Below are 57,671 nucleotides of genomic sequence, written 5' to 3' on the forward strand. Positions count from 1 at the left end.
GCTGGTTCTTGAACGCCCTTAGAATCTGCTTCCTTAACAGTCTTATCGCCTGTTAGGGTTGCTGTTGTGCCATCTGGGAACGTTACAGTTGCTGATCCATCGTTTCCTACTTCAACCTTAGTTGCTGTTGGGTTAGCGTCTTCTACTGCTTTCTTAACGGCATCTTTTTCTGGTTGAGTTAAGGCTGATGTGTTTTGAACTGGTGTCTTAGCTGCTGGTTCTTGAACGCCGTTGGCATCTGCTGCTTTAACAGTTTGTGCTGGTGTCAATTTAGCTGTTGACCCATTTGAGTAAGTTAATGTTGTTGAACCATCATTTCCAACTACTACTGTTGTCGCATCTGGGTTCTTTGTTCTTACTGCTGCTTCTACAGCTTGTTTTTCTGGTGTAGTTAAGGCTGACGTATTCTTAACTGGTGTTACTGTAGGTGCAGTTGGTTTAATTGTAAATACTGAGTCTGCACTTAGAGTATCTGTACTTCCATCCTTATAAGTAACCTTAACATTCGTACCATCTAAAGTAACACTTCCGATCTTGTCACTGAATGTTGGATTGGCATCTTTAACAGCTTTTTCAATAGCACTTGCTTCTGGAACAGTGTTTGATGTAATAGGTGTTGATGGAGCTACTGCAGTATACTTGAATGTTTGTGGTTTCCAAACAAAGCGAATACGTCCAAGAGCACCTTTATCCATGTTTGCACCAACATGCTCGTATGAGGTGTTACCTGCTGCGTCTTCTGCAAATAGATAACGTGTCATACCAGTTCCATCAGTGTAAGATCCATTTGGAATATTTGCTGTTAATTTAATAATAGCTGGATTTGTTTCTGTAGCTGTTGTTTCTGAACCAAATCTATTTGCTTTTAAATATAAAGCACTTTTCGTTTTACCATTTAAATATCCAGTATCTTCTGTTCCTAAACCTGTACGATTATCTTGAGCAAATACTAAATACGCTTTAGAAATTTTCCCTGAGTTATCAGTAATTTTTAGTTCTATATTATTTTCTTCACCAGAATACACATAAATTACTTGATTCTCAGCATCATCGTAAGGAATGTTGAGAACTGGACGAACTGTTTCTTTTACAGTAACTTTAGTTGGAGTTGATGTATTATTTGCAGCATCTGTTGCTGTAACACTAATTTGATCATCAGCATTCAAAGCTGGAACTGTGATTGAAAACACACCATTGTCACCTGCTTTTGCAGAGGCTTTTTGTCCATTTGGAAGTGTCACTTCTACGGTTGAGCCTTCTTCAGCTGTACCAGTAATACTAGTAGCACCTGCCTTAACTGCATTTACAGTTGGTGCTACTGGAGGTGTAACGTCTGCCTGACTGACAGTTTGTGCTGGGGTCAATTTAGCTGTCGAACCATTTGAGTAGGTTAGTGTTGTTGTACCATCTGTACCTACTTCAACCTTAGTTGCACTTGGATTCGCTGTTTCTACAGCTTTCTTAACGGCATCTTTTTCTGGTTGTTCCAGGCTTGATGGATTTTTAACTGGTGTTACTGTAGGTGCAGTTGGTTCAATTGTGAATACTGAGTTTGCTGGAATAACATCTGTACTTCCATCTTTATAGGTCACTTTAACATTAGTACCATCTAAGGTAACACTTCCAATCTTGTCACTGAACGTTGGATTGGCATCTTTAACAGCTTTTTCAATAGCACTTGCTTCTGGAAGTGTACTTGATGTAATAGGTGTTGATGGCGCTTGTGCGTTATATTTGAACGTTTGCGGTTTCCAAACAAAACGGATACGGCCAGGTGCGCCTGTATCTCCTGCAGCCCCTACGTTATCATAGTTTGTATTTCCTGCTAAATCTTCAGCATAAATATAACGAGTCATTCCTGTACCATCTGTGTAAGATCCATTTGGAATATTTGCTGTTAATTTGATGATAGCAGGATTTGCTTCAGTAGCTGTTGTTTCTGAACCAAATCTATTTGCTTTTAAGTATAAAGCACTTTTCGTTTTACCATTTAGGTATCCAGCATCTTCTGTTCCTAAACCTGTACGATTGTCTTGAGCAAATACTAAATATGCTTTAGAAATTTTACCTGAGTTATCAGTGATTTTTAGTTCTATATTATTTTCTTCACCAGAATATAAATAGATAATTTGGTTAGCTTTATCGTCGTATGGAATAGTTACCACAGGACGAACATTCTCTTTTACAGTTACAGTTGTAGCATCTGATGTGTTATTTGCAGCATCCGTTGCTGTAACCCTAATTTGATCATCAACACTCAAAGCTGGAACTGTGATTGAAAACTCACCATTGTCACCTGCTTTTGCAGAGGCTTTTTGTCCATTTGGAAGCGTTACTTCTACTGTTGAGTCTGCTTCAGCTGTACCTGTAATGGCAGTGGCGCCTGCCTTAACTGGGTTTACAGTTGGTGCTACTGGTGGTGTTGTATCTGGTTTTGCTTCTACGTTAATTTCTTTCCAATCAACTGGACTTGAATAGTTAGTTTCTTTAATATTTGAAATGACTTTAGCTTTACCTGGTTGGATTTTCTCTTTCATTTCTAGAACAATAGTATCAAAGAAACCATCACTAGAGTATGAGGTAACAACTGCTTTAGATTCGTCTTTTGAAGTCCATGCCCCAGGAATTGAATCGCGTTTAATAGCTACTTCGCTTCTACCATTGTTAGCATTAGGGTAATCAAAGTAAGTAATTCCTGCATCATGAGGGACTTTTAATGTAACTGTCGTAGTTTCCGCAACAATACTTTGTTGATCTTTCGAATCAGTTGAAGGTTGCACAGTTGATTCACCTAGACCAACTGCAACTTCTGTCGCTTCACTTTCGCTAACTCCAATTTTTTGAGTAATCGTTACACTATCTTTTGGAACTAACTGATCTTGGTTAGTAATATTACTATTAAATCCTTTTGAAAGTGTTGTTGTCCAGGTTCCATCTGTCCCTACTGTGATATTGTCAGCTAGAGTAACTCCTGCAACTTTCACTGTTACAGTGGCTCCTGGGACACCTGTTCCTGAAAGTGTGTTATCCGTAGATTTCACACCTGCTACGGTCATACTACCTGTAGCTTGTAATGTTGGTGTAACTGCAGGACTTGGTACTGCGAATACATACTTCAATAACTGTCCACCACTTCTAAGTGTTACAGTATTGGCTCCCGAGTTATATGTTTCTGCTTTATCAGAATTAACTTCCTTAAGTGTATAACCTTTAGCTTTTATTTTCGTAATAGCTTTTTGTACTGCTTCGATATTACTCAAATTAACAACTTGATCTCTATCTCCTGGGATCGCACTACTTGCTGCGAGCTCATTACCCGCTTCATCATAGAAGGCTACTTGTACAATTTGTGGTGCAGTAAACTCAAATTTTTCAATTTGTACACGTTGCAAGTTGGTACCAGAACCTGTACTTCCTAAGAATGACAACGCATAAGTTGCATTTGAGTTGTTAAGAGCAGTCTTAGCATTTGGTGCCATGACTGAAGCATTTGCAGTCTTCAAATTAGTTGACCATTTTTCATAACCATAAGTTACAATGAACTCTTTTGATTGACCTTTATATTCGATTTTAAAGTCTACCCATTGACCATTTGGGTTTGGATTTAATGCCTTCGCATCACCTACAGTCGTTACTCTTCCTGCAGCATTTGATGAGTAGAAGGCACCAAAAGCATTACTTCTCCATGCATTACCACCATATTTAGGGTCCATTGGCGCATTGTCGCTAGCTTTTGGAGGATTTGTATTATGCCATGAGTCAAGTTTGAAACCAAATGCGTTTTTAATAGTACCCATACCGATGGAAGCACCAGATTGACCAATAGTATCTACATTCCCTGTATGGAAGACGAAACCAACTCCATCACCACCAGGGAGTTCTTTGTTATTATTGTTTTTGTCGAATTTCGGGTGTCCTTCATACTTATCACCAATATCTACCTTACCAGTAAAGGTAAAGTCTTCCTTAGGATCGATTTTAAAACGAAGGTAAGCACTACCAACTTGACCTCCTACATCATCTGTCAACTTAATCGTGCCAGAAGTTTCGTCATAACTTGCATTACCACCTTCTTTAAAGAAACTATCAAAGTTATCTTTCGTTACTGTAACACGATCAAGTCTCGATTCATCAACTGCACGTGATGTTCCTTCAGAAGTCGCACGTTTGTTTCTGACTTTAGGAGTTTCTGAAGAATCTGTAGTTTCTTCAGATGCTGCTTCAGTTGTTGTTTCAACTGTTGCTTCAGTAACTTCCTTCACACTTGCCACTGCTTGAGTCAAACGTTCAACACTTTGGTTTACTTGTTCTTGGCTTGCTGAACCGTTCGCAACTAATGCTTCTGCTTCTGCAATTGCAGCTGCTACTTCAGCTTTAACTGATGCTTCTTGACCATCCAAATTTTTAGCTTTAGCTTGTGCCAAAACAGCTTCTAGTTGAGATTTGTCAGCTGAAACGACAGTTGTTGCTGAATTTGCTTCTACTGCTTCAGTCGCAACTGGGCTAGTTGCAGCTGGTGCCGCATAGGTCGGTGCCTCTGTAGTAGGTTCTGCTTGTGCTGCTGAAGTTGTAGTTTCTGCCTTAGCTTCTACACTGTCAGCGTGGACTGCTGGAGTAGCTAAAGTTGCTCCAACAGCAAAAACAAGCGAACAACCAAACAAGAAATGTTTTCCTTTTTTAATCATTCGCCAGTTCTTTTGTTCCGCATTTTTACGGTTAAAATACATCGCGTATTCCCCTTTTTTATAATTATTATAGTGTTTTTTGCACACTGATTTATTATACGTTATTTACTTAAATATTTCAAATTATTTGATTTCTTTTTTCAAACCAGTAATTTTATATAAATATATCCCTGAAATCGTTAATTTTTCCCATATTTAAGTACTTTTAAGCTGTAATTTTATAATATTTGACATTAAAGAAATGATACTAAATCATGAAAAAACTTTGAAAATATCAATCACTTTAAACCTGTTTTACTTTTTTTGTTTCTTATATCTTTTATTTCAATTCATTTGTAAATATTTACTTGTTTTTTATAAAATGTCAATTTATTCTTATTTTTAAAAATTATGAACTTTTTCTATCTAACATCAAAACCGTATTCACTCCATAAAAAAGGCGGTGGGACAGAAATCGATAGACAAAGTCTCGATTTCGTAGTCCCAGCCCCGCGAGGATAATTAGGAGTTTTTTGGAGTCCAATACTCAATGAAAATCAAAGAGCAAACTAGGAAGCTAGCCGCAGGCTGTACCTGAGTACGGCAAGGCGACGCTGACGTGGTTTGAAGAGATTTTCGAAGAGTATAAAAGACGAACAAAAAGTTCAATCATCTACCGCGTCAAAGTTTGATTGCTAATAAAAATGAGGTCGGGATCTTTTGTCCCAACCTCCAGTATATAAAATTATTTAGCTTCAAATCCTTCAGCAACTGCGTTCGCAAAGTTTTCCTCAACGATACTTGCACAGTGGTCACAGATGGTTGCGTGGTAATGACGTTCTGCTGTTGTTGGATCAATACGACGGCAACGGTCACACACTTCACCAGCTGCACGTTCTACAGTGAAAGCTACATCTTCAAAGGCTACTGCACCTTCTGGAGCTGCACCTTCTGCGATAGTCAATTCTGAGACAATCAAAAGTTGAGCAACATTGCTATCAACAGCTCCAAGAAGAGTTCTCACAACTTCGTTTGGATAAACTGTCAAATGAGCTTCAAGGGATTTACCGATGACTTTTTCATTACGAGCTTCTTCCAAGGCTTTTTGAGCTTGACCACGGAAGTCCATGAAGGCTGCCCATGTGTCCAAGATTTCCTCTTGGTTGGCAAATGTTTGAGCTTCTGGCAATTCTGACAATTGAACAAAGTCTTCGGCTTCAAACTCAAGATATGACCAGATTTCTTCAGCAGTGTGAGGAAGGATTGGAGTCAAGAGTTTGGTAATTTTTACAAGAATATCGTAAAAGACAGTTTGCATTTGACGGCGTTCAAGTGATTTTGCACCTTCGATGTAGACAACATCTTTAGCGAAGTCAAGGTAGAAGGCTGACAAGTCAACGTTGATAAAGTTTACCAAGGCTTTATAGATTGTCAAGAATTCAAAGTCAGCATAAGCATCACGAATGGTCTTAACAAGTTGGTTAAAGCGAATGGTCATGTACTTGTCTACTGAACGAAGCTCTTCGTAAGCAACTGCATCCTCAGCTGGATTAAAGTCCGATGTGTTAGCAATCAAGAAACGAAGAGTGTTACGGATCTTACGGTAAGTTTCAGAAACTTGGCTCAAGATATCCATTGAGATACGCACGTCATTGCTTGAGTCAACACTGGTTACCCAGAGACGCAAGATTTCCGCACCAAATTGTTTCTCAACATCGCTTGGAGCAATGGTATTTCCAAGAGATTTAGACATCTTTTCACCTTTACCGTCAAGGGCAAAACCTTGTGACAAGATCTGTTTGTATGGTGCCACACCATGGTTAGCCACAGATGTAATAAGAGAAGAGTTGAACCAACCACGGTATTGGTCAGAACCTTCAAGGTAGAGGTCAGCTGGGTATTTAAGTTCTGGACGGTTAACCACGACACCATTCCATGATGAACCTGAGTCAAACCATACGTCCATGATGTCTGTTTCTTTCTTGAACTCTCCATTTGGTGAACCTGGATGTGTAAATCCTTCTGGCAAGAGGTCTTTAGCATCACGTTCCCACCAGATGATTGAACCATGTTCCTCAAAGAGTTGAGCTACATGTTCAATTGTTTCAGCTGTCATGATTGGTGTGCCGTCTTCTGCGTAGAAGATTGGAAGAGGAACTCCCCAAGCACGTTGACGTGAGATAACCCAGTCACCACGGTCACGGATCATGTTGTAAAGACGAACTTTACCCCATTCTGAGTGGAACTTCACTTTTTCAATTTCATCCAATATATCTTGACGGAATTTTGATACTGAAGCAAACCATTGTGGAACTGCACGCCAGATGATTGGTTTTTTCGTACGCCAGTCAAATGGGTATGAGTGAGAGATTTCTTCTTGAGCAAGAAGAAGATTTCCTAATTTTTCAATAACCGTTGGAACAACCTTATCATAGAATTGGCCTTCAAACTCAGCACCAGCATTAGCCATCATGATACCGCGTTCGTTAACAGTCACGGCAACTTCAAGTCCGTTAGCAACACCGACATTGTAGTCATCCTCACCAAAACCTGGGGCTGTATGGACGATACCAGTACCGGAGTCTGTTGTAACGTGGTCACCAAGGATAACAAGTTCATCTACTGCAGTATCCCATGGGTGCTCTGTCACGATATGGTTCAATTCTGAACCACGGTATGTAGCCAAAACTTGAACATCCGCCCAGCCAAATTTTTCAGACAAGCTGCTCAACAATTCAGCAGCAACCACAAACTTACGAGCTTCACCAGCAGGTTGTACCAAAACGTAATCAATATCCGCACCAACAGTCAAACCACGAGAAGCAGTGATGGTGAATGGAGTTGTTGTCCAAACGACGATATAAGTATCTGTATCAAGAACACCTTTGCCATCTTTAACCTTGTTGGCATAGTAAAGTGATGTTGATACCAAGTCATGGTATTCAATTTCCGCTTCAGCAAGTGCTGACTCAGATGACCAAGACCAGTAAACTGGCTTAGCACCACGGTAGATGTAGCCCTTGTTAGCCATCTCACCGAAGACACGGATTTGCGCTGCTTCATAGTCAGGGGTCAAAGTTACATATGGATTTTCCCAGTCACCAGACACACCCAAACGTTTGAAGTCTTCGCGTTGTTTATCTACTTGAGAAAGAGCGTATTCACGGCAAAGTTTCAAGTATTCAACCAAATCCATCTCTTTGCGTTTGACACCTTGTTTGGCCAAAACTTGCTCGATTGGTAGTCCGTGTGTATCCCAACCTGGGATGTATGGTGCGTAAAATCCTGACATAGACTTAGAACGAACAATGATATCTTTTGAAATCTTGTTCATAGCATGACCAACGTGGATATTTCCGTTAGCGTACGGAGGTCCATCATGAAGAGTGAAGTGAGGTTTCCCTTCATTCAACTCTTGACGACGTTGATACAATTTTGCTTCTTCCCACTCTTTTTGCCACACTGGCTCTTTGGTTGGAAGTCCTGCACGCATTGGGAAATCTGTTTTCCCTAGATTTAAAGTTTCTTTGAGTTTCATGATATCTCCTTTATGATATAGACAAAATAAAAACCACGACTCGCTAAAAAGGACGAAAATCGTGGTACCACCTTTGTTCGGAAAAAGAACTAGTCTTTCTCCCTCTTTTCCCGTAACGCGGGGAACGTCAAATCTTACTAACTTCAGACTTGATAACTTGAGAGGATAATCTCATCAACAGGGATTGTAGGACTTCCACCATCTCCTACTCGCTGAAAATATGTTAAATTAGATCTTGTTCTCAGATTTTCTTTCTTATAAAAGATTAATAGATTCTGTCAAGGGTGTTGGTTGAGAATCTTCTTGGCTTGAAGAATCAACTTCTTCTACTACTGAGCTAGCAGTAGCTGGCTTTTCTTCTTTTTGTGATTCAGCCAATTCTCGATTAGCTGCTTCAATACGGGCTTGGAGCTCTGCTACTTCCTCAGGTGAAAACTGACGGGTCATGTCAATTGGCTCTTCATCCTGATAGGTAGAAACATCTTCACCCAAAACTTCTCCAACAACTTCTTTAAAGGCTTCGTCACTTGTTTGAAGGTAAGTTGCTGTCGGGCGCAAAATTTCTTCCCAGTCAGAAGAGTCTACAATAGCTAATTGACTCTCAATCGTAGATTTCAAACGTTGATGGAAGACACGGCTCTTATTCTTCAATTCTTCCGTCTCTACAGCAACCTTCTTAGCATTATCTGTAGCTTGACGCAAGATTTCATTAGCCTTATACTTAGCCTCATCAAGCAGACGCTGGGCATCTTGTTCAGCCTGTTTAAGGATATTTTGAGAGCGTTCATTAGCAGCTTGTTTGACACGTTCTGCAGTATCTTGAGCAATCAATACAGACTGGCTCAATGACTCCTTAATCTCATCAAAATAAGACAAACGTTCCTCTAAATTTTTAATGTGTTGTTCTTTTTCGTGATTGCTACGAACAAGTGTTTCATAGTCACGAACAACAATATCTAGAAATTCATCAACTTCTTCAGGATTAAAACCTCTGAATTTGGTACTAAAGGTTTTATCCTTGATTTCTAACGATGTAATTGGCATATTTTCCCCTCACTTACTTAATAATAGTTGAACTATCAATTTTTTCTTATCTTTTTTAGTCTGGCCATTTTCTTTGAGTAAGATCATTCGTCCAAAGCGTCTGACACTTACTAAATCACCAATCTGAACCTGATAATCAGATTTTTCAACCAGATGGTAATTTACCTGAACATATTTTCTTTCTAATAAATCGGCTGTCTGGGAGCGAGATAATTTCAGAACATTCGATAAGAAGGCATCCAAGCGCATGCTCGGAACTAAAACTTCTCTTTCCTGATAGTCATTTTTGGATTCTAATAATTCTTCAAAAGGCCTTACTTCTAGTTTTACAGGTAATCTAGCAACCTTTTGAATTCCATCCTGGAAGAGGGAAACAAATTTCCGGTCCACAATGATTTGCGCTCTATTCTCCGTTACTAATATATCACCAAATAACTTGCGATCAATTCCCAGACGATTCAGAACGGTTCCTAAAATCTTGGAATGAGTCAATTGGTCAAACTTACTAGAATAAACAATCTCGAGTAATTCCATTTCAAAATCCGCCAAAGTCGGTATGAAATAATCTGGTGCAAGAAGCACACGACTATACTCACTAGGCACAAAATCATTGCTTGAAAAAACTTGAATCCCATGATGATTCCCCAATGTCTTTAAAATAAAGACCTGATGGGGATTGATAAAGGGAGTTAGGATGGGAGCGTAGTGCTCTTCGACCTGCCTAAGCCACTCCAATCCTTTATCAATGAAAGGAATATCCTCGACTGAGAAATGCTGATAAATCTCTTTTCTCATGCTAGTATATAAAGAAAACGGATCAAATAGTTTCCAAGTAAATGAACTAAAATGACAGCCACCCAAACTGAAAAATCAATACCACCAATACTTAGGGGCAGACGTCTCAAGGGTTGAAGGATCGGTTTGACTAAGCTAGTCAACAAACGACCTAGTGCTGTATCATAGGCATTGGGAAACCAAGATAATAGAGCAAAAGCTACAAGTATCCATGAATAGATAGTTGCAGCATTCTGTATAAAACGAATTAGAAAAATCATTACTTCACTCGATTTCTCTTCATGTCAAAATCAAACTCTTCACCGTGAGAACCATCAGGCAAGCGAATGTCTTCAATATTAACCACAACTCCTACTGGTGTCAAAAGGTACATAGTATTTGCAACCTTTCTCAATTCACCAGCCAGCACATGGCGAGCTCCATCTAAGTAATCTAGACAACGACGCGCTTGTACTTCAGTCATATATTGGAAATCAATTAGAATACTTTCATTTCCTGTTAACAAATCAACAATATCAGTTGCATCTTCGTAGTGGCGAGGATAACGAACAGCAATGGTTACCTTTTCTGCACCTCGGTGACTCTGCATCGCCAATTCTTGTTGACGAGCGTGAAGACGTGTAATATTCTTTTCTTTCGAATTCACTTGTGAAGATTGTGGTAACTGTTGAGCTCGTGGAAGTTCTTCCTTTGGATCCGAAACTGAAGTTAAGGTTTGTTCAGACTTTAACTCAGCAACGTTCGGTGCCACCTCTTCTCCATCTTCAGTGAAATAATCTATAAACTTATCAAATTTATCTTTTAGTGACATGGTTACTTCCTATTTAAAAAATGCTGTACCGATTCGAACGAAAGTTGAACCACATTGAATCGCTTCTTTGAAGTCTCGACTCATACCCATACTTAGTTCTGTCATCGGCATATTGGGGAGATGTTTTTCTTGAATGGTTTTTTGCAATTCTTGCGTTTCTTTAAATATCTCTAGTAATTCTTGACTAGTTGCTTCAAATGGAGCCATGGTCATCAGACCTACATACTCAATCTGGTCTAATGCTGAAAGTTCTGGTAAGAGGGCTAACAATTCTTCTTTCGAAAAACCGTGCTTACTTTCTTCCTGAGAAATATTTACTTGCAAAAAGCACTTAATCTTGTGGTCCGCTCGTTTTTGAATTTCCTGAGCTAGCTTTAAGGAATCTAAAGCATGAAAATAATCCACATAAGAAATCACTTCCTTGACTTTACGTCTCTGTAAGGTTCCAATCAAATGCCAGGTAAGATTCTTATCACTTAGAGCATGATACTTGTCAAGAAATTTATCAACACGGTTCTCACCAATGTGTTGCACTCCTTGCGAAACCAAAGCTGAGGCTGTTTCAACATCTACATATTTGGTCACCGCAATCACAGAAACCGAATCGTTTTCACGACCGGCTTCCTGAACTGCATTCGATATCTGTTGAAAAACAAGGTTCGTATTTTCTTTTAAATTCATCTTCATTAACGATTTTTAAAGAATGGTGGTGTTTCCAACTCATCTTCATCTGTTGCCGCTGGAACTTCAAAGCGTTCCACTGGAGAAACAACTGGTTCTCCTTGACGAACAATGGCATCACGTCTCAAGTCCCAGTCACCAAAGGCTGATGTCTTTGGTGCTTCTTGACGGCGATAACTTGGAGTTGGAATTTCTGCTGTATCAGCCATATCAAAATTACGATCAAAAGTTTGTGCATGGCTAGTTCGAGCAGGTTCACGATGTGTTGCTTGGCGTGGTTGAGCAGTTACAACTTTCTCAACTTTATCCTGACGTACTCCTGTCGCAACAACTGTCACGCGGATCTCGTCTTTCATTGTCTCATCGATAGATGTTCCAAGCCAGATGTTAACACCATGACCAGCTGCTTGGTTCACAATTTCTGATGCTTCTTCAGCTTCAATCAAAGTCAAGTCCAAACCACCAGTTACGTTAACGATCACATCTTCTGCTCCATCGATAGTTGTTTCAAGAAGTGGTGAGTAGATTGCTTTACGAGCAGCTTCTACAACACGTTCTTCACCGCTACCGATACCAATCCCCATAAGGGCATTTCCTTTATTGGCCATAACAGTCTTAACGTCTGCAAAGTCCAAGTTGATCAAGCCAGGATTTGTAATCAAATCTGTAATCCCTTGAACACCTTGACGAAGAACGTTGTCTGCTTCACTCAATGCTTCAAGAAGTGGAGTCTTCTTGTCAACGATTTCTAGCAAGTTGTTGTTTGAGATAATCAAGAGTGTATCAACATGTTCACGAAGTTCGTTAATCCCTTCGATGGCAAATTGTCCACGTTTGCTTCCTTCAAAACCAAATGGACGAGTTACAACACCCACTGTCAAAGCACCAAGACCTTTTGCAATACGAGCGATAACTGGTGCAGCACCTGTACCAGAACCACCACCCATACCAGCAGTGATGAAGACCATGTCCGCACCGCTGATCGCTTCTGTCAATACTTCTTCGCTTTCTTCTGCAGCTTTACGACCAACTTCAGGTTGACCTCCTGCACCAAGTCCGCGAGTCAATTTAGGGCCGAGCTGGATAACTGTCTCAGCTTTTGTACTGCTCAAAGCTTGTACATCTGTGTTGGCTGCGATAAATTCAACGCCAGAAACGCCTTCGTCAACCATACGGTTGATGGCATTTCCTCCACCACCACCGACACCGATTACTTTAATTACTGCACCTTGTGCTGCTGCTGTATCAAATGAAAATGTCATATTTATATTCCTCTATTTTATTCGTCAAACATGCTTCCAATCAAGCTACGGAAACGATCCGTTAATTTACCTTTGCTCTTTTCTTCTGATTGAAGAGGAGCTACTGGTTCAACAGATTGAGTTGTTTCAGGCTCAGGAGTTGTCACTGTATTAAATACTGGTCGTGGAGAAACAGGTGCAACTGGTTGAGCTGAACTTCTAAAGTCAATCGGTTGGTGGCGTAAACTTTCATCACCTCGAATTGCTCGTTGGGCCAAAATATTCACTTCAGTAAGACTACCAGCGAATTCTGACAAGCTGATAACATGGGCAAAAGCAGGATTGCGAATACCTACTTGATTTGGTACGAATAACTTAACGCGTACTCCAAATACTTCTTGGGCCAATTCAACGACACCTGGAAGAAGAGCGTTTCCACCAATCAAGACAATACCACCTGGCAAGTCTAATAGGTGACGTCTTTCCAAGTCTTGCTTAATTTGCTCAAAAATGTGCTTGATTCTTGCTGAAATAATCTCAGCCAAGTATTCTTCAGTTACTTCAACTGGCTCCACTTCACCGATCACTTCAACTTGGAAAGTTTCCTTGCTAGCTAGTGGTGGATAAGCTTCACCGTAATTCAATTTTAGACCTTCTGCAATTTTCTTAGAAGTCTTGAGAACTTTTGAAATGTCTTTTGTGACATAATCGCCACCCTCTTGGTTGACATTTGTATATTGAAGTTCTTGGTTGCGAATAGTGGCAACAGTCGTTTGACCACCACCCATGTCGATAACAGTCGCACCAAACTCACGTTCACCTTCATTCAAGACAGAGTGAACCATTGCAAGAGGTGAAATAATCACGTTATCGACTTGAATGCCTACACGCTCAACAGTTTTACGAAGATTGTGGAGGATCGTACGTGGGCCAGTGTACAAGAGACCGCGCATTTCCAAACGCACACCCATCATCCCGCGAGGATCACGAATTCCTTGGAATCCATCAACGACAAATTCCTCTGGAATAAAGGTGATAACTTCACGGTCTGGAGTCATACTTTTAGTCAAGGCTGATTTGACAACATTTTCGACATCTTGATCCGTAATTTCTCTTGTATCTGATGTCACTGGAATCATGCCTTGAGTTGGCTCCACTTGTAGCAAATTAGCTGGTAAACCAACGTTTACAGACTTGATTGAAATTCCTGCTTTTTCTTCTGCTTGAGAAATTGCAGACTTAATAGCAGTCGCTGCTGCTTCGATGTCAACGATAATCCCATCTTTGACACCTTTACTTTTGGCATTGCTTACGCCAATTACATTTACTTCACCATTTACAAGCTCTGCAACCAACACTTTAATAGAGCTAGTTCCGATATCTAAGCCTGTAAAAAAACCATTTCTAGTCATTACACTGCGTCCTCTCTATCTTCCCAGTTTCACACTTCTATTTTTAATAGCTACACCAAGGCATAACTACTCACAGAATATTATAACACAAAAAATACATTCGTGCTCGAATTTTCTAACATTTAAACAAGCTTTTTCTTGAATTTTTATAATTATCCGACGATTGCATATACGAGCAAACAAAAAAAGAAAGAGAATCTCTCTTCTCTCTTTCTGTATACATTTTGGCCTCCAGCAAGGCTATTTTTTAAGGTCTTGTTTGTAAAATTCTTTCAAGGCATCTTTCCAAGTTGGAATGACAAATCCAGTTGCTTTGGCTTTGGTCAAACTCATCGTTGAGTTTAGTGGACGTTTAGCTTTGGCAGGAAATTGACTTGAGTCTACTGGCTTGACTTCGACATCTGTATCCTTCAAAATTTCAACCGCAAAGTCATACCAAGTTGTGTCTTCTGTCGCATCATTTGACAAATGGTAATAACCAAATTCCTTGCGATTTTCAGCTAGGAAAGTCATGAATTCAGCCAAGGTACGCGTCCAGGTTGGTCGACCATGTTGATCATTTACAACTGTCAAAGTCTTATGAGTTTTTGCAAGATTTTGCATCGTGAAGACAAAGTTTTTGCCGTAATTTCCAAAAACCCAGGCAGTACGGATAATATAGAAGTTTGAAACGTGTTTTTCTACAAGCTCCTCTCCCATACGCTTAGTACGACCATATTCAGTTTGAGGATCTGGTTTGTCATCCACTTCCCACTCTTGTCCAACTGGTTTCTTACCGTCAAATACATAATCTGTAGAGATGTAGACTAGAGTTGCTCCATACTTTTCGGATGCTTTTGCGACATTTTCTGTCCCCGTAACATTGATGGCAAAGTCCAATTCTTTCCCTTCATCCTCTGCTGCATCAACAGCTGTGTAGGCCGCACAGTGATATACTAAAGTCGGTTTCACCTCTTCAAAAACTTTCTCCACCATTGCTGCATCGGTAATATCCATCTCAGCCACATCAACCGCAACGTATTCTTCATTACGCTCATCCAACAAATAACGAAGTTCCGTTCCTAATTGGCCATTTGCCCCTGTAATTAAAATCATTTTTCTTCCTTTCAACTGATTCACAATTCTTCGGTATAGCAATAAAAAGCAGAAAGTTTCTGCCTTTTATTTTTCAAGAACCTCTTGCGTCTTAGCGTAGTTGGCTTCAACAGCGTCTTTTTCTCCTTGCCACCACTCTTGGTTATCTCTGTACCATTGAATGGTTTCTTTGAGACCTTGTTCGAAGTTAGTGAATTCTGGTTTCCAGCCCAACTCATTACGGAGCTTGCTTGCGTCAATCGCATAACGAAGGTCATGTCCTGCACGGTCAGTCACATGATCATAGGCATCGGCAGGTTGTCCCATTTCCTTAAGGATTAGTTCCAAAACTTCCTTGTTGTTTTTCTCGCCATCAGCCCCAATCAAGTAGGTTTCACCAATTTGCCCTTTTGTCAAGATTGTCCATACACCTGAAGAATGATCATTGGTATGAATCCAGTCACGAACGTTCTTACCTTCACCGTAAAGTTTTGGCTTAATTCCACTTAGGATGTTGGTAATCTGACGTGGGATAAATTTTTCAATGTGTTGATAAGGACCGTAGTTATTTGAACAGTTAGAAATCGTTGCCTTGACTCCAAAAGAACGTACCCAGGCTTTGACAATTAAATCTGAAGCTGCCTTAGTTGATGAGTAAGGAGAGCTTGGGTTATATTTAGTTTCAGCGGTAAATTTCTCACCTGGACCTTCACCATGACCTGGCAAATCCTCACGTAGAGGGAGATCCCCATAAACTTCATCTGTCGATACATGGTGGAAGCGAATATCATACTTACGAGCAGCTTCTAAAAGAGTATAGGTTCCGATGAAGTTGGTATGGATAAATGGTGATGGATCATTGAGTGAATTGTCATTGTGACTTTCCGCCGCATAGTGAACGATAGCATCCGCTTGAGCTACCAACTTGTCTACCAACTCTGCATCAGCAATGTCACCAACAACTAACTCAACACGATCACCTAAAATTTCCTCAATATTCGCGCGGTTTCCAGCATAGGTCAACTTATCCAATACTGTCACATGAACATCTGGAAAATGATTGTAAACATAGTGGACAAAGTTGGAACCGATAAAACCAGCCCCACCTGTCACGATAATATTTTTGTATTCAGTCATATTCTTTCCTTTTTACAAATCTTCTTTTTTCAAAGGTTTTACATCCTTAAGTAGCGGATGATTTTTATCTGCTTCTGAAACCTCTGCTTCTGCAAGATTTTCCCATTCGATACCAAGGCTTGGATCAGCATAGTTTACAAAGGCGTACTTGGGTTTGAGTTCAAGATCCCAGTAATCATTGACCAGATAACTATAAGAAACTGTATCTGATAAAACTTGGAAGCCATTAGCCACGCCTCGAGGAACAAAGATTCCCTTACTTGCATCAATGACTGTTTGATAGGTATTCCCAAAGGTTTCGCCCTCGCGTAGATCAACCCAAGAACCCAGAACTTTCCCACCATCTGCTACAGAGATGTACTTATCCCAGGGCTCTGCGTGAAGCCCTCGGAGAACATGTTTGCGCGAGAAGGATACATTGTTTTGCAATTTTCCTTCTGCAAAGAAAGATTCTGGAAATCCAAGTGGAAGCATTTTTTCCTTTTGGAAATTTTCTTTAAACCAGCCACGATTATCACCATGAACGGGGATATCAAACTCCAACATACCAGGAATAGCTTCAACCTTGCGTGCTGCAAGCGTCTTACCGAAAAAATTATCTGTCATCTATGCTTCTCCAATCAAACGGAGCAGATACTGTCCGTATTCATTTTTCTTAAGTGGTTGGGCTAAGGCCAATACATCTTCTCGATTGATATAGCCCATGCGATAGGCAATTTCTTCCAAGTTTGCCACCTGAACATTTTGCATCCGTTGGACTGTTTCGATGTACTGTGAAGCCTCTAGCAAACTTTCATGAGTGCCAGTATCCAACCAAGCAAAGCCCCGTCCCATAACCTCAACGGATAAATCTCCGCGATCTAGGTAAGCCTTGTTTACATCTGTAATTTCCAATTCACCACGAGGGCTTGGTTTTATATTTTTGGCAATTTCTACTACATCATTATCATAGAAATAGAGGCCTGTAACTGCATAATTTGAACGAGGATGTTCTGGCTTTTCTTCGATAGAAATGGCGTTCATGTCTTCATCAAACTCAACAACACCAAAACGTTCTGGGTCCTTCACATGGTAGCCAAAGACAGTCGCTCCTGACTCCTTGCTTGCTGCCTTTTGTAGCATCTTCGAAAGGCCAGGACCATGATAGATATTGTCACCTAAGATCAGAGCAACGCTGTCATCGCCAATAAACTCCTCACCAATGATAAAGGCTTGCGCCAAACCATCTGGACTCGGTTGCTCCGCGTAAGAAAGTTTAATCCCGAACTCAGAGCCATCTTGCAAAAGTTCTTTGAAACGAGACAAATCTTGAGGAGTTGAGATAATCAAAATATCCCTAATCCCAGCCAACATCAATGTTGAAAGTGGATAGTAAATCATCGGTTTATCATAAACCGGCATCAGTTGTTTTGATGCAGCTCGAGTCAACGGATATAAACGTGTCCCCGAACCACCCGCGAGAATAATACCTTTCATAGTAGGGTACCTTTCTATATTATTACTTTACCTAGCCTCGCTTAAATTCCGCGTAAAATACGAACTATCTGTTTACTAGCATCACCATTTCCATAAGGATTACTAGCTTGACTCATTTTTTTATATTCTTCAGAATCGTCTAAAAGCATCTTAAAGTTTTGATAAATAGTCTCTTCATCAGTTCCAACCAATTTCAATGTTCCGGCAGCTACTCCTTCTGGTCTTTCTGTCGTATCTCGCATGACCAATACAGGCTTTCCTAAAGAAGGAGCCTCTTCCTGAACTCCTCCTGAATCAGTTAAAATCATGTAACTGTGATTCATGAAATTATGAAAATCAAGAACATCCAAAGGTTCAATAATCTGAATACGTTCTGTGTCTCCAAAAATTTCCGCAGCTGTTTCACGCACCAAGGGATTTTTATGAATTGGATAAATTACCTTAACATCATCATATTCATTTAAAACTCGTTTAACAGCTCTAAACATGTGTTTCATAGGTTCTCCGAGATTTTCACGTCTATGAGCAGTTAGTAGAATAAGACGGGTGTTAACGTTTAAATCTAAATCAGGATGTGTATAATCCTTTTGTACTGTAGTTGTAAGTGCATCAATAACTGTATTTCCAGTTACATAAACATTCTCTCTACCCTCTTTTAAAAGATTTTCTTTAGCCAATTCAGTTGGAGCAAAATGATAATTCGCAATAATAGAAGTCGATTGTCTATTAAATTCTTCTGGGAAGGGACTTTGCAGGTTGTAAGTTCGTAACCCAGCTTCAACATGGCCAACCTTAATTCCAAGATAAAATGCTGCCAAAGCTGCTGCATATGTTGTAGTAGTGTCACCGTGAACTAAAACAATATCTGGTTGTTCTTCTTCTAAAACAGGTTTAATTTTTTCTAAAATACTTGTTGTTATAGAGAACAAGGTTTGATTAGCTTTCATTATTTCTAAATCATAGTCTGGTTGAACTCCAAACAATTCCAAAACAGGACTAACCATCTCCTTGTGCTGACCAGTTACACAAACAACTGTTTCCATATCTGCCTGTTTTTTCAACTCATTCACTAATGGACACATTTTTATCGCTTCTGGACGTGTACCAAAAACTAGCATTATCTTCATGATTTCCTCCTAAATCAATAATTAAATTCTTTATTTGTTTATACATTTCAATTTCTGACCAATTTACTTCTTCTTTGCAATAAGAGAAAATAATTGAATCGTCACTTCCTCCTTTAATAAAAGCAGAATTACTAAATATAATGAAAAGAAAGCAACACCTGCTAGCATTAGAGAATAAAATGGTATAGTTATCGTTATCAGCTGATTCAAAATGATTAGTGGTATTGTAGAAACAACTGTTGCAATTATCACATTAACCAAACTCTTTATCGATATATTCGATACTAAATATTCTTTTGAAAAATGTAGTTGTACCATCATCTGCGACAATTCCGCAAAAAGAGTTGCGACAGAAGCACCAATAATTCCAAACTTAGGCATTAACAGTAGATTCAAAATAAGATTAATCACAGCACCAATCGTTACTGCAACCATAAAATATTTTTCTCTATTCATTGGAATCAATATTTGATTTCCTGTAATATTCGAGAAACCAGAAATAAGTAAAATTGGCATAAGTATTTGCATGGCTAAAGTCGCAGGAAGATACTGACTTCCTCCTAGTAATAAGATACTATCTTTTGCCTCTACAATAAAGAATACCATCAATGGAATCGCAATAAAAAATATAACCGCAGATGACTCCTTTAATATTTTTCTAAAATTCGAGGTGTCATTTTTACTAATATAAAATGAAAGTCTCGGTAGCAAAACTGCACTAATAGATGTAATAAGAGAAAGCAAAATCCACTTAACCTTTGATGCCACAGAATAGTATCCCACAGCCTCATTACCATTAATAAAACCGAGCATAACTGTATCTAAATTAGTATAAATATTTACCGCAAGTAATGATGCAAATAAATACCACATTGGTTTAAAATGATGTTTAAATTGTAAATTTTTATATAATTTAATATTAATGAAATGTCGGCTATGCCATAGATTTAAGATATTTGAACTTAGAGAAGAAAACAATGAAATACTAGCAAAAACAATATAATCCTCTGGCCTTTTCACAAGTAGAAAAATCAATATTAATGATAGAATTTTAAACACTACTGACCGGGTAGTAATATAAGTATATTCTTCCATTCCACTATACAACCAATTTAAGGCAAAAGGAGAAGATAAAATTGTCCCACATGTGAGCAATAAGAGTGAAAATTCTTTATTCAATTGTGTTATAAATATAGTCAAAAATAATAGTATTGCAGTTGTTATTATAGACATAGCAACGTTTATAATCATTAACTCCTGCACTACCTTTGACAACTTGTCTCTATCATCTCTAACACTTGCTACTGCTTTGATACCATAAGTTGAAATCCCCAGAGAAGCAAGTAAAATACCATAATTCCCTATTGAACTAAAAAATGAAGTTAAACCTATACCAGTTGGATTCAATATTCTAGATATATAAGGAAAAGTGATTAATGGGAAGATGATATTTGATAGGGTCAGGACAATATTTAATAATGCATTCAACTTTATGGATTTATTCCCCATAATTTTTCAACCTCAATTTCAAATCTAAATATTTCAATAAAAATATAACTCTTGTATATAATTCTGGAATAAATAGGAAATTGACACCACCAAACAATCTATAAACGAAATCAACCCAAAGTAGATCGCTTTTCTCTCTTAATAATGTTTTTAAAGATTTTTTCGTAGTCTTAAGAGTTACTATCTCACCAAAATTTTCAACAACTTTTTCTTTTAAAGATTCAGAAAATGATTGTAACTTAGGTATATAAATACATTCTTTTTTTAGCGACATCATTAGACATAGATTTTTTTGTTCAAAAGGGAGAAACTTCATTTTCTTATAAGCTTCCAAAATTTCTGAAAATCCAAATACTAACTCTTCTTGATAATCTTTAACTGCCTGATAAATACTCACATGTTTCTTATCATCTTCAAGAATAGGAATAATTTCACTATCTTTTTTATATTTCAAAACTGGACCATGATCTGCTACAAAAATATCTTCATAAAATTCAAAATTTCTACTCACAATATCATAAAATTCCGATTTATTTGGATAATCAGAAAATAATAAACCAGTTTTATCCGTTTTATTTTCTACTGAGTAAACATTAAGCATCAATCCTAGATAATAACCTACTATTCTCTTATCTGGAAGAGCCTTTTTGATACTATCTTGTATCGTTCCTTTCCAACCCACATCGACTAAATATACTTCATTTTGGTTTTTAGTTAAACGTTCTATATAATCACGTAGTAATTGACTGTCTTTTTTCTCTTTATTGAACTTCGTAATGAACTGAGGATGTTTTTTTAGTTTCTCTAATAAATGATCGTCTACTGTTAATACATATGTTGGTTTCTCTTTTAAATCTTGACAAATCAATATGATTTCATTATCAGAAAAGTTTAAATTTAACAAGAAATTTTGTAATGTAATTTTTTTATATTGGCGAAAAATCATCTCAAATTTTTCATCCTCTAAAGAAGTAAAAGAAGAATATAATGTCGATCGTCTAGAAACATAAAAATATTCTGTACAAATCTTTTGATTTTTCTCAAAAAAAGTATCTTGATATATATCAAAAAGTCTTTTCAATAACTGTCCTTCTCTTGAGCAAAAGAGTGCTATTTGAACATCATCTTGAATCATCTTTTTATGCAATTTCGAAATAAAGAATACGATGTCAGCTAAAAAAATATTAAACGGTGCTTTTTTACTGTTAGAAAATAAAATTTGATTATAGAGTCTTACCAACTCTTTCTCTGCTACTGTTGTATTTTTATCTATGTATTGTCTATAAATAGCATTTAATCCTAGAGAACGTGGCACTTCATAATCAGATTTATAATTATCTCCTATCATGGTAATTTCTATAGGTTTTAAGCCTAATTCTTTTAAAATTAACTTATATAAGTTTCCTGTGGATTTACGGCAAGCTTTCTCACTCGAAATATAGATAGAAGAGAAATAATCCAAAATTTCAAACTTTTTTAATACAGTTTCTATTAATTCTTTATCAGTATAAAAATCAGAAACTAAGACAATCTGTTTTGAATCACTTTTCAATCTTTTTAAAACTTCTTGAATTTCCGAATCCAAGTAAATATGTTGTAATTCAATTTTCAACTCTAGAGTTTTAGCTCTATGAATAAACTCTTCTTTTGATAAAATTTTTATCTTATCTTTAATTTTATCGTATATTCCAGACAAAAGATCTGTATAACACATTTCTTCAGTGCCTAACTCTTTATTGTTTTCGACACTTTTTCTAATCTGGTATAATATTGCAGGAGATACATCAAAATTCAGCTCCAAAGCCATTTCCTTAGCCCACTGATACAAAGTTTGCTCAGGATGACAATTCCTATGTACAACAGTATCAAAAAAATCAAATGCAACTATTTTTGTTTTTATTTGAGATATATCAAACACTTCCATGTTTCACCTAACTATTTAAAATTATGATCCTATAATGACCACTCTATTTGCTTATTTAATCTAATTATCTTGGTACATCTACAGTTATAAGTAGTAACTCATTCGTTTATGAAAATAAATGGGTAGGATGGATCAATTCTATTAAACACACCATCTAAGTATGATTTATACTTTCTTTTAGAACAATCCCTTCTCGAGAAACAATGATAAAGTTGTTGCATGAATAAATAGATCAAGAAAACAGTATACCTTAGTTTACTATTTACATTTCTACGAACAAATACAACTCTATTTCTCGCCATTAAATATTCTTGAAGTCCATTGACCGCTTTTATAGAGACCGAACCTTTATGATAAACATAACTTTGAGTAAGACATATATTCTTATAGCCTAATTTTTTAGCTCTATAACACCATTCTGTTTCTTCATAAAATAGAAAATAGCTTTCAGGTATATATCCAATAATTTTCAAGATAGAGGTTTTAAACATCAAACATGCTCCCCCAATATAGTCACTTTCGATTTTAGAAGGAAGTTTGTCTCTCTGAGCACCATGATTTTTTAAAGTTACAATTCCTCTATTAATAAAAATATCACCACCTGTAGATTGTACCAAGTTATTATTTTTATATTCAACTAACACTGGACTAACAAAAGCAACAGAGGAATCATCTTCTAGTTCTCGTTTACACGATTCCAAAAAATCAACTTCAATTAGTGTATCGTTGTTTAATATACAAATGTAATCATATCCATTATCCTCAGCATACTTTATTCCAATATTGTTTCCATTCGCATATCCTCTATTTTCTAAACTAGTAATAATCTTAATAGGGGATAGCGCCCTAGATAACTCTTTGACACTATCATTAACCGAATTATTATCTACAATCACGATGTCATACTCATTTGAATTTATAGTACTTCTCAAACTTTGTACACATTCAATCGTATCTTCATAATTATTATAATTGAGAATAACTATACATACTTTATCCATTATACACCTAATTTTCTATGTCATTTTTTAGCCTATAGTCATAGTAGAATATTAATGCAAGAACAATTGCCAATGAGAAACTTCTCTGCGCTCCAAAGATATTTAAAGAAATTGAAGTAATTATTAAATTAGTTAAGAGTGCAATAAAAAAGGCTCGGTCAACTCTATATTTATCATTTGACATTCTTAGAATTAAATTAATTATCTTATAAAATATATAACCATACATAAAAATTGCAGCTACACCAAATTGAACGAATAACTCTAAAAAACCTAAATCATCTAGATACATCTTAACGGCACCTGGTCCAGCCAAAATAAAATTACTATTTATGTTGCTTGATGTTAGAATTCCAACCCCAAGTTTCCATACATCATTAGCTAATAAACCAAGATAGTATTTCAACTCCCAGTATCTAAATCCTAACCCCATATCAAATGATCCAGTGTCGATATTTAAATATGCTTTAATATAATCCAATCCACCTCCATAAACGAATACTATAATTACAGTTATAAAACTTAAAGAGGTGAGCAATCTAGAAGTTCTTCTAGAATATACAAACATGAGAAAAATTGAAATCAAAACAGAAACCAGTAGCATCCTTGTCTGATTTACAAATGTTATATACATTAATATCGAGAATAAATAATAAAAGTATTTCCTATTTCCAAATTTAAAATAGAAAAAAGTGGAGATTAACAAACCTATTATAATTAATGGTGTTCCATCTATTCGTACAGAAAATTCATTTCGATACCACAAATCTCCGAATTCTCTTAAAATAGATGGAAATAGTTCAAATTGAAATACTGTATATAAAAACCATGTGAATGCTCTAATCCCAAGAGAAAACATAAAAATATTGAGTGTATTATCTAAAATTTTTCTCATGTTTTCTTGTTTGTTCTTAAAAAGGTAAATCAATACAAAAAATAGAAAAATCCATATATATTGTCGGGATGCCAAAAAAATATTACTCACACTATAATTATAAAGAGTTTTAGCTCTTGATATCTCGTATATAATACATATAGATAAAAAAGTACCATAGATAAAAGCTGATTTAGAAATTCTTTTAGCATTAACAATCAGTATAGGAATCATTAAAAATAAGAGTGCAATAGATAAAATAGTTAATAAGTTTCTGTGCCAATATAAGTTGAGGGAAAACATAAGAAACATTCCCACTGATAGCATCACTGTAAAATAGTATAGAATCTCTATAAATTCAAACTTCTGTCTCTTCATTCATCTCTCCACAAAAAATTACAACTGATGAATCAGCTGATGAATCATCTCCGCTCTTTTTTCCCAAGTATTACTTTTCAAAAAATCTTCTCTAGCTATACTGTCATATTTCAAATTATTATTTTCAATCAATTGCACCAGATTCATTTGGTAATCTGAATAATTTGAATACATGTATACAAATGGTTCAAATCTCAGAATTTCCTTATAACATACCGTAAGTATATTTTTGTTAAAGTTAATATATTCATATAACTTAACCGGATCCACTGCTTCAACAATATCATTAATTTGAAACGGCATAATAAGAACATCTGCATTCTCAATATACTGATAAATCTTCTCGTGTGGTACACTTCCTAAATAATGAATTCTATCATGTTCAGGAATAACAGCTTTGCTAATCGGACCAATCAACTTATATTCAATATTATCAAAATCTTCTAAACTTCGTAAAATGATATCAAAATCAAACCAATGACTGATAGTTCCAACATATGCAAGTACAAGCTTTTGGTTATTCTTTTTATGCTGAGTAGGAATGCTTAAGATTTTACCATTATAACCATTTCTAACCACCACTATTTTATCAACCTGTTCTTCCAAATTATAATCAGAAATAATATTTTCTCTTAATTTCTCACTCGAAACTAAGATTAAATTAGCTCTATTGACCAGTTTTTCTTCTAAATCCTTTAATCGCTGGCGTTCTTCTCTATCTTCTATAAAAGCCACATGATAATCCATACAATCATATATTATTTTTTGTTCTGAATTGTCTACAAGAGATGCAAACTGCATTGGATTTGTCAAATATACATATTCTGGTTTAAAAGCCTTAACTTTTCTTCGAATATTCCAAGCAACAATTTTATCATTCAGTTGCTTTAGTTTAGGTGATCTATTAACAAAAGGTAAGGCATAAATACGTGATATATTTGTAATGTTAGTATTTCTATCCTCAGTCAATCCTTTTCTATTATACCAATAGCGATACAGAACTAGTATCTCATAAAAATTAGATAAGCTTTCTGCAATAAATTGTGGACGCTGTTTTATCCAATTCCAATCAACATTTGTCACATATAAAATTTTTTTCATCATTTTTTTATTCATTTTTAATAATTACCGACTAATTTTATTTTTCTCCATTAAAGTTAAAAAATAACTAGTGGATTCAAAGTTGCATTTGTTTGAAAACAAAGTTTTTTCTACTAAGTTTGTATAAACCTGATTAGTTGCAACATTTTGATGGTGCAATACCTTAATCTTCGGTGTGTAAATTCTCTTGTATCCTTTTAATTCAGCTTCATAATCTAATATCTCTGTTTCATAGTAGAAGAAGGTGTTAGGGTTAAAAGCATACTCCTCTTTTTCGATAAAATCTCTCGAATATACAATAAACGAACCATGAAGAATTGGATTTTCTACCTGTTTTCTATAGTCTACTGATCCTTTTTTACGTCTATTTTGATAAATTGCTGTTCGAAGAGCTTTACTAGCTTTCAACCAACATTTGATTTTTAAAGCTAGACTAACTTGGCTCCCTTTTTTAAATTTTTCATTTAGAGCTTTAACTTCTTCATAAGTATAATGTGTCAACCGTTTTGGGTTTTGGTGAAGTTGGTAAGTAGTCGAGAAGATATCTGGCCCGAGCAAATGGAATTTCTCCTCACTATAGATATCTGTCACGATTTTTTCAAAATCTTCTGTTTCTATCTCAATATCGTTATTCATGATAACCATGAAATCGGGGTTATACTTTTCCTTAGCAAATTGATAAGCTACATTATTTCCACGAGCAAAACCAGCATTTTCATGGTTAATCAAAACATCAATTTCTGAATCTGATTCATAAAGCTCTTGTAGTTTTTCACCAGTACCATTATTAGAGAAATTATCAATAATAACGATTTGCTTTGCATTAGAATTGCCTTCTTTTATAGATTTAACACAAGAAATAGTTTCTTCTAAGACTTTGTAATGCAAAATAATATAACAAAACAAATTAGTGTCCTCCTAAATGCGATTTCTTTTCATCATCACTAGGCTCTTCGTGAAGATAGTTTTCTCCGTAAAGTCTTTTAAGGTAGCGGTCATACTCCGTTGGAACTTTAAAAAAGGTATCCTCAAAAGGCTTCTCTACTCCTTCTCCCCAAATCTCTACCGGCATAACTTCTTTAGCAAATAAAGAAGCATTGATAGTCCCAGCATACTGCTGCTTTTTCCAATCATACTTTTTATAGAGATTATCTAAACGTCTGTATACAGAATTTTGAGGAAATAGTTTTGCAAATCCTAGTTTTTTAAAGAAACCAATAATTAGTTTTTGCTTAGCGGAATGCATATCCACATGGTCGCCAACATAGGTTGTTCCTAAACTTGCTAAAAAACGATACCAGTATACTTTACCAAAGTAAAGCTTTCTTAAAAACGAATGATTTGGGGCACCGTCCAAAGGAATGATATCAATCAAATGCAATCCTAAATTTGTATTTCGTGGCAAGCCCAAACGTTTTCTTTCATTTTCCAAAAGGAATAGGCGAGGAAAGTAGCAATGCAAAGTGTCGCAATATTGATAAGCAAGAACCTGATATTTGCCTGCGATAATTCTATCCTTAAAAATTTCCGGAAGTCTATCGTAGCCTTCACGAGGTACTGCGATATCCATATCGTCATCCCATGGAATAAAGCCGTCGTATTTGACTGCCCCAAGTACACTACCTCCACGGAGGAAAAAGTCTATATTATTCTCTTTACAAATTTTTTGAAACTCTTTTATAGCATCTAATTCAACTTGCTGAATCAATTTTACCATTTCTGCTTGGTTCAATATTTTACACCTCTTTTTGCTTTTAAAACTTTTCCTATGAATGAAACATTCCCTACAAAATAACGCTTAAAGAGGCGTTTAGGCTCATTTGCTACACGAAACAACCACTCAAGGTTTAACTTTTGCATCCATAGAGGTGCTCGTTGGATATGACCAGACAAGACATCAAAACTACCACCAACTCCCATAAATACCGAATTGACACCGTTATCCATAAATTTTTGAATAATATATTCTTTTTTAGGAGACGTAATGCCAACAAACACAAAATCAGGGTTCTTTTCACGAATATCTTCTTGAATATCTTGCTCATCATCTGCAGAAAAATAACCATTTCTGTATCCAACAACTATCAAATTAGGATAATCATTCTTAAATGCTTTGAGCATATCTTGCAAAACCTCTTCTTTTGCTCCAAAAAAGTATACTGAATATCCTTTGTTATTCGATAACTCTAAAAGAGATTGCATCAAATCAATCCCTGCTACTCGTTCAGGAACAGGTGTTCCTAAAAACTTACTTGCAAGAACAACGGAAGCGCCGTCGGCATTTATGATTCCTGAGTCATTAACAATTTTTTTGATTTTCTCATCTGTATGGCACTGATTAATTTTATCAGCATTAACTCCCATTAAGTGTAATGCTCTTTTCCCCAGTACGTATCGTTCAACAGCATCCACTGTTTCCCTCATCGTAAGAGGATCAATGTTAATACCTAAAACTTTGATTCTATTTGTCATCCCTTACTTCGCTCCATCTCTCATCAATACAACTTTTACAGTTTTTAGCAATATTTCAAAATCTTTCCAGATGGTCCAATCATCGATATAAGCCACATCCAGTTTCACGACTTCATCGAAGTTTGTAATTTCACTTCGACCACTAATTTGCCACAGACCTGTAATACCAGGTTTGAAACTGAGACGACGTTTTTGTTCAGGTGTGTATTTTTCGTACTCATCTACAGTTGGTGGGCGTGTACCGACCAGACTCATGTCTCCAATTAAAACATTCCAAAATTGTGGTAATTCATCCAGGCTGGTTTTTCGGATAAATTGTCCGATCTTAGTCACTCGAGGATCGTTATCGATTTTAAACATACCACCTTGCATGGTATTTTGATCCATCAACTGCTCCTTGATAGCTTCTGCATCGACTCGCATCGAGCGGAATTTATAAAAGGTAAAGTGACGACCATTTTTTCCGACACGAGTTTGTGAAAAGATTGCAGGTCCGCCATCTTTACGAATCATGGGAACTAGAAATAGACTAGCAATTCCACAAAGGATCAACCCAACGATAGCACCACAAATGTCAAGGATGCGTTTAGCAATCACATGGCTCGGATTGTAAAAATTTGTAGAAAATGTCACTACGTTCAAGCCCGCCATCTCATGGATTTGTTTATCACGACCTAAGTTTTTGTCGAAAGCATTGAGATTGACTGTGACAGCGATTCCCATGGTTTCAAACTGAGAAATAAGAGCTCCAATGTCGTAGTCTTCACTTGGAAGATTGACAAAGACTTCATCCACTACCTCGTGCGTTGCATAAGAGATCAACTGTTCCCTCGGAACAACCGTCACCTTTTCATGAGTAAAGTCTGGCATGTCTAAAACACTGACTGCAACCAGTTTCCCTTGAACATCGTTAGCGGTTAACAAACGGTCCAACACTTTTTCAGTACGTGATGTCGCTGTGATCAACAAAATATTACGACTGCTCTTCAAATTATGGTTAAAGGTTTTCCAATAACGCTTCAAAAAGAAACAGAGGAGATAATTCAAAACACCATACAAAGAAAGTAAATAGAGCATCCCTCGTCTAGAAATCACAAATTTTTCTTTTAAGAAGAAACTTGAAAAACTAATCAACAAGGCATAAAAGAGGATGTATTTAATCGTTTCTACTAACTCAACATACTGGCCTCGTTTGAAAAAATCTTTACCATAATCACTAATGTAGAAGGCTGCAAAGTGAAGAAAAAATAAGACGAATACTGTATTTGGAACAATATCAGTTTCTGAAATTGCAATCAGTATATAAGCTAATACACTAACAAGTATACTCTGTAAGAATGCCAGAGTTACATTGTAGAAAACCCTTCCTTCCATACTGGACTCCTTAACTTCATTTTATCTTTTTTCATAATTGCCATAGCCACCATAAGAACCATATTTTTCACGTTGAACATCAATTTTATTCAAAACTACACCTAGAAATGGTTTCCCAGTGTGTTCTAACTGACTTTTAGCTTTTTGCACTTCTCTTCGTTTTGCTACACCAGCTTCTGCTACTAAAACAGATGCATCACATTTTTGTACAATAATGGCTGCATCAATTACAACCCCTATAGGTGCAGTATCGACGATAATATAGTCAAAATATTTGCGTAAAGTCTCAATCATTTTTTCAAAGTTGGCGCTTTGTAAGAGAGCCGTTGGATTCGGTGAAACTGCTCCTGATTGAACTACAAATAAATTTTCAACGTCTGTTTCACAGAGACCATGTGACAAATCCTGAGTCCCAGCTAGATAATCTGTCAAACCAGTGATTTTTTCTCTTGACTTGAATACTCCAGACATGACTGAATTTCGGATGTCGGCATCAATCAATAGCGTTTTGTAGCCTGCACGCGCAAAAGCCCAAGCGATATTTGTAGAAGTTGTAGATTTTCCTTCACTCGGATCGACTGATGTAACTGCAATAACCTTTAAGTTATTCCCACTCAGTTGTATATTTGTACGTAAAGCATTGTAATACTCTTCCGCCTTTTTTAAAGAGTTCAGTTTTTGTTGTGCTAATTCTAACTTTACCATATGTTCTCCCTTACTTTAATTTATCCAGGTCTGGAATGACTCCAAGGAGTGAGATTTTCATAACGTCTTCGATATCTTCTGGACGTCTAACACGGTCGTCTAGAAGTTCAACCAATAGAACCACGACAATCACCAAGCCTGCACCAGCACCGATTCCCATTAAGGTATTGCGACGGATATTTGGTGATGACGGACCAGTAGCTGGACGGGCCTCCTCCAGAGTCGTTACGTCCGAAACTCGAGTAACTGCGATAATTTTTTGTGCTGCAACGTCTCGCAGTGCATTTGCAATACGACTAGCTTCGTCAGGTTTATGATCACTAACTGAAATAGATACGATACGTGTATCTGCAGGGACCGTTACTTGAACCTTTTTAGCCAATGCTTTTGCATTAACGTTCAAGCCAAGATCAGCAACTACTTTCTCTAGGACATCTTGGGATAGAATGATTTCACGATAGTCCTTGACCAAGTAGGCCCCTGCTTGTAAGTCCTGATTTGTTAGTCCTGCTTTATCGTTTTGATTTCGATTAACCACATAGATTCGCGTTGTACTTCTATACTCAGGTTTGACCACAAAACTACTATACGCAAAGGAAGCAGCTCCTGCTACGATGGCTACAAGAAGGATTAGCAGTTTCTTTTTCCATAGCGCCTTTAATAACTGAATAACGTTGATTTCAATAGTATCTTGTTCTTTCATTTTAACTCCTATATTATTTGATCTTTAATGACTTTTTCGGGATTTTTCACGAATAGTTCCCGAGCCTTATCTTGGCCATACCTTTTACTCACTATCTCATAAGCCTCTCGCATATAAGGTGGACGACTCTCTAGATTATGCATATCACTAGCAACTATATGAACCAAGTCCCTCTCCAAAAAATAGCGAGCACGCTTTTTCATGAATTTATAGGTGTCGCCAAACAGTTTTGGTTTGAGGACACTTGAACTATTGACCTGGGTATAACATCCCATGTTGATGAGGTCGTGCACCCTTTTTTCATTATTTTCCAAAGCATCATAACGTTCTATATGGGCAATAACAGGGGTTATTCCCAACATCAAAATATTGGTCAATGCGCTATGGATTTCACGATAAGGGGTATTCATACTAAATTCTATCAAGGCATAGCGAGTGCCATTTAATTGAGGAATCTGTTGATTCTCTAATTTGTTTAAAGCATCACTGCTGTAATAGATTTCTGCTCCATACAAGATGGTTAAGTCGGGAGCAATTTCTTTAGCCAATTCCTTGACAACTTTAAAATTTCTTGCAATGTCCTCTTCTGGTGTTTCAAACATCCCCTTCCGACGATGAGAAGTCGAAACGATGGTACGAACTCCCTGAGCATAAGCTTCTCTCAGAAGCGCTATACTCTCTGCCTTATTCTTCGGACCATCATCTACATCAAAAACTATGTGTGAATGGATGTCAATCATCTTATTTTCCTTCCATGATATCTTTGATTTCTGTTTTGAGTGTCTCTAAGCTATTTGGATCTACCTCTAGCATATAAAGGCTGCTGTCAGGCATGGCATAGGAAGGAAGATCCATACGACCAGTTCCCTTTAGATCTCGAGTGATGACAGTATATTTTCCTCCACTTGCTAGTTGAGCATTTGCTAGGCTAACCATGGTTTCAGGAGGCATATTGGTTTGTACAGAATCTTGCAACCCTTGCATAATACCATCAAAATTCTTCATGGCTTCTGCCGAAGTTAGTTTTTGAATAATGGCAGCAATGACTTTTTGTTGATTACGTCCACGATCTCCATCACCATTAGTTAAGGAGTAACGTTCACGAACAAAACCTAGAGCCTGCTCAGAGTTTAGGTGCACATTTCCAACAGGGAAGTGATAATTCCCATGAAGTGATGTGAAGTCTTGATCATTATAAACATCGACACCACCTAAGAGATCAATCAATTTCAAAAAGGAGGTGAAGTTGAGTCGTGCATAATAATTCAGGTCAATTCCATAGAGATTTTCTAGGGTATGAATGGAAGCATCCACGCCGTAAATACCTGCATGGGTCAATTTATCATTTTGGTTATTACCGCCATCAGCTATAGGCACATAGGCATCACGAGGCGTTGTTGTCAGGAGAATTTTCTTGGTTTCTTGATTAACCGTCATGATGATATTGACATCCGAACGAGAAACGGAGCTAATCGGTCCGTATGTATCAATCCCACTAATATAGATATTAAATGCCTTGTTTTGAGAAACCTTAGGTGCCTCAACAGTCTTGGTTAGTTCTTTGGTATAAATCTTCTTGATCTTTTTGGCATGGTCTGGGTACTCTTGCTCAATCAGATTTTCAAAGACACTGTTCAAAACGATTGCCTTGGTCTCTCCAGCCAGCAAACTCTTATAAGCCGCAAGATAGGAAGCACTTTCTTCAACCGTTAAGTCTTTACTCTGACTTGTCTTAATATCATCGAGCAGTTTTTTAATATTTTCGGCATCTGTTTTGGTTGGAGCCGTCACACTGGATAATTCCGAAACATTTCCAATCTCACTATCCGCCAAAACTGCAACACTGATAGAGTAACTAGAATAGTTAGATGTCGCATTGAGTTGATTTGCTAGGCTGATAAATTGATGAACTCCAATCAAAGAAATGGAACTGACAAATACCGACACCAAGAGTAAAATCATGGTGAAGATCTTAGCTTTTCTTTTTAGAATCAAAAGCAAGGCTATTAGCGCAAGCAGGATCATAACAATCGCTATAAGGACATTTGCATAGCTAATTGCTAAAATATGATATCTGAATATTAAAAACAGCAAAAAACAAGCAAGCACTATATATACAAACAACAAAATAATATTGATGCTTTGTTGAAACTTGCTCGTTTTGCTTCCTTTTGAATGTCTACTCAACTTACACCTCTACAAAGTATTTTTCATTTTCATTATATCACAAAGTATTGCTGGATACCATCAACACATGTTAAGTAACCGTTTTTATTCACCTTAAAAACATGAATAGTAAATTCCAATGATAAAATGGCTAAAATGTCGCTTGAAAGAGGTATCTAATCTAAAAAAGACGGGGTTATAAACTGTTAAATCAAACCTCGACTTCCTAGTTCCAAATCTACGATGTTTTAACAATCGACTGGGTTATCAAATATTGTAAGTAAGGAATACAAGATTTTCCCCCAAAAAAGATTTCTAGAATCCAAAAAATTAACAAAAAAATCCAACCAGCTGTCACATCGAAAACTTATCGCTAATAAAAAGTAAGGCTGGGATGTTTGTCCCAACCTCTTCTTATACTTATTTCACGTGACTTTCAAAGTCTTTTTGACTCTTCTCGACAGAATTTTTACGTTCTTGTTCCCATTTAGCCTTCGCTTCAGCAAATTGAGAGCTTGTAACAACATCTGTCTGTAATCTCATGTACTTGTAGTTGCTTCCAGTTCCTTTGATACCAACTAGTGAGTAAGCACGTGTAAATGGTGTCACGCGTGTCACCGAAGCTCCACCACCGTTTGACACAACTGGGATTAGAAGGGAACTATCAATCAACCAAGCTTGTGCATCTGCGTAGTTTTCATAGCGTTTCGCTACGTCTGTATTTTCTGCATCTGCTGTTTTTAATTTTTGAGTAAATTGGTCCAAACCTAGACTAGTAATCTTATTTGCATCCTTGCTTGGATCAAGTCCCAAAATCTTGAGATAGAATCCATCTTCAGCGTTGAAAGGATTGAGGTAAGTTGAAGGATCTTGATAGTCAGCTGACCATCCATCCAAATTCAAATCATAGTCGTGATCTGCAGGAGTTGGTGCTTGAACTGTTGCGTTTGTATAATCATCCGTCGATAATTGGATAACGTCAACCACTACATTTTCAGAACCAAGTGTTGATTCAATTGATTGTTTGATTGAGTTTGTTCCAGAAAGCAAGGTCTTGTTAACCTGGTCTACAGGCAAGTCCAAATGAATTGGGAAGCTCACACCTTGGGCTTCTAATTCTTTTTTAGCTTCAGCAAACTTGGCTTGTGCTTTTTCTTTATTGAAATAACCGTCTTGAGCATCTTCAAGATTCATATTCGACCATTGTGTACCATAGTTGACCAATTTTGAAGCAACTGTTTCACCAAAAGTCTTGTCTCCAACTTGTACGAAAGTTGGTGGTACAAGCGAGTTACGAAGGGTGTTCTTAGCTGCTTCTTCACCATTTGATTGAGCTGAGTAGGCTGTACGATCAATGGCGAAGTTAATTGCCTGACGGAAGTTTTTATTCAAAACTGCAGCTTGAGTTGCTTGTTTTTGTTCATCGCTTGTTTTTGCAGTATGGCTATAAGCACCACGATTAACGTTAAAGTTATAGTACCAAGATGTTGCATCTTGCAAGCTATAAACGATATTGTCCTTGTATTTTTCCTTTGTCTTAGCAAAGTTTGAGCTATTTGGATAAACACCTGCAGATGAGTAAGCACCACTTTCAAAGTTACGAATTGTCAAGTCTTGGTCTGAACCATCAAAGTAGGCCAATTTTACCTTTTCAATCGTTACTTTTTCTTGGTCATAGTAATGTGGGTTTTTCACATATTCGATAGAAGACTTAGATGTAAAATCTTTTAACAAATATGGTCCGCTATAAAGAATGCTATCTGGTTTCAGGGTTCCGAAGTCTTTACCTTTAGAAGCAAGGAATTCTTCGTTTACAGGGAATAAGATACTGTTGGTTGTTTTTGAGTTCCAGAATGGCTCTGGACGAGTCAAGGTATATTGGACAGTATAGTCATCTAAGGCTTTGACACCAACATTTGAGAAGTCAGTATTTGCACCTGTTACATAATCATCCAAGCCCTTGATAGAGTTCTGAATCAAGTCCAAAGCTTGTCCCTTGTTGTCAGCAGCATACTTGATACCAGTTACAAAGTCTTGTGCTTTAAGGGGAGCGTATTCTTCACCGTCAGCTGTAAACCACTTGGCATCTTGGCGAAGTTTGTAGGTATAAGTTAAACCATCCTTAGAAACACTCCAATCTTCTGCAAGGGCAGGAATGAGGTTTCCGTAGTTATCATTTTCAAGCAAACCATCAATCAAGTTGGTTACAATAGCAGTGTTATCACCAGCGTAGTCCAAGAGATAGTTGAAGGTTGTTGGATCTGCACCAAAGGTAGACGAGTATGTCTTGCCGTCTGATGCTGACTGGCCACATGCTGTCAATAGGACCGCAGCAGCAAGTGTCAACCCCGCTCCAATCAAACGTTTTTTAAGTTTCATGTTTTATTTCTCCTCGTATGTTAGGTTTTGTAACATGGTTATATTTTAACAAATTTTGTCCAAAAAGTAAAGTTATATACTGATTTGACCTCTCATTGAAAATCAAAAAATAAAGAAATCCCGCTTCAAAACAGGATTTCTTTATTCATTACAAAAGACTATTTAACGTGATTTGCTAGTTCTTTTTGGTATTTGGCATTTGTTTCGATTTTCTCTTTTTGCCATTTCTTGAGAGCTTCTTCGTATTCTTTAGCTGTTACAATATCGTTTTGCAATTCTAAACCTTTAAATACAAATGGATCTCCCTTGATACCAACTTGAGAGTAAGCTTTTGTGAATGGCACTGTACGGCTAACTGTCGGAGAACCACCTGAAGAAGCTACAGGGATAAGAAGTGAGCTATCTGAAACCCAAGCTTGTGCTTTGGCATATTTTTCATAGCGTTTGTTAAGATCGCTTGTTTCTGATGCTGCATCATCCAAGAGTTTCTTGTACTCATCAAGTCCAACTTGAGCCATAACTTCTGGATCTTTACCTTTTGTGATACCCAAGTGTTTAAGAGCAGAACCCTTCTTAGCATCTAAGATATTGAGGTAGGTTGCTGGGTCTTGATAGTCTGGTCCCCATCCAGTTCCGTTCAAGTCATAGTCTTTTTGAGAAGGCACTTTGGCTTGAGATGTGATACTCATTTTCTCATTGTCAGTCATTTGAAGTACATCGATGACAACATTCTCACTTCCAAGTGCTGCTTCGACAGACTGTTTGAGAGAGTTGGTTTGCTGTACAGCAATGACATCAGTCTGCTCAACTGGAATATCCAAATGGATTGGGAAGGTTACACCTTTAGCTTGCAATTCTGATTTTGCTTTTTCAAAAGCAGCTTTTGCTTTTGTCGGATTGTAAAGGGTATCTTTACCATCTGTCAAAGCTACATCCTTCCACTGGTCTCCGTATGTTACCAATTGTTCTTGAGCCAATTCACCGAAGGTCTTTTCACCAACTTGGACATAGTCATAAGGCACAAGGCTGGTACGGATAATCTTGTCTGCACCTTCTTCGCCATTCATCTGTGCAGAGTAGGCATGACGGTCTAGAGCGAAGTTGATAGCTTGACGGAAGTTTTTATTGAGAAGCGCTTCTTTAGTTGAAGTTTTTTGGGCATCATCTGTCTTAGCTGTTTTATTGTAAGACTGACGATTTACGTTGAAAGTAAAGTAATAGCTAGTTGCTTCTTGAGGACTATAAACGATCTTATCGCCGTATTCTTTCTTAGTTGAATCAAAGCTTGAACTAGTTGGGAAAAGACGAGCTGTCGTATATGAGCCTGACGCAAAGCTACGAATCAATGATTCTTGGTCAGAACCGTCGTAGAAAGTCAGCTTGACGTGGTCAATCTTCACATTGTCTTTATCCCAGTAGTTTGGATTCTTTTCGTACTCGATCACGGATTTTGAAGTGAAGTTCTTCAAAATATATGGACCATTGTAGAGAATACCTGAAGGAGCTGCCGCACCGTAATCTTTTCCTTGAGAATTTAAGAATTCTTCATTAACAGGGAGCATAGTCGCTGTTGTCACCTTAGAATTCCAGAAGCTTTCTGGTTGGTTCAAGGTGTATTGAACAGTGTAGTCGTCAATTGCTTTAACTCCAACTGTTGAGAAGTCATTGCTTTCACCACTGACGTATTCTGCCAATCCTTTGATAGAGTCTTGGATAAGAGTTAGGCCATCTGACTTACCATCTGCAGCATGCTTCAAACCTGTCACAAAGTCTTGGGCCTTGACTTCAGCATACTCTTCTCCTTCAGAAGTATACCATTTAACACCTTTACGTAGCTTGTAGGTGTAGGTCAAACCGTCCTGTGAAACAGACCAGTCTTCAGCAAGCGATGGAATCAAGTTTCCATATTTGTCATTTTCCAAGAGTCCGTCGACCAAGTTGGCAATGACGTCTGATGTTGAACTTTTACTAGTAACGCTATAGTCCAATGTTGTTGGATCAATGGCATATACATACGAAAATGTTGTTGGAGCATCTGCTTTTTTTTCAGTCTTACCACAAGCCGCCAAAAGAAGAGCTGCGCTCATCGTTATCCCTGCTACTGCGAGCCACTTTTTCGATTTCATAGATATTCTCCTTTAAAATACTATTTTTCACCATTATACCCTATTTTTATATAAAAGCAAGGGTTTTCAGGTGATTTTTTAGAAAATTCAAACTAATATTTATTAAAGAAGTTTTTACACTTATTTTAGAAAAAAACTCAAGCATCTTTGGACACTTAAGTTTCTGGTTTTAATCAGCTAGTTCGACACAGAAGGCATCCCATGGAGCCAAGGTCTGTGTAGTCAAAACTTCTTCTACTGAGGTATTTTCAATCAAGATAGACTTGACTGACTCTTCTACTGTAAACTCTTGCTGTTGGTTGGACAAATTGGCCACAACTAGGAAACGACGTTCTCCATCCTTACGGATATAAGCAAAGACTTTTTCATCCGTTTCGAGAAGTTCAAAGTCAGCACGAACCAACCAGCTATTTTCTTTACGAAGTTTTACTAATTTTTGATAGGTATAGAAGATAGAATCTGGGTTTGCTAAAGCTTCTTTTACATTTATCTTGGCATAGTTTGGATTTACAGCAAGCCAAGGTTGACTATCTGAGAAACCAGCATTTTTTGTCTCATCCCACTGCATTGGGGTACGGGCATTGTCACGTCCAATCACACGGATACTGTCCATAATTTCTTCTATCGGAACGCCTTTTTCAAGAGCTTCACGCGCATAATTGAGGGATTCAATATCCTCTACTTGATCCAGCGTTTCAAACGGAAAATTGGTCATCCCAATCTCCTCCCCTTGGTAAATATAAGGAGTCCCTCTCATGAGATGAAGCAAGATTGCATACGCTTTAGCAGATTTTTCGCGGTATTCTCGGTCATTTCCCCAGATTGAGACGATACGAGGGAGGTCATGGTTGTTCCAGAAGAGCGAATTCCAGCCGTCCTCAACTCCTAATTCTGTCTGCCATTTGTTGAAAATCTTTTTTAATTTCCCAACATTTAGCTCTTTTTGGTACTGCCACTTAGGTTGTCCTTCCTGATACTGAAGACAGATATGTTCAAACTGGAAGACCATAGACAGTTCTTGTCCTTTTGGATCTGAATAGAGTTTTGCGATTTCTGGTGTCGCTCCCCATGTCTCCCCTACTGTCAAGAGCTCTTTGTCGCCGAAAGTAGCCTGATTCATTTCCTTGAGATAAGGATGGAGCATAGGACCATTGTTGACAATCTTCTGATCAGGTATCTTCCCAATCATGTCAATAACGTCCATACGAAATCCACCGATCCCTTTATCAATCCAGAAATTCATCATTTCATAGATTTTTTGGCGTAGTTCTTCATTTTCCCAGTTAAGGTCTGGTTGTTTCTTACTGAAAAAGTGCAGATAATATTGACCAGCCTTTTCGTCATATTGCCAGGCAGAACCACTGAAAATTGACTCCAATTCGTTAGGTTCATCACGCCAGATATAGTAGTATCGCTCAGGACTATCAGGATTTTCACAAGCTTCGATAAACCAAGCATGCTCATCTGATGTATGATTGACCACCAAATCCATAATGATTCGGATATCTCGTTTTTTAGCCTCAGCAATCAGCTCATCCATATCTTCCATGGTTCCAAAGATAGCCGCGATATCTTGATAATTGGCAATATCATAACCATTGTCATCCATGGGGCTATCATAGACTGGAGAAAGCCAGATCGCTGTGATCCCTAACTTAGCTAGATAGTCTAGCTTACTGGTAATTCCAGGTAAATCACCAATCCCATCTCCATTGCTATCCTTAAAACTTTTTGGATAGACCTGATAAACAACGGCATTGTGCCACCATTTTTCTTGCATCTTTTTTCCCCTTTTAACATTCACTTTATTCCATCATAGACCTTTTCTTAATTTTATGCAAGCGTTTGCTTTAATCTTTTTCCTTATTTCGAACCTCCGTTGTTTCTTATCTTCCATTTTTTTTATATAATAGAGATCAGAGGTAAAAAAATGAAAAAACAAGCTTTTAGTTCTGAACAATACTTAAATCTACAACGCGACCATATCTTGGAGCGCATCAACCAATTTGACGGCAAACTCTACTTGGAGTTTGGTGGCAAAATGTTAGAAGATTTCCACGCTGCTCGTGTCCTTCCTGGATATGAACCTGACAATAAAATCAAGCTCTTGCAAGAGTTGAAGGAGCAAGTTGAGGTTGTTATCGCTATTAACGCTAGCAATATCGAGCACTCAAAAGCTCGTGGAGACTTGGGCATTTCTTATGACCAAGAAGTGCTTCGTTTGATTGATAAATTCAATGAACTCGGTATCTTTGTTGGTTCAGTTGTCATTACTCAATATGCAGGCCAACCGGCAGCTGATGCCTTCCGTAATCAATTAGAGAAAAATGGTATCGACTCTTATCTTCACTACCCTATCAAGGGGTATCCGACAGATATGGATCACATCATTTCTCCTGAAGGTATGGGGAAAAACGACTATATCAAAACTAGTCGTAACTTGATTGTCGTGACTGCTCCTGGGCCTGGTTCAGGTAAGTTGGCAACTTGTATGTCTAACATGTACCACGACCAAATCAATGGTATCAAGTCTGGTTATGCAAAATTTGAAACCTTCCCAGTTTGGAATCTCCCACTTCATCACCCAGTCAACTTGGCTTATGAAGCTGCTACAGCAGACCTAGATGATGTCAACATGATTGACCCATTCCATCTCCAAACTTATGGAGAAACCACAGTCAACTACAACCGCGACATTGAAATTTTCCCTGTTCTTAAGCGTATGCTGGAACGTATCTTGGGTGAGTCTCCTTATGCATCTCCAACTGACATGGGTGTTAATATGGTTGGTTTTGCAATCACTGATAACGACGCTGCCATTGAAGCATCTAAACAGGAAATTATCCGTCGCTACTATCAAACTGTTCTTGATTTCAAGGCTGAAAAAGTCGGTGAAACTGCCGTTAAGAAAATTGAGCTTCTCATGAATGACCTAGGTATCACACCCGCTGATAGAAAGGTTGCTGTTGCCGCACGTCAAAAAGCAGAAGAAACAGGCGGACCTGCTCTCGCTCTTGAATTACCTTCTGGTGAAATCGTTACTGGTAAGAACTCAGAACTCTTTGGTCCAACAGCCGCTGCTTTGATCAATGCAATCAAGAAATCAGCTAACATCGATGCTGAAACAAAATTAATCGAACCAGAAGTGGTGAAACCAATCCAAGGTTTGAAAATCAATCACTTGGGTAGCCGCAATCCCCGACTCCACTCAAATGAAATCCTTATCGCACTTGCAATCACAGCTATGCAGAATCCTGATGCTGACCGCGCCATGAAGGAGCTAGGAAATCTCAAGGGTAGCGAAGCTCATTCTACAATCATCCTGACAGATGAAGATAAAAACGTTCTTCGTAAACTAGGAATCAACGTAACCTTTGATCCTTACTACCAATACGATCGTTTGTATCGCAAATAAAGCATGACAAACTCTCTAAGAATTGGATACTTATCATCCAGCTCTTGGAGTTTTTTATATCTTGCAAGTCTTCCACAAGCATATCTTTCAAAAAGAATTCTCATTTTCATAGAAACTGGGATAACATTTAATTTTAGATTTATTTCTAATGAATCCTTAAAAGGAGTGATACTCAATGAAAATCAAAGAGCAAACTAGGAAACTAGCCGCAGGTTGCTCAAAGCACTGCTTTGAGGTTGTAGATGAAACTGACGAAGTCAGCTCAAAACACTGTTTTGAGGTTGTGGATAGAACTGACGAAGTCAGCTCAAAGCACTGTTTTGAAGTTGTGGATAGAACTGACGAAGTCAGTAACCATACCTACGGCAAGGCGACGTTGACGCGGTTTGAAGAGATTTTCGAAGAGTATGAATCAATCCTCTTCAATCTTGACTTGAACTACCTTGGCTGAGGTCTTGATCCGTTTTCTCTACAATATCAAATTGGTGTAATCAGACTGACTTCGTCACTCTTATCTAGAACCTCAAAGCGATGCTTGGAGACATCTACACAAGAGAACTAGTTTGGTCATTGATTTTCATTAAGTATACAAAAAAGTGAACAAGATAGCATTCTGATTTCCAGAAAACTATTTTGTTCACTTTTGCTTATGATTTAAACTTTGGGTTTATTCTACCGTTACTGACTTAGCAAGGTTACGTGGTTTGTCCACATCAAGTCCACGGTGTAGAGTTGCAAAGTAAGCGACCAATTGTGTTGGTACGACCATTGAGATTGGTGAGAGGTAAGGGTGTACGGTCGTAAGAACGATGTCGTCTGTATCTTTGGCAACATTTTCTTCTGCGATAGTGAGGACCTTAGCGCCACGCGCTGCCACTTCTTGGATATTTCCGCGAGTGTGATTAGCAAGAACCGGATCTGACAAGAGGGCCAATACAGGCGTTCCTTCTTCAATCAAAGCAATCGTTCCGTGCTTGAGCTCTCCAGCCGCAAAACCTTCACATTGGATATAAGAAATCTCTTTGAGTTTGAGACTGGCTTCCATGGCTACATAGTAATCTTGACCACGTCCGATATAAAAGGCGTTACGTGTTGTTTCAAGAAGATCACGAACCTTGCTATCAATCAATTCTTTTTCTGAGAGAGTTGATTCGATAGACTGAGCCACGATAGACAATTCATGAACCAAGTCAAAGGCTTTGGCTTTTTCATTGCCATTTGCTTCACCAACCGCTTTTGCAAGGAAGGCAAGGGCTGCTATTTGGGCTGTATAAGCCTTAGTTGACGCTACGGCAATTTCAGGACCTGCATGAAGCAACATAGTATGGTTGGCTTCACGTGACAGAGTTGAACCTGGAACGTTTGTCACTGTTAAGCTTGGAATTCCCATTTCATTGGCCTTAACCAAAACCTGACGGCTATCAGCTGTTTCACCAGATTGGCTGATAAAGATGAAGAGTGGTTTCTTGCTGAGAAGCGGCATACCATACCCCCACTCAGAGGAGATACCAAGTTCAACCGGCGTATCTGTCAATTCTTCCAACATCTTCTTAGAAGCAAATCCTGCATGGTAAGAAGTCCCAGCTGCGAGAATGTAGATGCGGTCTGCGTCTTGAACAGCCTTGATGATAGCTGGATCTACGACAACTTGACCAGCTTCATCTGTGTAAGCTTGGATCAACTTACGCATCACTGTTGGTTGCTCATCAATTTCTTTGAGCATGTAGTAAGGATAGGTTCCCTTACCGATATCAGATAAGTCAAGCTCGGCAGTATAACTAGCACGCTCACGGCTGTTACCATCATAGTCCTGCACTTCAACGCTATCAGCTTTCACAATTACCAACTCTTGGTCATGGATTTCCATATATTGATTAGTTTCACGAATCATAGCCATAGCATCTGAGCAGACCATGTTGTAACCTTCACCAAGACCAATCAAGAGTGGTGATTTGTTCTTGGCCACGTAGATAACATCTGGATTTTCAGAGTCGATCAAGGCAAAGGCATAAGAACCACGGATGATGTGAAGAGCTTTTTTGAAGGCTTCCAGCACTGACAATCCGTCTTCTTCCGCAAATTTACCAATCAAGTGAACGGCGATTTCAGTATCTGTTTGTCCCTTGAAGTGGTGACCTGCAAGGTAGTCTTCCTTGATTTCAAGGTAGTTTTCAATCACCCCGTTGTGCACCAAGACAAAACGTCCTGTCTCAGAGCGGTGGGGGTGAGCATTGTCTTCTGTTGGTTTCCCGTGAGTCGCCCAACGAGTATGTCCGATACCAGTTGTTCCCTCAACACCAGCAGTTTTAGCAGATAATTCTGCGATACGACCAACCGCCTTCACTAAATGGTTTTCAGCACTACCTAGGACAAAAATCCCCGCAGAATCATAACCACGGTATTCGAGCTTTTCAAGCCCTTGAATCAAAATATCAGTTGCATTTGTGTTTCCAACAACACCAACAATTCCACACATAGTATATACGACACAGGCTAGCTGTGCTTTCCCCTTAAAATTGGTATAGTCTAATTCTCGCTTTTCAGAATCAGCAGAAACAGTATATACTTGTTTCTTTCACTTGTCAAGAACAAAAATTGGTATAGCCTAATTCTACTGATCCCACATGCTAAAAATCTATCATATTTCGCCTAAAGCAAGTATTTAAAAAGGGCTCTATCGCCCTTAATAACTACTATTTTGTAGCAAGCTTGTCTGCTTCTACTACTTCTTGAAAAGTTTTTTGATAATTCACTTTAATCGTCATTGTCATGTGAGAGTCCTCGTTTCTTTTTGATGAACCTAGTATAAAACTCCTTCCTAAAACATAGCTTATATTTTCCTTAGAAAAAACTAAAAGTAACTTGTGACTCAATGAAAACGAAAGAGCAAACTAGAAAGCTAGTCACAGCTTTCTCAAAGCACTGCTTTCAGTTTACCAGATAGACTAAGACCTCGTTTGGAACGATGTTTAAGGTTATACATTCAATGAATAATTTATCAGAATCCCTTACCTGAGAATACACACACAAAAAGAGCTGTACCGCTCTTTTACTTAGTATTTAGGAGAAGGTGCTTGCTCCTGTTGAAACGTTTTTTGGTAATTTACTTTAATTGTCATTGTCATGTGAGAGTCCTCGTTTCTTTTTGATGACTCTAGTATAGGCAATAACCCTAAAAGCAAGCTTAAGATTTTCTTAGAGAAAGCTTATACTCAATGAAAATCAAAGAGCAAACTAGGAAGCTAGCCGCAGGTTGCTCAAAACACCGTTTTGAGGTTGTGGATAGAACTGACGAAGTTAGCTCAAAACACTGTTTTGAGGTTGTAGATGGAACTGACGTAGTCAGTATCCTACATATACGGCAAGGCGACGTTGACGTGGTTTGAAGAGATTTTTGAAGAGTATTAATCTAAATGTTCTTTCTTCTCTAGATTCAGGGCAATCACATGCCACTCTGGATCCTCCTGCCAGTTAGGCAGTGAGCTGATATAGCTAGCCACCTTACGTGCTTCCTCAAGTATTGGGAAGTCCTCGATAATATCAGCCACTTGAAACTCTGGTAGACCTGACTGTCTGGTTCCAAAAATCTCACCCGAACCACGCATTTTTAAATCTTCTTCTGCAAGGACAAATCCATTGGTCGTTTCTGTCATGATACGCATGCGGTCTTTACCAGAGTCAGTCTTGGGATTGGCCACAAGAACTGCATAGGACTGCTTCTCCCCACGACCGACACGACCTCTGAGCTGATGAAGCTGACTAAGTCCGAAACGGTCAGCATCCATGATAATCATGACTGTCGCATTTGGCACATTGACCCCAACTTCTATAACCGTTGTCGAAACCAGAATATCAGTCTTTCTATCTTTGAACTCCTGCATAATCTGGTCTTTTTCATCACTCTTCATCTTCCCGTGTAAGAGAGCAACTTTTGCTTTTCCTGCAAAATGAGCCGTCAATTCTTCCGATAAAGCAATAGCATTTTTAAGATCTAGAGCTTCAGATTCTTCAATCAAGGGCGAAATAACATAGGCTTGAGAACCTTTTTGAATTTCTCCTTCCAACCAAGTCAGGACCTGTGGTAATTGCTCATGCTTGATCCAGCGAGTTACGATTGGTTTGCGCCCAGCAGGCATCTGGTCAATAATGGAAACATCCATATCTCCAAAGGCGGTGATGGCTAAGGTTCGTGGAATCGGTGTTGCCGTCATCATAAGGACATCTGGATTTTCTCCTTTTTCACGTAAAATACGCCTTTGTCCCACACCAAAACGGTGTTGCTCGTCGATGATAATCAAACCGAGTTTAGCATAGTCTACCCCATCTTGAATCAGAGCATGAGTTCCGATAATCACATCGACCTCGCCCTTGGCAATAGTTTCCAAAACCGTGCGTTTTTCTGCAGCTTTTAATGAACCTGTTAAGAGAGCCAGTTTCAAATCAGGAAAGAGACTTTCTAGACTTTCAAAATGTTGCTCTGCAAGAATCTCTGTTGGAACCATGAGGGCAGCCTGATAACCAGCCGTAACGGCTGCGTACATCGCTAGACCTGCCACCACTGTTTTCCCACTACCAACATCCCCTTGCAAGAGTCGATTCATGTGATGGTCCGACTTCATATCGGTCAGGATTTCTTGCAGGCTCTTTTCTTGTGCTTGGGTCAAAGCAAAAGGCAAATTTTCTTTAACCGCAGTTAGTTTTTCCTGGGACCAATTCAGGACCAGACCACTTCCGTGAATCTTATTCTCAGACTTGAGGGTCTGTAATTGCATTTGGAAATAAAAGAGTTCCTCAAACTTGATACGGCGAAGGGCCTGCTTGTATTCTGCCAAATCCTTAGGAAAATGCATAGCACGGACTGCCTGACAACGAGACATGAGTTTGTATTTGTCCAGCAAAGACTGGGGAAGATTTTCCTCAATCAAGAGGTCCAACCCCTGATCAAAGGCCGTCTTGATAACCTTGACTAGACTGGCCTGACTGATTCCCTGAGCCAGACGATAGACAGGTTGGAGGTCATCTTCCACCTGAGCTAGGACCTTCATCCCTGTCAGGCTAGCCTTGGCACGGTCCCATTTTCCAAAGACGGCAAGAGTTGCTCCCAACTCTATCTTATCAGCTAGATAGGGCTGATTAAAGAAATTCACCGCAAAAACGACTTCTCCCTGCTTGAGGCTAAAACGCAAGCGATTGCGTTTAAAACCATAGTACTGGACACTAGCAGGAGTCACTACTTGACCAGACAGTACCGCCTTTTCCCCATCTTCCAGCTCCAGCACCTGCTTGGTCTTGAAATCTTCATAACGGAAAGGAAAGTAGAGCAAGAGATCTTGCAGGTTTTCGATTCCTAGTTTGGCATATTTCTCTGCTGACTTTGGTCCCACGCCAGGCAAGACATGCAAGGGTTGATGTAAATTCATGCTCTTCTCCTTTCCTTCTGTTTCTTAATGATATTCTCTCGGAATTCGATCACTGAGGAGGCAAACTACCTCATAATTGATCGTTCCACGGTAAACCGCAACATCTGTTGCAGTAATCTCCTTGTCACCGTTTGAGCCAATCAAGGTTACCTTGGTACCTAATGGATACAGCTTAGGTAAACGAACCGTGATTTGGTCCATGGATACCCGCCCTACGATAGGGCACAATTGTCCATCCACCAGAACTGAGAAATTCTGCATATCTCGTGTCCAACCATCAGCATAACCTATCGGTACCGTTGCAATGACTTGTTCACTGTCTGCCTGATAGGTCGCTCCGTAGCCCATACAAGCCCCAGCATCTACTGTTTTGACATGAACGATGGCTGTTTCTAAGGTCAAGGCTGGTTTTAGTTCATAAGGCAATTCTAAAACTTGTCCGCTTGGATTGAGCCCATACATAGAATCTCCCATGCGAACCGCATTGAAAATCGTTTCTGCATGCCATAGAGTCGTTGCGGAGTTACTAGCATGGACTAGTTCTGGGACATCTTGCAAGCCTGCAAGTATTCCCTTGAAACACTCTAACTGTTGTTTAAAGTAACTATCCGACTCTTCATCAGCAGTTGCAAAGTGCGTAAAGATTCCCTCAACATTTGCTCCATGTTCCTTGAGTAAAGCTTGGGCTTGTGCCGCCTCGCTTGCACTTCTAAAACCAATTCGTCCCATACCTGAATCAATTTTAAGGTGAACGGTTAAACCTGATAAATCTGACTCAGTTGCAAGGAGATTCTCAATCCATTCCAATCCTGCCACTGTCAAGGTAATATCAAAGTCCTTAGCCAATGAAAGAGATTCAACCTCAGATACTCCCAAAATGAGAATTTTCTTAGAAATTCCTGCCTGACGAAGCTCGAGGGCTTCATCGATATTCGAAACGCAAAAGCCGTCAACATCATCCTGAATAGCTGTTGCAACAGCTACCGCTCCGTGTCCGTAAGCATTGGCTTTCACAACCGCCCATTTAAGAGTATCTTTGGGAATATGCGCACCCATTTGTTGGATATTGTAGCGGATAGCACCCAGATCGATGAGGGCCTTGGTTGGTCTATGTGGACTAGTTTTCATAATCTTCCTCCAAAATAACACTAGCTGTCACAAACTGATCTGTATGGCTGATCGATAGCCACACTTTCCCTGAAAACGGGGATTTACTGAAGTAGGGGGCTCCTCTTTCATTGTTCAAAACTTCCAAATCCTGAAAACCTAATTTCCCAATTCCCGTTTCCATAGCCTTTGAAAAGGCTTCTTTAGCTGACCAACGCCCAGCCAAATACTCGATTTGTCTACGACCTTTGAGACTGGCAAAACGCTCCATTTCCTTGTCGGTCAAGACACGCCGTGCAAATCCTTCTCTTTTTTCAACTGCATTTTGTATAGAAGCTAATGCTTCAATATCAATTCCGTGTCCAACTATCATTTTCGTCAAAAGGAGTTGAGACACCCCCAACTCCATCCTTTTCACTTATTTTGTTAAGGTAGAATAGATTTCTTCTACCAGGGCTACTGTATTTTCCCATCCTAGACATGGGTCTGTAATAGAGCAACCAAAGATTTCTGGTTGATTTTGGCGACCATCTGCCAAGTAGGATTCAATCATGAAACCTCGAACTGTTTTCTTAATCTTTTCATTCCAGTCACGATTGAGCAGAGCTTGACGAACAATTCGAATTTGCTCCATATATTGCTTCCCTGAATTATCATGGTTGGTATCAATCATGATAAAGGGATTTTCAAGACCCATAGACTCGTAACGTTCGATAGCATCCAAGAGAGTTTCATAGTAGAAGTTTGGTTCATTTTTCCCATATTCATTCATAGCTCCACGAAGGATAACGTGAGCTAGGGGATTCCCTGAAGTTTCAACTTCTTGTCCATGGTAAAGAAATGTTTGCTTGTTTTGTGCAGCATAGATGGCATTAAACATAACAGACAGATTTCCAGAGGTTGGATTTTTCATACCCACTGGTGCATCAATCCCTGAAGCTACAAAACGGTGTTCCTGGTCTTCTACTGAGCGTGCACCCACGGCATGGTAGCTCACCAAGTCGTCAACCAAGACTAGATTGGATGGATAAAGCATTTCATCTGCTGTAGTCAATCCAGTTTCTGTAATAACACGATAATGAAGCTGACGAACAGCCTGCAAACCATTAATCAAACTTGGTGCTTTAGAAGTATCTGGCTGATGAACCAACCCCTTGTAGCCATCTCCATTGGTACGTGGCTTGGCTGTGTAAACACGCATGACCATGAAAATCTTATCCGCAACTTTCTTCTGCAAGTCTGCTAAACGGCGAGCATATTCAAGCACTGCTTCTTCATTATCAGATGAACAAGGACCAATGACTAAAAGGATACGATCATCCTTACCAGATAGAATATCAGCTAGTTCTTGGTCTCGGCTTTCCTTATGTTGCAAGGCTTCTGCAGACAGCTGTGTTTCCGCCTTAATCGCTTCAATATCGATTTCTTGACCTTTTTCAATAAACGCCATACTATTCTCCTAGTCTTTGGTAGATTTCGCGAACAAGAGCTTCAGTATTTTCCCATCCTAGACATGGATCGGTGATAGATTTTCCAAACACCTCTGGTTCATTTTGACGACCGTCTTCTAGATAAGACTCAATCATGAAGCCACGGACATATTTTTTAATCTTTTCATTCCAGTCGCGGTTAATCAAGGTCTGACGTACGATACGAATCTGATCCATATACTGCTTACCTGAGTTGTCATGGTTGGTATCAATGATGATAAATGGATTTTCAAGCCCCATCTTTTCATACTGGGCAATAGTATCCATCAAATTATCATAGTAGTAGTTAGGAATATTTTTCCCGTATTCATTGAGGGCACCACGGAGAATAGCATGCGATAGAGGATTTCCAGTCGTTTCAACTTCTTTCCCTAGGAAAAGGAAACTTTGTTTGTTTTGAGCCGCATAAATACCGTTGAACATGACATTGAGATTTCCAGACGTTGGATTTTTAAAACCTGTCGCAAAATCTGCTCCACTAGCTACAAAACGGTGTTGTTGGTCTTCAACCGAACGAGCTCCAACTGCCATGTAAGAAATCAAGTCATCTACCAAAGGAAGGTTTTCTGGGTACAACATCTCATCCGCTGTCGTCATTCCTGTTTCAGAAATAACACGGTAATGCAGGTGACGAACCGCCTTGATCCCATTGATGAGACTAGGTGCTTCTTTGGCATTTGGTTGGTGAATCAAGCCCTTATAACCATCACCATTAGTACGTGGTTTAGCAGTGTAGACACGCATCACCATAAAGACGCGGTCTTTTACTTCTTCTTGCAGTTTTGCCAAACGCTTGGCATACTCAAGAACTGCTTCTTCATTGTCAGACGAACACGGACCAATCACTAACAAAATGCGTTGATCTTCACCACGAATAATCGCTTCAAGTTCTTGATCGCGTTGTTGTTTATTGGCAAGTGCCTGTCCTTCTAATTTAGACAAACTACGAACTTCTTCAATATTAATTTTAGGGCTTTTGGCTGTAAATACCATGATTCATCCTCCTTATAAAGCAAACGGACGCCAAGCGAAAATTCACTTTTCACTAGGCATCCGCCTGAAAATTAGTCATTCTTAATGTCGTTTACCGTGACAGTTTTTAAATTTCTTACCAGAACCACATGGGCATAAGTCGTTACGCTTAACTTGGCTAAGATCCAAATCTGCAGGAAGCTCAGTCTGTTGCGCAGCAATATTACGAGTTGCTGTCGTACTGATATGACGCTCTGCTTGTGGACGCTCTTGTTCATGAATTTGTGCTTTCATCATCAAACGAGTCACATCAAACTCAATGGAACCAATCATATCATTAAACATACGGAAACCTTCTGCTTGATACTCAACGACTGGGTTATTCTGAGCATAACCACGGAGACCAACAGCATTACGCAACTGATCAAGAGCATCGATATGGTCTGTCCACTTGTTGTCTACAACACGTAGAATCAAGACTTTTTGGAATTCTTTAACAGCTTCCTCATCACGAAGCTTAGCAACTTGGCTATCGTAGACTTTCAAGGCACGTTGGTAAAGTTCATCTTTGATCGCTTGGTCTGACAAACCTTCTAGGTCTGAAAGTGAAATTGAATCTTCTGGAAGCAAGTTGTATCTTGCAAAATTCAAGATAGCTTCTAGTTTTTCATCCTGTTTAGCACGCGCATGATTATCAACAACACGATTAATGGTGCGTTTAATCATTGCATGAATCTCAGGAGCCAAGTCGCGATCAGCAGTGATGACATCGTAACGTTGTGAGTAAATAATCTCACGTTGCTCACGCATGACATCATCGTATTGAAGGACTTGTTTACGGGTGTCGTAGTTGTTTCCTTCAACACGTTTTTGTGCTGCCTCAACCTGACGTGTCAACATACGAGATTTGATCGCTTCGTCTGACATATTGAGACGTTCAAAGACACCCTTCAAGCGCTCTGAACCGAAACGTTTCATCAAATCATCTTCAAGAGAAAGGTAGAATTGTGACTCCCCTGGATCTCCTTGACGTCCTGAACGTCCACGAAGCTGGTTATCAATACGACGACTTTCATGGCGTTCTGTACCAATGACACAAAGTCCGCCAAGTTCACGAACACCTTCACCAAGCTTAATATCAGTACCACGACCGGCCATGTTGGTCGCGATTGTAACTGCACCACGTTGGCCAGCATTCATGATGATTTGAGCTTCTTTGTAGTGGTTCTTGGCATTCAATACTTCGTGAGGAACACCTGCAGCTACCAATTTTTTAGAAATATAATCACTGGTTTCAACAGCAACAGTACCTACCAACACAGGTTGACCCTTTTGGTAACGAGCCTTAACGTCTTCGACAACCGCCTTAAACTTAGCCTCAATACTTGCATAAAGAAGGTCTGAGTGGTCAATACGTTGAACAGGACGGTTTGTTGGAATTGGAATAACACGAATGTTGTAAATTTCACGGAATTCTTCTTCCTCTGTCTTACCAGTACCTGTCATCCCTGACAACTTCTTATACATACGGAAAAGGTTTTGGTAGGTAATAGAAGCTGAAGTCTTGGTTTCATCTTGGATTGGCACACCTTCTTTGGCTTCAATCGCTTGGTGCAAACCATCAGAATAACGACGACCTTCCATGGTACGACCGGTAAATTGGTCGACAATCAAGATTTCCTGCTCTTCGCTGACCACATAGTCAATATCAAGAATCATGATGTAGTTAGCACGAAGGGCATTGTCGATAAAGTGAGTCAAGGCTACGTTTTCGATATCGTAGAGATTTTCTAGTTTGAAGTAGCTTTCAGCCTTGTCAATACCAGAATCAGATAGACCAATTGTCTTAGACTGAATATCAATAATATAGTCATCCTTATCCAAAGACTTCACAAAATGGTCAGCCATATGGTAGAGTTGGCTGGTTTCAACTGCATTGGCTCCTGAAACGATCAAAGGAGTACGAGCTTCGTCGATCAAGATTGAGTCAACCTCATCGACCAAGGCGTAGTTGAGTGGACGTTGAACCATATTTTCAGCACGAACGACCATATTATCACGAAGATAATCGAAACCAATCTCTGAGTTTGTTGAATAAGTGATATCACACTCATAAGCTTCTTTTTTCTCCATTGGAGATTTGGCTGCCAAGTTGATCCCAACTGACAAGCCGAGCCATGAGTACAACTCACCCATCTCAGTCGCGTCACGTTCTGATAGGTATTCATTGACCGTAACTACGTGAACCCCTTTACCTGAAAGAGCATTGAGGTATACAGGCATAGTCGCTGTCAAGGTTTTACCCTCACCTGTACGCATCTCAGGAACGTCACCATGGTGAAGAACGATCCCCCCCATAACCTGAACCTTATACGGGAAAAGACCAAGAACACGCTTAGCTCCCTCGCGTACAACAGCAAACGCCTCATACAAAAGTTGGTCAAGAGTCTCACCATTTTGATAGCGTTGTTTGAATTCTTCTGTTTTTGCTTGCAATTGCTCGTCTGTTAACGCAGCCATTTCATCTTCATATCTTAAGACTTTGTCCGCCATCTTTTCCAAGCGACGGAGTTCGCCTTTATCATTTTCGATGATTGTTTTTAGTAAATTTGCCATTTTTTTCCTTACTTTAAATTCTGAATATTTTAGAATGTTCTTTTTATTGTAGCATATTTGCCCAATTTTTTCAAGAAATATTCCGTTTTCCCTTAGGGCAAAAAAAGGCTAATCATCAAGATTAGTTCCCTTAAAAATTCCTACTCTTAGCTTCATTTTCACCTAATTTGAACTTCTACTTAACTTAGCATTAAGAAATGAATCATCTTCAGTTATTAGACAAGAATTTCCTCAGTTCTCTCAAGGAAGATTAGCCTCCTTCTTTTCCAACTTCAGTTTTTTCATAAATTTTAGACCAATATAAACTATCCAGTCATTGAGTAAGGACAAAAGGACTAAAACTATCCATATCAACCACCTAGCAAGATCCTTGGGTTCTAGTAAAATAAAATTAAATAAGATTAGCGAAAAAAGAGTAAAAGCTAGACTAAACAAGGCCAGGAGAGGTAAATAAATCCAGTAAAAATAGTAAAGGAATGAAAAGTGCTTACTTCCTGGTTGTACCTTCCTTTGCCAATTAAAAAAGTAAAAATAGGGCACTAAAACTAGCAATTGTAGCAACTTCTCCATCTCCTCACCTCCAGAACTGTTTCCTATTTTTATTATAGCAAAAAGACCTGGAAAGTAGTTTCCAGATCTTGTAATTCTTAAAAATAAACGGCCAGTCTACTGTTTTGATGTAGAAGTACTAAAATCAACCTTTGGAGCCGTCTTGGCTTCTTCGCTTTCTTTGAAGGTTTCTGCTTCTTTAAAGTTCATCATATTAGCAAAGAGAACAGTTGGGAAGCTTCTTAATTTTTGATTGTAGTCAGTTGCTGCCTGGTTGTAATCCTTGCGGGCTACAAAAATACGATTTTCGCTTCCAGCTAACTCCGTCATGAGTTGTTCCACATTTTGATTGCTCTTAAGCTCAGGATAGTTCTCCGTCAACACAAGCAGGCGTGAAATAGCTGAACTCAACTCACCTTGAGCCTCTTGGTTTTCCTTTGAAGTAACAGAGCCATTCCCAATTTTTGCACGTGCTTCTGCAATCTGGGTAAAGACTTCTGTCTCATGGTTCATTTGTCCCTTTACAGACTCTACCAGATTTCCAATCAAGTCTGAACGACGTTGAAGGGCTGTCGCTACATTTGCTTGAGCTTGTTCTACCTTGGTCTGTTCGGAGACAAGACCGTTATAAGTACCTACGACCGAGCAACCTCCCAGCAAGATAATTGCTAGCAAAATGCTCAATACATAAATGATTCCTTTATTTTTCATATCTAAACCTACTCATTTCTTTAAATTTTATACTGACATTACCAATCATCAGATGAACCTCCACCATCAAAGCCCCCGCCGTCCCAGCCACCAGAAGAATCTGAACCTGAGTCTGACCAAGACGAGTCCGAATCGGATGAGTCACTGATCCACCAGCCACCACTAGACGAGTCATCGTTACGAGAACTTCCACCTCCTCTGATAATGGCAATAAAGATGACGATGAAATAAATAATGATCCCGACCCCAAACATATTGTCCATAGGTTCACTGTTTTGACGGTCATTTGAGGAACTACTTCTATTTCGACTGGATTTTTTACCACTGATGCTATCGGAGTAACGTCTGATTTTTGCAGAAGCATCTGCAAATGACGTATCATCAGATGAAAAGGTTCCAGTTCCCTTATAAAACTGATTATCCAAACCTTTGGCAATTGCCAGAATCCCCTTACTATAGTCTCCATTTTTAAAGTCCGTACGACTGGCTGCCAACAATTGCTTGGTTTGGTAGTCCGTTATTCTAATTGCGGTATTATTACTGGTTTCAATTCTTGATTTACGATCTTGAACAGCTACCACAATCAAACTTCCAAAATTATCTCCTGAATAACCTACCTTCCAGGCTCTAGCCGTCTCATTAGCGACCGTTTCAATGCTTTCTCCTTCAAGACTATCTACGATATAGACACCCACTTGAAGCTTTTCTGCCTTTTTACTATTGGCTTCATTCAAATCACGAATTTGTGTGATAGTGTCCTCTGTCAAATAATGATTTGGATCGTAGATACCATAGTCTGGTTTTTCAGGTGCGGTGAATGCTGATAGGAAGAGAAATACCATCAGCAATCCAAGCAGACGCGCCAAGAAAGGATTCTTAAACAATCTATATTTTTTCATAATAACCTCCCTGTTCAAGGAAAATTGTTTAGAGAATTATAGCATTTTGATTTTTACAAAGAAAGTACATTTTCATTACAAATCCATGACATGAACTAAGAAAAAAATGTTATTTTGATGACAAATCGGACTCTCTAGAATGCATTAAATGGTCTAAATTTCCACCATATTGACTGCAACCTCTATAAGGAACAAGCACAAGCACTCGGAACCAAGCTTAGATAAATTTCACATAGGTTGGATCTGTTGGTAGGCCTTGTTTCTTGGCATTATAGTTCAGAAGATTTGCATTTCTTGATATCGAAGGATGATCACACAACTCATGACAAAAGAGATGATTTGAGAAGGAGGAATTCCTGAAGGTCGATTTTTTGCGCTTTTTTTACTGTTTTTTTCAAATAAAATGCCCAGCTACTAGAGCTGGGTTTTTGCGTTAACTCAAGATCAAATTGGCTACGATCGGACTGACAAATACGTAGAGAATACCTGTAACACCGATGGCTAGTCCTCCCATAGCACCTGCAACTGGTCCATAGCGAAAGGCCGTTCCAGTTCCAACGGCGTGCCCTGTTCCTCCCAGGGCTAATCCAGCAGCTACTGGATCGTCTATTTTTAGCCATTTTAGAAGTGTTGGTCCGATAACACTGGTCAAAATACCAGTCGCTACAACAACTACTAGGGTCACAGTTGTCAAGCCCTGCAACTTTTCTGTAATCCCTACTGCCATAGCAGTCGTTACTGACTTAGGAAAGAGAGAAATAGCTAGGAAAAAGTCCATGTCAAAGATTTTTGCGACTAGGGCTGTAAAAGTGGTATTGACGATGACAGCTAGGAAGCTACCCAGCAAAATACTCCTAACATGATGCTTCATCAAGTGGAAACTCTTATAGAGGGGAATTCCTAGAGCCACTGTTGAAGGAACAATCAAGTTATTAAGATAAACCCCACCTTGGTAGTAATCTTGGTAGGAAATGCCAGTTACCTTTAGAAAGATGATAATAAAAATAGCTGACAGCAACAAGGGAGTCGTTAAGGGATGAGGATAGCGTCTAAAAATCATCATTCCCCCAAGATAGGCTAAGATTGATAAAGCAATCCCAAATAGGGGATTGGATACAAATTCGCTCATTTGGCACCTCTTTCTTCATAGTCACCTTCATAGCGCTTTTTGATAAATTGAACCACAAGCGCAATCAGGATAATATTAATCACCGCCGCAAAAAAGACAATCAAGACAATCGGCAGAAGATAGGGAGCAATCACATCAAACTTTTCCATAATTCCAACCGCAGGAGGGAGAAAAAGAATGGTCATGTTGGCTAGCAAAAAGTTCCCCACCATATTGACATGGCGGATACGCAGCCACTTGAACTGCAAGGCTAGAAACAGAATAATCAAGCCGATGATACTTCCAGGGATCGGCAAATGAAAAAAACTGGAGATTCCTTCACCGATTAAAGAAATCACAAAGAGAATCATTAACTGAACATATAACTTCATCGTAAACTCCACAAATAGACTTTCTGCATACCAGTTTACTCTTTTTTCAGAAAATTTCAAGGAAATATATAAGAAACATCCTTCTTGCTATCCAAACCAAAAAGGTGTATACTAATTGCGTGCGCAAGCATCATAGATGCACTAGTATGATTACACTATTATAGAGGGAAAGGAGATGGACATGACTTACTTAGAAAAATGGTTTGACTTCAACCGTAGGCAAGTAGAGCTAGAAGCTATTTTAGAAGAGACCATCGCTGAGCAGAGTGAACAAACCTTGACACTCAAGGAATTTTACCTCTTGCACTTTCTAAATCAGGCTGAAGGCAAATCCCTACGACAAATCGACTTGCCAGACAAACTCCACCTGAGTCCTAGTGCTGTTTCACGGATGGTGGCTCGCTTAGAAGCAAAAAACTGCGGTTTACTTAGTCGGAGATGCTGCGACCAGGACAAGCGAGCTAGTTTTATCTGCCTGACAAGCGAAGGACAGACTACCTTGGCTTATTTACAAACAGCTGTTGAAGAAAGCTTAGCAACAAAATCAAACTGGTTGGCCTAACATATTTTTTTAAAAAAACTTGCGTGCGCAATCATTTTTCTTGACATTCCTTTTTTCAAGGAGTAAAATGAAAACATGATTTAGCAAAGGAGAATCCTATGATTGAAATCACCTATCTTGATGCCAGCAAGCAAGAGAGAACCATGACCTTCGAGTCATACGAAGAATTTGAACGTTCTCAACAGGCCTGCTTGATCGGTGTCGCAGACTATTACCCCGTCCAAAAAGTAACCTACAAGGGGCATGATTTGGACTACCATGGGACTTACGGAGATGTCTTCTTCTATCTCATGAAACAAGATTTAAGCCAATATAACTAAAAAGGAGAAATACTATGGCAAAAGCAATTACAGATGCAACATTCGAACAAGAAACTAAAGACGGATTGGTCTTGGTAGACTTCTGGGCAACTTGGTGTGGTCCATGTCGTATGCAAGGTCCAATCTTGGACAAATTGTCTGAAGAACTTTCAGAAGATGTCTTGAAGATCGTTAAAATGGACGTTGACGAAAATCCGAATACAGCTCGTGCATTTGGTATCATGTCTATCCCTACTCTTCTCTTCAAGAAAGATGGACAAGTTGTTAAACAAGTTGCAGGTGTCCACACTGCAGAACAAATCAAAGCTATCGTTGCTGAATTAAGCTAATCAAAGGAGAGACCAAGTGCATTCAGTTGGTCTCTTTTTTCTTACCCTTTGTCATTTTTCAAAAAATAT

Annotated in this window: 45 protein-coding genes and 1 pseudogene; 5 read left to right on the plus strand and 41 right to left on the minus strand. The window is 38.7% G+C overall.

All coding sequences use genetic code 11. The features are described 5' to 3' along the window. The 30 genes and pseudogenes from PCY08_RS08245 to PCY08_RS08390 form a co-directional block, all read right to left on the minus strand. A partial coding sequence (locus PCY08_RS08245) for an Ig-like domain-containing protein (protein WP_301560029.1) occupies nucleotides 1-4,727 on the minus strand: 4,727 nt, incomplete at its 3' end. A 682-nt stretch (nucleotides 4,728-5,409) separates the two neighbouring features. Further along, nucleotides 5,410-8,202, minus strand: a complete 2,793-nt coding sequence (ileS, locus tag PCY08_RS08250; protein ID WP_301560030.1) for an isoleucine--tRNA ligase — start codon at nucleotides 8,200-8,202, stop codon at nucleotides 5,410-5,412. 351 nt (nucleotides 8,203-8,553) lie between these two features. Beyond that, nucleotides 8,554-9,246: pseudogene (locus tag PCY08_RS08255) on the minus strand (DivIVA domain-containing protein); the annotation flags it as partial. Nucleotides 9,247-9,255: 9 nt separating this feature from the next. Next, the gene (locus PCY08_RS08260; RefSeq protein ID WP_045762850.1) at nucleotides 9,256-10,041 is read right to left on the minus strand and encodes an RNA-binding protein; all 786 of its coding nucleotides are present in this window, start codon (nucleotides 10,039-10,041) and stop codon (nucleotides 9,256-9,258) included. After that, nucleotides 10,038-10,301 (minus strand): YggT family protein, encoded by a 264-nt coding sequence (locus PCY08_RS08265; protein ID WP_000576492.1) that lies wholly within the window; start codon nucleotides 10,299-10,301, stop codon nucleotides 10,038-10,040. Before PCY08_RS08265 ends, PCY08_RS08260 begins: the two co-directional genes overlap by 4 nt. Then, complete coding sequence (locus PCY08_RS08270) at nucleotides 10,301-10,852, minus strand: cell division protein SepF (protein WP_301560032.1); 552 nt, start codon at nucleotides 10,850-10,852, stop codon at nucleotides 10,301-10,303. Before PCY08_RS08270 ends, PCY08_RS08265 begins: the two co-directional genes overlap by 1 nt. A gap of 9 nt (nucleotides 10,853-10,861) precedes the next feature. Then, nucleotides 10,862-11,533: a YggS family pyridoxal phosphate-dependent enzyme gene (locus tag PCY08_RS08275; RefSeq protein WP_045762860.1), complete on the minus strand. Its 672-nt coding sequence runs from the start codon at nucleotides 11,531-11,533 to the stop codon at nucleotides 10,862-10,864. A 5-nt stretch (nucleotides 11,534-11,538) separates the two neighbouring features. Next, nucleotides 11,539-12,795, minus strand: a complete 1,257-nt coding sequence (gene ftsZ, locus PCY08_RS08280; RefSeq protein ID WP_045762848.1) for a cell division protein FtsZ — start codon at nucleotides 12,793-12,795, stop codon at nucleotides 11,539-11,541. A 17-nt stretch (nucleotides 12,796-12,812) separates the two neighbouring features. Beyond that, nucleotides 12,813-14,186 carry a cell division protein FtsA gene (gene ftsA, locus PCY08_RS08285; RefSeq protein ID WP_301560033.1) on the minus strand — a complete coding sequence of 458 codons (1,374 nt, stop codon included), beginning with the start codon at nucleotides 14,184-14,186 and terminating at the stop codon, nucleotides 12,813-12,815. Between the two features lie 240 nt (nucleotides 14,187-14,426). Beyond that, entirely contained in the window at nucleotides 14,427-15,281 is an 855-nt protein-coding gene (gene rfbD, locus PCY08_RS08290; protein WP_301560034.1) for a dTDP-4-dehydrorhamnose reductase, read from the minus strand. Nucleotides 15,282-15,347: 66 nt separating this feature from the next. Continuing rightward, nucleotides 15,348-16,397 carry a dTDP-glucose 4,6-dehydratase gene (rfbB, locus tag PCY08_RS08295; protein WP_301560035.1) on the minus strand — a complete coding sequence of 350 codons (1,050 nt, stop codon included), beginning with the start codon at nucleotides 16,395-16,397 and terminating at the stop codon, nucleotides 15,348-15,350. Between the two features lie 12 nt (nucleotides 16,398-16,409). Beyond that, nucleotides 16,410-17,003 carry a dTDP-4-dehydrorhamnose 3,5-epimerase family protein gene (locus PCY08_RS08300; protein WP_301560036.1) on the minus strand — a complete coding sequence of 198 codons (594 nt, stop codon included), beginning with the start codon at nucleotides 17,001-17,003 and terminating at the stop codon, nucleotides 16,410-16,412. Next, on the minus strand, nucleotides 17,004-17,873 hold the full coding sequence (gene rfbA / locus PCY08_RS08305; RefSeq protein WP_301560037.1) for a glucose-1-phosphate thymidylyltransferase RfbA: 870 nt from the start codon (nucleotides 17,871-17,873) through the stop codon (nucleotides 17,004-17,006). 41 nt (nucleotides 17,874-17,914) lie between these two features. Continuing rightward, complete coding sequence (gene wecB / locus PCY08_RS08310) at nucleotides 17,915-19,003, minus strand: non-hydrolyzing UDP-N-acetylglucosamine 2-epimerase (RefSeq protein WP_301560062.1); 1,089 nt, start codon at nucleotides 19,001-19,003, stop codon at nucleotides 17,915-17,917. A 60-nt stretch (nucleotides 19,004-19,063) separates the two neighbouring features. After that, the gene (locus tag PCY08_RS08315; protein WP_223140552.1) at nucleotides 19,064-20,509 is read right to left on the minus strand and encodes a flippase; all 1,446 of its coding nucleotides are present in this window, start codon (nucleotides 20,507-20,509) and stop codon (nucleotides 19,064-19,066) included. Next, on the minus strand, nucleotides 20,499-22,433 hold the full coding sequence (locus PCY08_RS08320; RefSeq protein WP_301560038.1) for an HAD-IA family hydrolase: 1,935 nt from the start codon (nucleotides 22,431-22,433) through the stop codon (nucleotides 20,499-20,501). Before PCY08_RS08320 ends, PCY08_RS08315 begins: the two co-directional genes overlap by 11 nt. A 98-nt stretch (nucleotides 22,434-22,531) precedes the next feature. Then, entirely contained in the window at nucleotides 22,532-23,434 is a 903-nt protein-coding gene (locus PCY08_RS08325) for a glycosyltransferase family 2 protein (protein ID WP_223140550.1), read from the minus strand. A 7-nt stretch (nucleotides 23,435-23,441) separates the two neighbouring features. Further along, nucleotides 23,442-24,686 carry a polymerase gene (locus tag PCY08_RS08330; protein ID WP_223140549.1) on the minus strand — a complete coding sequence of 415 codons (1,245 nt, stop codon included), beginning with the start codon at nucleotides 24,684-24,686 and terminating at the stop codon, nucleotides 23,442-23,444. Between the two features lie 18 nt (nucleotides 24,687-24,704). Beyond that, a complete protein-coding gene (locus PCY08_RS08335; protein WP_301560039.1) occupies nucleotides 24,705-25,802 on the minus strand; it encodes a glycosyltransferase in 1,098 nt (365 codons plus the stop codon). A gap of 9 nt (nucleotides 25,803-25,811) precedes the next feature. Beyond that, on the minus strand, nucleotides 25,812-26,693 hold the full coding sequence (locus tag PCY08_RS08340) for a glycosyltransferase (RefSeq protein WP_049530530.1): 882 nt from the start codon (nucleotides 26,691-26,693) through the stop codon (nucleotides 25,812-25,814). A 1-nt stretch (nucleotide 26,694) separates the two neighbouring features. Beyond that, nucleotides 26,695-27,519 (minus strand): phosphorylcholine transferase LicD, encoded by an 825-nt coding sequence (locus tag PCY08_RS08345; RefSeq protein WP_301560040.1) that lies wholly within the window; start codon nucleotides 27,517-27,519, stop codon nucleotides 26,695-26,697. Continuing rightward, nucleotides 27,516-28,259 carry a WecB/TagA/CpsF family glycosyltransferase gene (locus PCY08_RS08350; protein ID WP_301560041.1) on the minus strand — a complete coding sequence of 248 codons (744 nt, stop codon included), beginning with the start codon at nucleotides 28,257-28,259 and terminating at the stop codon, nucleotides 27,516-27,518. The genes PCY08_RS08345 and PCY08_RS08350 overlap by 4 nt, the downstream gene beginning before the upstream one ends. 3 nt (nucleotides 28,260-28,262) lie before the next feature. Next, a complete protein-coding gene (locus PCY08_RS08355) occupies nucleotides 28,263-29,633 on the minus strand; it encodes a sugar transferase (protein ID WP_301560042.1) in 1,371 nt (456 codons plus the stop codon). Nucleotides 29,634-29,654: 21 nt separating this feature from the next. Beyond that, complete coding sequence (locus PCY08_RS08360; RefSeq protein ID WP_301560043.1) at nucleotides 29,655-30,338, minus strand: tyrosine-protein kinase; 684 nt, start codon at nucleotides 30,336-30,338, stop codon at nucleotides 29,655-29,657. Between the two features lie 10 nt (nucleotides 30,339-30,348). Then, nucleotides 30,349-31,041 carry a Wzz/FepE/Etk N-terminal domain-containing protein gene (locus tag PCY08_RS08365; RefSeq protein WP_301560044.1) on the minus strand — a complete coding sequence of 231 codons (693 nt, stop codon included), beginning with the start codon at nucleotides 31,039-31,041 and terminating at the stop codon, nucleotides 30,349-30,351. A gap of 8 nt (nucleotides 31,042-31,049) precedes the next feature. Then, complete coding sequence (gene cps4B / locus PCY08_RS08370) at nucleotides 31,050-31,781, minus strand: capsular polysaccharide biosynthesis protein Cps4B (protein WP_049510356.1); 732 nt, start codon at nucleotides 31,779-31,781, stop codon at nucleotides 31,050-31,052. Between the two features lies 1 nt (nucleotide 31,782). Then, nucleotides 31,783-33,228 carry an LCP family protein gene (locus PCY08_RS08375; protein ID WP_301560045.1) on the minus strand — a complete coding sequence of 482 codons (1,446 nt, stop codon included), beginning with the start codon at nucleotides 33,226-33,228 and terminating at the stop codon, nucleotides 31,783-31,785. A gap of 399 nt (nucleotides 33,229-33,627) precedes the next feature. After that, nucleotides 33,628-35,586 (minus strand): peptide ABC transporter substrate-binding protein, encoded by a 1,959-nt coding sequence (locus tag PCY08_RS08380; RefSeq protein WP_223140541.1) that lies wholly within the window; start codon nucleotides 35,584-35,586, stop codon nucleotides 33,628-33,630. 158 nt (nucleotides 35,587-35,744) lie between these two features. Continuing rightward, nucleotides 35,745-37,712 carry a peptide ABC transporter substrate-binding protein gene (locus PCY08_RS08385; protein ID WP_045762829.1) on the minus strand — a complete coding sequence of 656 codons (1,968 nt, stop codon included), beginning with the start codon at nucleotides 37,710-37,712 and terminating at the stop codon, nucleotides 35,745-35,747. Nucleotides 37,713-37,881: 169 nt separating this feature from the next. Beyond that, on the minus strand, nucleotides 37,882-39,492 hold the full coding sequence (locus PCY08_RS08390) for an alpha-glucosidase (RefSeq protein ID WP_301560046.1): 1,611 nt from the start codon (nucleotides 39,490-39,492) through the stop codon (nucleotides 37,882-37,884). A 150-nt stretch (nucleotides 39,493-39,642) separates the two neighbouring features. Between PCY08_RS08390 and PCY08_RS08395 the strand changes: the two genes are divergently transcribed. Together PCY08_RS08395 and PCY08_RS08400 are read left to right on the plus strand one after the other, a co-directional pair. Continuing rightward, entirely contained in the window at nucleotides 39,643-41,127 is a 1,485-nt protein-coding gene (locus PCY08_RS08395) for a DUF1846 domain-containing protein (RefSeq protein ID WP_045762827.1), read from the plus strand. A 175-nt stretch (nucleotides 41,128-41,302) separates the two neighbouring features. Next, on the plus strand, nucleotides 41,303-41,578 hold the full coding sequence (locus PCY08_RS08400) for a hypothetical protein (protein WP_045762826.1): 276 nt from the start codon (nucleotides 41,303-41,305) through the stop codon (nucleotides 41,576-41,578). 216 nt (nucleotides 41,579-41,794) lie between these two features. Here the strand turns inward: PCY08_RS08400 and glmS are convergent, their stop codons facing one another. The 11 genes from glmS to PCY08_RS08455 all read right to left on the minus strand — a co-directional run bounded on the left by glmS (nucleotide 41,795) and on the right by PCY08_RS08455 (nucleotide 56,391). After that, nucleotides 41,795-43,603, minus strand: a complete 1,809-nt coding sequence (glmS, locus tag PCY08_RS08405; protein ID WP_045762825.1) for a glutamine--fructose-6-phosphate transaminase (isomerizing) — start codon at nucleotides 43,601-43,603, stop codon at nucleotides 41,795-41,797. Nucleotides 43,604-44,531: 928 nt separating this feature from the next. After that, nucleotides 44,532-46,547 (minus strand): ATP-dependent DNA helicase RecG, encoded by a 2,016-nt coding sequence (recG, locus tag PCY08_RS08410; RefSeq protein ID WP_045762823.1) that lies wholly within the window; start codon nucleotides 46,545-46,547, stop codon nucleotides 44,532-44,534. Nucleotides 46,548-46,571: 24 nt separating this feature from the next. Further along, nucleotides 46,572-47,675 carry an alanine racemase gene (gene alr, locus PCY08_RS08415; RefSeq protein WP_045762822.1) on the minus strand — a complete coding sequence of 368 codons (1,104 nt, stop codon included), beginning with the start codon at nucleotides 47,673-47,675 and terminating at the stop codon, nucleotides 46,572-46,574. Further along, nucleotides 47,665-48,027 carry a holo-ACP synthase gene (acpS, locus tag PCY08_RS08420; protein WP_045762856.1) on the minus strand — a complete coding sequence of 121 codons (363 nt, stop codon included), beginning with the start codon at nucleotides 48,025-48,027 and terminating at the stop codon, nucleotides 47,665-47,667. The genes alr and acpS overlap by 11 nt, the downstream gene beginning before the upstream one ends. A gap of 45 nt (nucleotides 48,028-48,072) precedes the next feature. Next, nucleotides 48,073-49,104, minus strand: coding sequence for a 3-deoxy-7-phosphoheptulonate synthase (locus PCY08_RS08425; protein ID WP_045762821.1), 1,032 nt, complete (start codon nucleotides 49,102-49,104; stop codon nucleotides 48,073-48,075). A gap of 1 nt (nucleotide 49,105) precedes the next feature. Next, the gene (locus PCY08_RS08430) at nucleotides 49,106-50,137 is read right to left on the minus strand and encodes a 3-deoxy-7-phosphoheptulonate synthase (RefSeq protein ID WP_000232201.1); all 1,032 of its coding nucleotides are present in this window, start codon (nucleotides 50,135-50,137) and stop codon (nucleotides 49,106-49,108) included. An 81-nt stretch (nucleotides 50,138-50,218) separates the two neighbouring features. Next, entirely contained in the window at nucleotides 50,219-52,732 is a 2,514-nt protein-coding gene (secA, locus tag PCY08_RS08435; RefSeq protein WP_301560047.1) for a preprotein translocase subunit SecA, read from the minus strand. Between the two features lie 666 nt (nucleotides 52,733-53,398). Beyond that, complete coding sequence (locus tag PCY08_RS08440; protein ID WP_000790850.1) at nucleotides 53,399-53,992, minus strand: LemA family protein; 594 nt, start codon at nucleotides 53,990-53,992, stop codon at nucleotides 53,399-53,401. A gap of 38 nt (nucleotides 53,993-54,030) precedes the next feature. After that, nucleotides 54,031-54,891, minus strand: a complete 861-nt coding sequence (locus PCY08_RS08445) for a TPM domain-containing protein (protein WP_301560048.1) — start codon at nucleotides 54,889-54,891, stop codon at nucleotides 54,031-54,033. 433 nt (nucleotides 54,892-55,324) lie between these two features. Then, entirely contained in the window at nucleotides 55,325-56,020 is a 696-nt protein-coding gene (locus PCY08_RS08450; RefSeq protein WP_301560049.1) for an LrgB family protein, read from the minus strand. Continuing rightward, nucleotides 56,017-56,391 carry a CidA/LrgA family protein gene (locus tag PCY08_RS08455; protein ID WP_000781321.1) on the minus strand — a complete coding sequence of 125 codons (375 nt, stop codon included), beginning with the start codon at nucleotides 56,389-56,391 and terminating at the stop codon, nucleotides 56,017-56,019. The genes PCY08_RS08450 and PCY08_RS08455 overlap by 4 nt, the downstream gene beginning before the upstream one ends. 181 nt (nucleotides 56,392-56,572) lie before the next feature. Between PCY08_RS08455 and PCY08_RS08460 the strand changes: the two genes are divergently transcribed. From PCY08_RS08460 to trxA, 3 genes are all read left to right on the plus strand, one after another. Further along, a complete protein-coding gene (locus PCY08_RS08460) occupies nucleotides 56,573-56,953 on the plus strand; it encodes a MarR family transcriptional regulator (protein ID WP_045762814.1) in 381 nt (126 codons plus the stop codon). 98 nt (nucleotides 56,954-57,051) lie between these two features. Next, nucleotides 57,052-57,273 carry a DUF4649 family protein gene (locus PCY08_RS08465; protein WP_000570260.1) on the plus strand — a complete coding sequence of 74 codons (222 nt, stop codon included), beginning with the start codon at nucleotides 57,052-57,054 and terminating at the stop codon, nucleotides 57,271-57,273. 14 nt (nucleotides 57,274-57,287) lie between these two features. Beyond that, complete coding sequence (gene trxA / locus PCY08_RS08470; RefSeq protein ID WP_001029581.1) at nucleotides 57,288-57,602, plus strand: thioredoxin; 315 nt, start codon at nucleotides 57,288-57,290, stop codon at nucleotides 57,600-57,602. Nucleotides 57,603-57,671: the final 69 nt, after the last annotated feature.

The organism is Streptococcus sp. SO4 (assembly GCF_030440055.1).
Taxonomy (GTDB): Bacteria; Bacillota; Bacilli; order Lactobacillales; family Streptococcaceae; genus Streptococcus; species Streptococcus nidrosiense.

Coding starts and splice junctions, on each gene's coding strand:
- PCY08_RS08430 (WP_000232201.1), bottom strand. CDS start 50,137: ATGGTATTTACAGCCAAAAGCCCTAAAATTAATATTGAAGAAGTTCGT.
- PCY08_RS08270 (WP_301560032.1), bottom strand. CDS start 10,852: ATGTCACTAAAAGATAAATTTGATAAGTTTATAGATTATTTCACTGAA.
- acpS (WP_045762856.1), bottom strand. CDS start 48,027: ATGATAGTTGGACACGGAATTGATATTGAAGCATTAGCTTCTATACAA.
- PCY08_RS08390 (WP_301560046.1), bottom strand. CDS start 39,492: ATGCAAGAAAAATGGTGGCACAATGCCGTTGTTTATCAGGTCTATCCA.
- trxA (WP_001029581.1), top strand. CDS start 57,288: ATGGCAAAAGCAATTACAGATGCAACATTCGAACAAGAAACTAAAGAC.
- secA (WP_301560047.1), bottom strand. CDS start 52,732: ATGGCAAATTTACTAAAAACAATCATCGAAAATGATAAAGGCGAACTC.
- PCY08_RS08450 (WP_301560049.1), bottom strand. CDS start 56,020: ATGAGCGAATTTGTATCCAATCCCCTATTTGGGATTGCTTTATCAATC.
- recG (WP_045762823.1), bottom strand. CDS start 46,547: ATGAATTTACATCAACCCTTGCATGTCTTGCCTGGCGTGGGACCAAAG.
- PCY08_RS08260 (WP_045762850.1), bottom strand. CDS start 10,041: ATGAGAAAAGAGATTTATCAGCATTTCTCAGTCGAGGATATTCCTTTC.
- PCY08_RS08325 (WP_223140550.1), bottom strand. CDS start 23,434: ATGGATAAAGTATGTATAGTTATTCTCAATTATAATAATTATGAAGAT.
- PCY08_RS08350 (WP_301560041.1), bottom strand. CDS start 28,259: ATGACAAATAGAATCAAAGTTTTAGGTATTAACATTGATCCTCTTACG.
- PCY08_RS08380 (WP_223140541.1), bottom strand. CDS start 35,586: ATGAAACTTAAAAAACGTTTGATTGGAGCGGGGTTGACACTTGCTGCT.
- rfbD (WP_301560034.1), bottom strand. CDS start 15,281: ATGATTTTAATTACAGGGGCAAATGGCCAATTAGGAACGGAACTTCGT.
- PCY08_RS08275 (WP_045762860.1), bottom strand. CDS start 11,533: ATGAATTTAAAAGAAAATACGAACCTTGTTTTTCAACAGATATCGAAT.
- ftsA (WP_301560033.1), bottom strand. CDS start 14,186: ATGACTAGAAATGGTTTTTTTACAGGCTTAGATATCGGAACTAGCTCT.
- PCY08_RS08400 (WP_045762826.1), top strand. CDS start 41,303: ATGAAAATCAAAGAGCAAACTAGGAAACTAGCCGCAGGTTGCTCAAAG.
- PCY08_RS08355 (WP_301560042.1), bottom strand. CDS start 29,633: ATGGAAGGAAGGGTTTTCTACAATGTAACTCTGGCATTCTTACAGAGT.
- ftsZ (WP_045762848.1), bottom strand. CDS start 12,795: ATGACATTTTCATTTGATACAGCAGCAGCACAAGGTGCAGTAATTAAA.
- PCY08_RS08385 (WP_045762829.1), bottom strand. CDS start 37,712: ATGAAATCGAAAAAGTGGCTCGCAGTAGCAGGGATAACGATGAGCGCA.
- ileS (WP_301560030.1), bottom strand. CDS start 8,202: ATGAAACTCAAAGAAACTTTAAATCTAGGGAAAACAGATTTCCCAATG.
- PCY08_RS08445 (WP_301560048.1), bottom strand. CDS start 54,891: ATGAAAAAATATAGATTGTTTAAGAATCCTTTCTTGGCGCGTCTGCTT.
- PCY08_RS08300 (WP_301560036.1), bottom strand. CDS start 17,003: ATGACAGATAATTTTTTCGGTAAGACGCTTGCAGCACGCAAGGTTGAA.
- alr (WP_045762822.1), bottom strand. CDS start 47,675: ATGAAAACTAGTCCACATAGACCAACCAAGGCCCTCATCGATCTGGGT.
- PCY08_RS08315 (WP_223140552.1), bottom strand. CDS start 20,509: ATGGGGAATAAATCCATAAAGTTGAATGCATTATTAAATATTGTCCTG.
- PCY08_RS08440 (WP_000790850.1), bottom strand. CDS start 53,992: ATGAAAAATAAAGGAATCATTTATGTATTGAGCATTTTGCTAGCAATT.
- PCY08_RS08265 (WP_000576492.1), bottom strand. CDS start 10,301: ATGATTTTTCTAATTCGTTTTATACAGAATGCTGCAACTATCTATTCA.
- glmS (WP_045762825.1), bottom strand. CDS start 43,603: ATGTGTGGAATTGTTGGTGTTGTTGGAAACACAAATGCAACTGATATT.
- PCY08_RS08360 (WP_301560043.1), bottom strand. CDS start 30,338: ATGGTAAAGTTAGAATTAGCACAACAAAAACTGAACTCTTTAAAAAAG.
- PCY08_RS08335 (WP_301560039.1), bottom strand. CDS start 25,802: ATGAATAAAAAAATGATGAAAAAAATTTTATATGTGACAAATGTTGAT.
- rfbB (WP_301560035.1), bottom strand. CDS start 16,397: ATGACTGAATACAAAAATATTATCGTGACAGGTGGGGCTGGTTTTATC.
- PCY08_RS08365 (WP_301560044.1), bottom strand. CDS start 31,041: ATGAAAGAACAAGATACTATTGAAATCAACGTTATTCAGTTATTAAAG.
- PCY08_RS08395 (WP_045762827.1), top strand. CDS start 39,643: ATGAAAAAACAAGCTTTTAGTTCTGAACAATACTTAAATCTACAACGC.
- rfbA (WP_301560037.1), bottom strand. CDS start 17,873: ATGAAAGGTATTATTCTCGCGGGTGGTTCGGGGACACGTTTATATCCG.
- cps4B (WP_049510356.1), bottom strand. CDS start 31,781: ATGATTGACATCCATTCACACATAGTTTTTGATGTAGATGATGGTCCG.
- PCY08_RS08460 (WP_045762814.1), top strand. CDS start 56,573: ATGACTTACTTAGAAAAATGGTTTGACTTCAACCGTAGGCAAGTAGAG.
- PCY08_RS08455 (WP_000781321.1), bottom strand. CDS start 56,391: ATGAAGTTATATGTTCAGTTAATGATTCTCTTTGTGATTTCTTTAATC.
- PCY08_RS08465 (WP_000570260.1), top strand. CDS start 57,052: ATGATTGAAATCACCTATCTTGATGCCAGCAAGCAAGAGAGAACCATG.
- PCY08_RS08330 (WP_223140549.1), bottom strand. CDS start 24,686: ATGAAGAGACAGAAGTTTGAATTTATAGAGATTCTATACTATTTTACA.
- PCY08_RS08425 (WP_045762821.1), bottom strand. CDS start 49,104: ATGGCGTTTATTGAAAAAGGTCAAGAAATCGATATTGAAGCGATTAAG.
- PCY08_RS08320 (WP_301560038.1), bottom strand. CDS start 22,433: ATGGAAGTGTTTGATATATCTCAAATAAAAACAAAAATAGTTGCATTT.